The sequence below is a fragment of the Streptomyces sp. NPDC096324 genome (assembly GCF_044763015.1).
Classification (GTDB): Bacteria; Actinomycetota; Actinomycetes; order Streptomycetales; family Streptomycetaceae; genus Streptomyces.
Genome location: NZ_JBIWFK010000012.1, coordinates 192,081 through 249,751, shown reverse-complemented (window position 1 = coordinate 249,751; position 57,671 = coordinate 192,081). Strand labels below are relative to the sequence as shown.

The following is a 57,671-nucleotide window of genomic DNA, read 5'->3' as shown; positions in this document are numbered from 1 at the left end:
GCTGGCGGGGCTGCCGCTGGTCCTGCTCGTCGTCGGAGGCGTGACCTGGCTGGTGACACGGCGCGCGCTCGCCCCCGTGGAGGGCATCCGGCGCGAGATGGCGGCGATCACCGCCTCCGAGGACCTGTCCCGGCGCGTGCCGGAACCCGCCTCGCACGACGAGGTGGCGCGTCTGGCCCGTACGACCAACGAGACGCTCACCGCGTTGGAGGCCGCCGTCGACCGGCAGCGCCGCTTCGTCGCCGACGCCTCCCACGAACTGCGCAGCCCCATCGCCTCGCTGCGCACCCAGCTGGAGGTCGGCTCCGCGCATCCGCAGTTGCTGGACGTGCCCGGCGCGGTCAAGGACACCGAGCGGTTGCAGCACCTCGCGGCCGATCTGCTGCTGCTCGCCCGGCTCGACGCCGGGGAGCGGCCGGGTCAGGGGCTGGTCGACCTCGGCGAGCTGGTCCGCGAGGAGGCGGAACACCGTCCGGCCGAGCGCGCCGCGGTGTCCTTCCACACCGACAGGCCTCTTCACGTAGCGGGCTCCCGTGGGCAGTTGGTCCGTGTGATCGGCAATCTCCTGGACAACGCGCAGCGGCACGCGCGGGACGAGGTCGTCGTGCGTGTGGAGAGGCGGGACGACCGGATCGTCCTCACCGTCGCGGACGACGGCGACGGTGTGCCGGCGGCCGAACGGGAGCGGATCTTCGAGCGGTTCGTGCGGCTGGACGACGCCCGGACCCGCGACGACGGCGGTGCCGGCCTCGGCCTGGCGATCGCCCGCGACGTGGCGCGCCGCCACGGTGGCACGCTCACGGCGGGCGAGGCGCCGGCCGGGGGCGCGCTGTTCGAACTGTGCCTGCCCGTGGCTCCCGTACTCCCTCACGCGGCGCGTTCCTGAGGCACCGAAACGCCGGGGAACATGTCCGGAACGCCGGAACACCGCACCTCACCGTGTTCTCGGCAACAGACCTCGCGTGAAACAAGTCACGGCTGCGCGCTGTGCCGAACAGCGGGCTCCACCATGTAAGTTCCTGCGTCCAAGGGGCGTGGACTCCCCCTGATTCACCCATCGTGCCTGTGTATCTGCGCCCCCTGAGGGAGACATCACCATGCCCGCAGAAGAATCGGCCCATCACCCGCCCCAGCGCGTCGGAGTGGTGGCCGAGTCCACTCCCGGGGAGACCCGTGTCGCGGCGACGCCCGCAACCGTGCGCCAGTTGGTGGGGCTGGGCTACGAGGTCGTCGTCGAGTCGGACGCCGGTACGGCCTCGGGCTTCACGGACGACGCCTACGCCGGCGCGGGGGCGCGGATCGGCGACGCCTGGCAGGCGGACGTCGTGCTCAAGGTCAACTCCCCCTCGACGGGCGAGATCGCGCGCGTGCCCGACGGTTCGACGCTGATCGGGCTGATCAGTCCGGCCCAGCGGGCGGACCTCCTCGCGGAGCTCGCGGACCGGCCCATCACCGTGCTGGCCCTGGACGCGGTCCCGCGGATCTCGCGGGCGCAGTCCATGGACGTGCTCAGTTCCATGGCCAACATCGCCGGCTACCGGGCCGTGATCGAGGCGGCGCACGTGTTCGGGCGCTTCTTCACCGGCCAGGTGACGGCCGCGGGCAAGGTCCCGCCGGCGAAGGTGCTGGTGGCCGGCGCCGGTGTGGCCGGTCTGGCCGCCATCGGTGCCGCCTCCAGTCTCGGCGCGATCGTCCGGGCGACCGATCCGCGGCCGGAAGTGGCCGATCAGGTCAAGTCGTTGGGCGGCGAGTACCTCGCGGTGAACGTCGCGCAGGAGACGAGCACCGACGGCTACGCCAAGGCGACCTCCGCCGACTACGACCGGGCCGCCGCCGAGCTGTACCACGAGCAGGCCAAGGACGTGGACATCGTGATCACGACCGCGCTGATCCCGGGCCGCCCGGCTCCTCGCCTGCTCACGGCGGAGGACGTCGCGGCGATGAAGCCCGGCAGCGTCATCGTCGACATGGCCGCCGTCCAGGGCGGCAACGTCGCGGGAACCGTCGCGGGCCGCACCGTGGTCACGGACAACGACGTCACCATCATCGGCTACACCGATCTCGCCTCGCGGCTGCCCACCCAGGCCTCCCAGCTCTTCGGCACCAACCTGGTCAATCTGATCAAGCTGCTGACGCCCGGCAAGGACGGCCGGCTGGTCATCGACTTCGACGACGTGGTCCAGCGGGCGGTGACCGTCGTACGCGACGGTGAGATCACCTGGCCCCCGCCGCCCGTGGCCGTCTCGGCCCAGGCCGCACCTCAGCCCACCCCCGTGGCGGCGGCCGCCCAGCCGAAGGAGTCACGGCTCACCCCGGCTGCCCGGTTCGCCCTGATCGGCGCCGGAATGCTGGGGATGTTCGCTCTGGTCGCCTTCGCCCCCGCGCAACTCGCGGCGAACTTCACGGTCTTCGCGCTGGCGGTGGTGATCGGCTACTACGTGATCGGCAAGGTGCACCACGCGCTGCACACGCCGTTGATGTCCGTCACCAACGCGATCTCCGGGATCGTGGTGATCGGGGCGCTGCTGCAGATCGGGCACGAGAGCGCGGTCGTCACCACACTCTCGTTCATCGCGATCCTGCTGACGAGCGTGAACATCTTCGGCGGCTTCGCCGTCACCCGCCGCATGCTGTCCATGTTCTCGAAGGGCTGAGCCGCCATGACGTCAACCACAGCCTCCCATGCCGCGGACCTGGTCGCCGCCCTGCTGTTCATCCTCAGCCTGGCGGGACTGTCCCAGCACCGCACCTCCCGTGCCGGTGTCGTGTACGGCATCGCCGGCATGGCCCTCGCCCTGGTGGCCACCGTCGTGCTCGCGGCACAGAGCATCACCGCGGGCGCGGTCACCCTGATCGTCGTCGCGATGGTGCTCGGCGCCGCGATCGGCGTCTGGCGGGCGCGGCAGGTCGAGATGACCCAGATGCCCGAACTCATCGCCGTGCTCCACAGCTTCGTCGGCCTCGCCGCGGTGCTGGTCGGCTGGAACAGCTACCTGGAGGTCGAGGCGCACGGGGACGCGCAGCGACACGTCACGGCCGACCTGCTCGGGATCCACCACGCCGAGGTGTTCATCGGCATCTTCATCGGCGCGGTCACCTTCACCGGCTCGATCGTCGCGTTCCTCAAGCTGTCGGCGCGCGTGAAGTCCCGTCCGCTGGTCCTGCCGGGCAAGAACGCGCTCAACGTCGCGGCGCTGGTGGCGTTCGTGGCGCTGACGGTCTGGTTCACGATCAGTCCCAGCCTCGGCCTGATGATCGCCGTGACGGTGCTCGCGCTGGTCCTGGGCTGGCATCTGGTCGCGTCGATCGGCGGCGGCGACATGCCTGTCGTCGTCTCCATGCTCAACAGCTACTCGGGCTGGGCCGCCGCGGCGGCGGGATTCCTGCTCGACAACAACCTGCTGATCGTCACGGGCGCGCTGGTCGGATCCTCCGGTGCCTACCTGTCGTACATCATGTGCAAGGCGATGAACCGGTCCTTCCTCTCGGTCATCGCGGGCGGGTTCGGTATCGAGGCTCCCTCCGGCGGGGACGAGGAGCAGGGCGAGCACCGCGAGATCCGCGCCCAGGAGGTGGCCGACCTCCTGGTCCAGGCCCGGTCCGTCGTCATCACCCCCGGGTACGGCATGGCGGTGGCCCAGGCGCAGCACCCGGTCGCCGAGCTGACGCGTCAACTCCGTGATCGCGGCGTCGAGGTGCGCTTCGGCGTCCACCCCGTGGCGGGCCGGCTGCCCGGACACATGAACGTGCTGCTGGCCGAGGCCAAGGTGCCGTACGACATCGTGCTGGAGATGGACGAGATCAACGACGACCTCTCCGACACCTCGGTCGTCCTGGTCATCGGTGCCAACGACACCGTCAACCCGGCCGCGGAGGAGGATCCGACGAGCCCGATCGCGGGCATGCCGGTGCTGCGGGTGTGGGAGGCGGAGCAGGTCGTCGTCTTCAAGCGTTCCATGGCCTCGGGTTACGCGGGGGTGCAGAACCCGCTGTTCTTCCGCGAGAACAGCGGCATGCTGTTCGGCGACGCCAAGCAGAGCGTCGAGGACATCCTGCGCGCCCTTCCCTCCGACCCGCGTTCCCAGGCGACGAGCGAGGCGGCCCTCGCCCGCTGAGGCCGACGGGCCGGCCCCCGGCCTTCGTTCCGCGCCTGACCGCACCGGCGTCTGTGTCCCCGTTTCCGGGGAACCGGCCCACCGTTCGCCCCGCGCTCGTGTGCGCGGGGCGGACGGTGGGCCGTGCGCTTTCCCGGGTTCGTTCCTCGTCGGCGCGGCGCCTTCGGCGCGTCGACGGGCTCGCGGCGGTGGGCGAGAAATGGACGAGCCGATCGCTCAGTTGATGCGCGTTCCCACGCCGCTGACGCGGACGCGGGGGTCGCCCTGGCGCAGGGTCACCGTGAGTTCGCCGGGACGGCCCAGGTCCTCGCCCTGGTGCAGGGTGAGGACGGCTTCCTCGGGGACCAGGCCGAGTTCGCGGACGTAGGCGCCGAACGCGGCGGCCGCGGCTCCGGTCGCCGGGTCCTCGACGACTCCGCCGACGGGGAAGGGGTCACGGGCGTGGAAGACCGTGGCCGACTCCCGCCAGACGAGCTGGACCGTGGTCAGATCCAGGCGGTGCATCAGCGCTTCGAGACGCGCGAAGTCGTACGCGAGATCCGCGAGGCGAGCACGCGTCGCCGCCGCGAGTACGAGGTGGCGGGCACCCGCGAACGCGATGCGGGGCGGGAAGGCCGGGTCGAGATCGCCGGCCGGCCAGTCGAGCGCGGCGAGCGCCTCCTCCAGGTCGGCGTCGGCAATCTCCTCGACGCGCGGCTCGACGCTGGTGAGCGTCGCCCGGACCGTCCCGTTCTCCTGGGCCGCCTCCACCGGTACGACGCCGGCGCGCGTCGCGAACACCAGCTCACCGGGCCCGATCCGCTCGGCCAGCGCGACGGCGGTGGCGACGGTGGCGTGCCCGCAGAACGGCACCTCCGCCTTCGGGCTGAAGTAGCGGATGGTGTACGCCCGTCCCTCCGGGCCGCCGAGGTCCTCCGGGGGCGCGGTCAGGAACGCGGACTCCGAGTATCCGAGGTCCGCGGCGATGGCCAGCATGTCGCTGTCCTCCAGGGCGGAGGCGTCGAGAACGACACCGGCGGGATTTCCGCCGTCGGGGGTGCTGGAGAAGGCGGTGTATCGCAGAACCTCGACGTGCGGCGCATGGGTTGTCATGATCGTGGAACGTGGGACGTCCGGGGGCTATTCCAGCCGCCCGGGTACGGCCGGAATCCCCGTTCCGTCCAGTTCCAGCGCGCCGACCGTCTGGTCGCCGCTGGTCTCTCCGGTCGGCCGGAATCCCAGTGTCCGGTAGAACGCGCCGGGGCCGTCCTCTCCGGGATGCCAGGTGGTGGTCAGGCGCGTCCCTCCGCGCTGTCGGATCTCCGCGGCCACCGCCCGCACGGCGAAGCGTCCGTAGCCCCGGCCCTGCCGGCCGGCCGCGATGTTGAGGCGCCAGAGGCCCGAGCGGAAGTCGGTACCGTCGCCGGTCCAGTCGATGTCGAAGAAGGCCATGAGGAATCCGACGGCCTCGTCGCCGTCGCAGATGAGCCGGGGCCAGGCGATGCCGGGATGTACGTACGCCTCGGCGAGCGACTTCACCACGGGTGCCACCGCGTGCTCCTGGTCGGGCCGGACTCTCAGGCCGATGGCGGTCTCGAAGTTGTCAGGGGTGATCTCTTGCAGGTGCGGCGAAACGAGCATGCCCGAACTCTATGCAGGCAGGGCGACATCCTGCTCTCCAGCGACGACGGCCGCCCCGACCTGCCACCTCCAACACCCTCTGCCCCACAGCGGGAACCGGCACGGGTACCTTCAAGAGCCGCGTTCGGGCGGGGGATTCGACGTACGGGAGGTCCTGGGCCTCATTCGCCTGATCGGCACCGCCCACTACCCGAGCCTTCGGCGTCGCGTGTACAGGGCCGAGGCGACAGCGAGCACGGCGATGACGACGGCGGCGCCGGTGTAGAAGCCGGGGGTGGCCCAGGCCGGGCCCGGCCACACGAGCACGACGACGTCCGCCGCGTCGTCGGTCGGTGTGCTGTCCCGGCTGGGGCGTGCGGGGTCCCCGTCCGAGACCGTGACGCGGCCGTGGCGATCGGCGCCGCCGTGGTCGATGCGGAGCGTGAAGGGGAAGGTCGTCGTGGCCCGCGCGGCGTCGACGTGAGCCGTGCACACGTACCGTCGGGCACGCGGCTGCTTCGCGGATGCCTCGGCCAGAGGCGTGTCATCGGCCGTGACGGCCCGGCAGTCCTGGTCGAGCACCTCCTCGTCCCTTTCGAAGCTGTACGGCGACTCCACGACCGTGGTGCCCTCCGGCACCGTGAAGACGACGTTCACCGTGGCCGGCAGCGAGCCGGGTCCGTTGTTGCGCGCGCCGATCCGCACGGTGGTCAGACTGCCGACGGGGCCGCGGGCCGTGTCGGCGACCGCCGCGAGCTCGCTCCGGTTGCGCACCGGTACGTGGAGCACCTGCTGTTCGTCCCCGGCCTCGTCCGGCACAGCGGGGTCGGCCCCGGTCGCGGGGACGAGCCGCAGGGGTGTCCCACCGCCCGGCCGGTACCGTGACGTGATCTCGGCCGGGGGCGCGTACTCGGTACCGATGGCGGCGGCACGCACGTCGACGGTCGGGTAGTTGGCGTCCCGAGCGGCTCGCAGGTGTTCGGGGGCGGCCAGGCTGTACGACCGGCCCGGCGGAATGACGACGTCGTCGGCGAGGAGCCGGCACGACACCGAAGTACGCCCACGGTAACGGCAGTTGCGATGCCGGTCGCCGAGGGTGACGCCGTCGTGTGCTTCCATGCTCAACGCCACTCCGCGAGCGGGCACGTCACCGACATTGCGTACGGTCAGACGGACGGCGAGGCTCTCACCGGGTTCCACAGGGCCCTGTCGGGTGTCGGTCGCGACCCGGAGCTCCGGCCGCCCGACCACTATGCGGGAGTGACCGGTGACGGGCCGCATGCCGGGCGCGGTGACGCGGTAGCTCAGGACGCCGGAGTCACCCGCTCGCGTGCCCTTCGCGGGACTCAGGTGGAAGGCCTGGATGCCCCCCGCGCCTGTCGGCCCCACCTGCGTGTCGCAATGGAAGACGGGCAGGTGGACGACACAGTCGTCGAGCGCGCGTCCGACGGTGACGACGTCCTTCAGATCGCCGGCGTCGAAGGTGATCCGCAGTCCGAGCGTCTCTCCGCCGTCAGCCCTCTCCTCGACCCGCAGGTCGGAGGCGGCCCGGTCCCGATCCCGTGAGACGTAGAAGACCGGGGGAACGACGAGCTTCACATCGGCTCCCCCGCTCGAGGAGCACCCCGAGAGGACGGACGTCACGGCGGTCAACGCGAGCAGGAGGACGGCGGCGGCCCTCCAGGCACGGACGAGTCGGCCCACCTGGCGTCTCAACTCCCCTCGGCGTCGACGCGCGCGTAACGATCACGGAGCCGCGCGAAGGCGGTCGGGCTCGGGCGAACGGGAAGGAACTCCTTGATCTGCTGGGCGCATTCGCGCGGGCTCGACGTGCCGGTGTCGCACTCCAGGTCGTAGTCACCATGACGGTGCACGAGGTCGTACTGGTGCGCGGCCAGGCCCGGCGGACGGTCCCCGCGCGCCCGCTCCCGGCGCACGAGTTCCTCCAACGGACAGTGGACGCCCACGAACAGCACGTTCTCCGCGGGAAGAACCGACAGGCAGTCGAGCAACCGCCACCGCTCGCTGAGCACATGGTCCACGATGATGTCGTTGCCGACCTCGGCCATCGCGGCGATCGAGCGGTGGAAGCCCCTTCTGGTGCGCCGCAGCGCGGTCTCGAGTTCCGCCTCACCGAGGCTCCGCCTGGTGCGCATCGCGTTGAAGCCGTCCACCGCCAGATGGAAGAAGACACCGTCGTCGAGTACGTCGAGCAGCTCGCGGGCGACACTCGATTTTCCCGAACTGGACGTGCCGTTGAGGAAGATGATGCGGCCGACGGTCATACCGTCATGATCACACGACTGCGGTGACCATCGCGGCGCCGGCTCCGTCGAACGCTTCCGAGCCGGCCACGCCGGAAGCCGTGTGATCAACGGGTTCGGCGCGGACCTCCTAGAGTGGTCTGTCGTGAGCCACGACGCGAGACCGCGGGTGGCCCGTACGGAGGAGAGCGATCACGTGGCGCCGGACCAGGGAGCACGGCGATGACCCGGCTCGACGGACGGCTCGAACGGGGCAACCGCACCCGGCAGTTGGTGCTCCGCCGAACGGTCGACATCGCCTCGGTCGAGGGGCTGGAAGCGCTGTCCGCGGGACGGCTCGCAACCGAGCTGGGTCTCAGCAAGAGCGGGGTGTTCGCGCTCTTCGGGTCCAAGCAGGAGCTTCAGCTCGCCACCGTACGCGAAGCGGGGCGGATCTTCGCCGAGCAGGTGATCCGGCCCTCGGAACAGGTCCCCGCCGGCGTCGGACGGGTATGGCGGCTCTGCGAGTCGTGGCTCGACTACTCTCGCGGACGGGTCTTCCCGGGCGGCTGCTTCTTCTACGGGGTCATCGCCGAGTTCGACGCCCGATCGGGGCCGGTGCACGACGCGGCGGTGTCGGCCCACCGGGCATGGACCGCCCTGATGGAGCGCACGATCGACGAGGCCCGCACGGGCGGCGAGCTGCGCCCGGACATCGATGTCCCCCAACTCGCCTTCGAGTTGGTGGCGTTGATGGAGGCGGCCAACGCCGTCTCGGTGCTGCACGGCGAGGAGACCGCCTACCACCGGGCCCGTGCGGGCATCGCGGACCGGTTGCGGAACGCCTCGGCGGAAGGGGCGCCCGGCCCCCGAGGAGACTGATCCGAGGCGGTCTCCTGGCCTCGCCCGAGAGAATCCGACGGCTGGAAACAGTCCTGCGGCTGGGCGCGATCCTGCGGCTGGACACGGTTTCTGCGGCTGGAAAACAAATTGCACGACCGATCGCATAGTTTTACGGTCGGTTCATGACTGTCAGCGGAACGGACATCGTCGAGCTCGACCGGATCGCCGTGCACGAGGCCCTGCGGGTGGTGGAACGGGCGGAGAACGCGGACTGGGACCGGGACACCCCCTGCGCGGACTGGAATCTTCGACAGCTCGTGGCGCACATGACCGCACAACACCTCGGATTCGCTGCGGCGGCACGCGGAGCGGGCCTGGAGGCGGCCCCCTGGCAGGAGTCGCGGGACATGGAGGAGCCGGCCCGGGCCCACCGGGCGGCCGCGACGGCCGTCCTCGCGGCCTTCGCCGAACCCGGCGCCACAGAGAGGGAGTTCGCGCTCCCGGAGCTGGGCGGAAGCTTTCCCGGACGGCAGGCCGTCCGCTTCCACTTCATCGACTACGTGGTGCACGCCTGGGACGTCGCAGCGACGCTGGGAGTGGGCCTGGAGCTCTCCGACGACGTCCTCGGAGCCGCACTGGCCACAGCCCGACGAGTACCGGCCGATCCGGCCGTCCGCGGCCCAGGCAACGCCTTCGCCCCGGCACTGGACGTGCCCGGCGGGTCGGGCCAGCTCGACGCGACACTGCGCCTGCTGGGCCGCGAGCCGCACCGATGGCCCGTGGCGACCTGACCACCAGGCGTCGCGGAGCCGCCACGTGAGAAGGTGCGCCGCGCCGGTCCCGTTTGACCTTGACACGGTGGCAAGGCCTTCACTGCGTGTCCAGGAGGTGGTCTCGATGACGATCACAGAACAGGACGCGGACACGACTGCGGACAGGCGGGTGGCAGGACTGCTCAGGGGGCTGGAGCACGACAGCTCGTCCGTGCGGCTGCGGGCCGCGCTGGCGGTCGGCTCGACGCCCGACCCCCGCTTCGTCCCGGGCCTCGTCGAGCGGTGCGCGGTCGAGCCCGAGTTCTTCGTCCGCGACATGCTGACCTGGGCGCTCGCCCGCCACCCGGTGTCCATGACACTTCCCGCGCTGCTCTCCGAGGTCCGCTCGGAGAGTCCGCAGGGACGGAGCCAGGCGCTGCACACGCTGTCCAAGATCGGTGACAGGCGAGGGTGGCCGGCGATCACACCGGCCCTGCTGTCAGACGCCGACGGCGAAGTGGCGCGGAGCGCCTGGCGCGCCGCGGTCGTCCTCGTGCCCGCGGGCGAGGAGACCGAACTGGCCGCGGAGTTGGCGACCCAGTTCGGGCGCGGCGGGCGGGAGACGCAGCTCAGTCTCAGCCAGGCCCTGGTAGCGCTGGGAGACGTGATCGTGCCGGTCCTGCTCGCCGCGACGACGGCGCCCGGCCCGCGCGTCCGTGCGCACGCGCTCGCCACCCAGCGGTTGCTGCGCGATCCGGACACCGCATTCGATGCGGCGATCGAGGAGGCGAAGCGCGTCGCGGTCCTCGACGGGCCGGGACAGGAGGGACGATAGGGCGTGTTGATCGGTGAGGTGGCGCGACGGTCCGGTGTCAGTGCCCGCATGCTGCGGCATTACGAGTCGCTCGGTCTGGTGCGTCCTTCGGGGCGTACCGGCTCCAACTACCGGGAGTACTCCGGGGACGACATCCGGCGGATCTTCCATATCGAGAGCCTGCGGTCGCTGGGGCTGTCGCTGCGTGAGATCGGGCGCGCGCTCGACGATCCCGGGTTCACGCCCTCGTCGCTCGTCGAGGGGCTCATCGACCAGACCCGCGAACGCATCGCGGCGGAGACCGAGTTGCTCACGCGGCTGCGCAGGATCCATGCCGCGGAGCCTGCCGACTGGGAGGACGTGCTCCAAGTCGTCGCGCTGTTGCAGGCGTTGGCCTCGAAGAGCGCCGACGCTCGGCAGCGCGCCGCGCTGTCCTCGGCCGGCGAGGTTCCGGTGCCCGTGGAGGCCCTGGTCGAAGCGGTGCTGAGCGAGACGGAGCCGAACGTCGCCGGAGCCCTTCGATGGGCCCTGGCACGCTCCGGCGACCGCGGGCCTGCGCTGCTCGCGGAGGGCCTGACCTCCCCGACGGCCGCGGTACGGGAACGGGCCGTCCAGTCACTCGCCGAGATGCCGGACGCCGAGGCCACCACGTATCTGCGGGCCGCCCTCGCGCACCCCGACTCGGTGGTCCGCGGGCACGCGGCTCTGGCGCTGGGGGCACGGGGTGTGGCCGACGCGGTCCCGACGCTCCTCGACATGATCGTGGAGGGACGCAACGACACCGACGCGGCGGACGCGCTGAGCGTCCTGGCGAGCGATCCCGTCACGGCGGACCGGCTCGCGGGCGGGCTCCTCGACCGTCTCGACCGCCCGACCACGGAGGCACCCGCGCGCGGACGGCTGACCCAGGCGCTTGCGGGCATCCCGGGGACGAGGACGTCGGACGCGCTCGTGGAACTGTCGAAGGACCCGGACCGTGCCGTGGCGCTGACCGCGGCCTATCTCCTTCACCTGCGCGACGCGCGCTGACCCGGACGGCCGCTAGCCGCGGGGAGTCGCCGGCCCGACGGTGCGGCGGACCGTCTCGAGGCCGACCAGTTCGATGCGGGGCGTGTCGTCGACGTCCCGGGTGAGGAGGACCTTGTTCTCGACGAGCAGTCCGCTGGTCACCACGTAGCTGCCGTCGGGCAGGATGCCGAGCGGCAGGGTGCGCGGGCCGAGGTGGAGGTTCAGGTCGCGTCCGTCGCGCGCGAGGCGGTATCCGCCCTCGTAGTAGCCCAGATACGGCGCGGTGGCGCCCGGGTCGGTCGGCGCGGTCCGGCGTCCGAGGGCGCGCAGGTCGTCGAGGGCGGCGAGGTAGGCGGCGTGCGCCTTGGCCGGGACGCCCTCGTTGAGGCCGAACCGTTCGCTGAGCAGCAGGTTGAGGACATAGAGGTAGAAGTACGGTCCGGTCGGGGTCGGATTCATCGCGTTGAGCACGACCAGTCCGAGGTCGTGCTCGGGCAGGAACCCGATGTACGAGGTGAAGCCGTCGATTCCGCCGTTGTGCCAGATCAACGAGGTGCCGTCGCGGAAGCGGTTGTGGATCCAGCCCATTCCGTAGCCGGACGCGGTGACGTCCGGGTCGAACTCGGGCGACACGGGGACCGGGATGTGGGGCTTCCAGCACTCGGCGAGATTCCTGGCCGACACCACACGGCGGCCGTCCACGGAGACACCACGCCGCAGTTGCAGGCGGACGTACGCGGCCATGTCGTCGAGTGAGGCGAGCGTCCCGCCTGCGGGGGCGTAGCTGCCGACCGGCCCATAGGCGAGCGGCCTGTTGGCGCCGGTGAGGTCGGGTACGTAGCCGCGCATGAAGTCGGTGACCAGTCCCCGGGGGTCGTCCGCGATCCGCGCGCCGGCCATGCCGGCCGGCCCGTACACCCGGCCCCGCATCTCGTCGGCGAACGTGCCGGTCAGGGCGTCGCCGGTCACTCCGGTGGCGAGCAGCGGGAGGTAACCGCCCACGGAATACACGGTGTTGTTGTAGTGGTAGGTGGTGTCGGGGGGTGCCACGACCGGGAGGGTGACCAGGGATCGGAGCAGCTCAGGGGCCGTCGGGTCTCCCTCGTGGAGGCCGGACAGGGCAGGCGGTTCGTCGATGCCGGTGGCCATGCCGAACAGGTCGCGGACCCTCAGGGAGCGCGTGAGCCGGTCGGTCGGCGCCCTGAAGCCCGGCCAGGCGTCGACGGCCCGCTGGTCCCAGGCCAGTTGCCGCCGGTCGACGTAGGTCGCGGCGAGCAGCGAGGTCATCGACTTGGTCGTCGAGGCGACGAGGAAGCGGGTCGACGGGGTGACCGGGGCGCGGCTTTCGATGTCGCGGACGCCGAGCGGCAGGGTCAGCAGTACGCGGTCCCCGCTGACCACGGCGACGGCCGCGCCCGCCAGGCCCATGGCGGTGAACTCGTCCCGTACCCGGGCGGCGAACCCTTGCCATCCGTCCGCCGCCGCTTCCGCCGCTCCCGCCGTTTCCACCGCTCCCGCCGTTTCCACCGCTCCCGCCGTTTCCACCGCTCGCGCCGGGGCCGGCCGGACACCCAGCCCTGTGGCCAGGCTTGCGGCCATCGCTCCCCGGATCGCCGTCCTGCGCGTCGTACCGGTCGACGTGACCGCATGCGCGGCGTCGGGCTCCATGGGCGTTCTCCTCGGTGCGACGGGTGGAAGACGAACGGCTGAAGGGCTGTTGGGTGATGCGGCGGCCGGGGCGGCGGAGCCGATCTCGGCAGGGCCGGGACTCGTCCCCGCCGCCGTCTTCGCTCGCTCCGTCAGTGGCCGTCGATGACGACGTACTGGCCCTGTGCGTCGTAGTCGATACGGCATTCCAGGTTGCCCTCGGAGGCGCAGTTCGGCAGGGCCCTGCCGCCCGCGTCGACGGTCGCGGTGACGCGGACCTGTCCAGCCCCGCCCTCCGACCGGTACACCGCCGTGGAGGGGCCGTCGATCGGAACGACGGCGGCGTAGTTCGGGTAGAAGGTGCTGGGGTACTCCCCGCTGCCTTCCCGCGAGACGAGCTGCACTCCGGAGAACGGCAGGCGGGCGCCCGTCTTGATGCGCACCGCCGCTTCGCCCACTCCCGGGGCTCCGATCCCCGACGGCTGCGTGCCGTTCCCGTTTCCGGAGCCGACGACGTTGTCGTGGCCGACGTTGAAGATGTCGCCGTCCGCGCGCTGGTACACGTTGTTGATGACGATCAGAGGGCCGTCACCCTGGTCGGCTGCGGCAGCAACGGCGGCGGTGCCGGGAAGGGCGACGAGGGCGGAGACGAGCAGTGCGGCGGCCCTGGCAACTGTGCGGTTCACAGATCGTTCCTTCGCAGTGGTTCCGTTGGGTTCGACCATGACCGTAGGAACCGCGCAACCGCTCGTGCCGCACCGTCGCTCACCCGGGTGGTGTCGCTGAGCCGATCGCCACACGCCGCCTTCGCGCGGAGCGGGGCATGTGGCCCGAGGTGGGTACCACCGCTCGTGCCGGGCGGTCGTCAGCTCAGGTTCTGGGACCGGCGACGGCGCACGACGAGGAGCGTGCCCGCACCCGTGACCAGCGCTGCGGCGGCCGCACCCATGATCGGCAGCGTCGAGGAGCCGGTCTCCGCCAGGTTGCCGCCGTTCGTCGCGGTTCCGGCGTCGCCGGTCGACGACGACCCGCCGGCCGAGCCGTTGGTCGAGCTGCTGCCTGTCGAGCCGCCCGAGCCACTGGTCGAGCCGGTCGATCCCCTGGTCGAGCCGTTGGTCGAACCACCCGTCGATCCGGACGATCCACTGGTCGAGCCGCCCGTCGATCCGGACGACCCCCCGTCCGTGACGTCCAAGGTGATGTCCGCCTTGTCGTTGACCTTGTCGTGGTCGAACGGCCGCGGTTCGGTGCTCAGCGCGACCGAGCCCTTGGCGCCCGCCACCCGCTTGTCGATCTTCAGCTCGAAGGTGTAGGTCTCTCCGCTGCCCTCGTTCAGCGACCGCATGCCGCAGACGTACGTCTTGCCCTTGGCCTGGCAGAACTGGCCGCGCTTGACGACCGATGTCCCGGCGGGAAGCGTGATCACGACACTGACGGACCGGTCCCCCGGCCTGGGCTGAACCCAGGCGGGCCCGGCGTTGGTGAACGTCGCCTTCATCGTCACCGTGTCGCCGACGCTGCCCTTCAACGCGGCACCCGTCACCTGGTAGTCGGCCGTGTTGACGGCGGTGACGGGCACGTCGACGACTCGCGCGGACCCTTCGCCCCCGGCCTGTCCCTCGACCAGTTTCAGCGCCGGCGCGGTTCCCGTCACCGGCGGGTAGCCGTTCTCGTCGACCCCCGGGTCCACGTCCCCGACCCGGGCGCGCAGCTCTTCGTTGAGCGCGCGGTCCAATACCTTGACCCGGATGGGCTTGTCGGTCGTGTAGACGGCGCCCGGTGCCACCGCCTGGTCGAACTCACACGCCGCGATCCACCTCTCGGGCATCTCGTCGTAGGACCGGACGTGCTGTACACGGCAGTTGGAGGGAATCTCCGCGAAGTCGAGTCCCCGGGTGACACCGTAGGAGACCCACACCTTCTCGGCTGTCTCAGTGCCCTTGTTCCCCACGGTGACCGGCACGTCGAAGGTGTTTCCCGGCTTCACCCCGTCGATCGGCTTGAGCCCTCCGACGACCAGTTCGGACGCGGCTTCATCGGCGAACGCGGCGGGAGCCACGGCCAGCGCGATCAGGCCGGCGGCGCCGAGGACGGCGACGGCGGCACGGGAGGCGCGACGGCTGCGCGGGGGTACGGACATGGACAAATCCTCATTACTGCGACGCGGGCAAACGGACGGTGTCTTCCCGGGGAACAATTCTTCGGTCGCTAGACTCCCGCCGAGCCCGAAGGGTTGCACAGCCGGTACCGCCTCCGCCTCCCTCGGGCTGGTCAGACCGGTCGGTTGTCGCGCCATGATGCTCGACATGTGATCGTCAACGGGGCCTGCGGACTGATGGTGGGACGGCATGGCCGGAGCCTGGCCTCGCTCAACTCGATGCGTTCGGAGAGCCGTCCCCGAGATCACGCGCGATCGGGCGTACCGGGCCTCGGGTCACGGTGAACCAGCCCGGCCGTACTTCGGTCAGCAGGGGTTCCAGCGCCTCCACCGCCGCTCGCAGTTCATCCGCGGTGGGGGTCAGAGGCACCGGCAGGCTCTGCCCGTACCAGCGCAGTCGCCAGAGGTCGAAGATCTCCGTCCCGTCGGCCGCGAAGTCCACGTCGACCTCGGTGCCGTCCTGGGCGGTGAACAGACACCCTGCCCCATGCACCTGGTACGCGTAGCCACCCGCTTCGCCGCGCCGGACGATCCGGCGCGACCGGACCAGCCCGAGAAGGTCCGCCAGTCGTACGAGCGAGGGCAGTGCCGCCCGGACGGCTTCCTCGGTGACGCCGAGAGCACTGACGTAGCCGACCACCAGGTCGCGCGCGGGGTTCACTCGCGGCCGTCCGCGGTCATGGGCCGAGAGCCGCACATCCCGTCACCCCCTGCGCCGACGTCAGCCAGGCGATTGTTCCACGACGGGTGTGGCCGCCCTGCCCGGGCCCGGTGCTTCCGTCGGCGTCAAGCCCGTCGCGTCACAGGTCCGTCCCAGCGGACCGCGGTCCCGGGCAGGGGTGTGGGGGCCGGTCGGCGGTGCGGGCACCGGGGTGTGTCTGTGTATGTGCCGCCGGGCTCGGGCTGGGCGTGTAACAGGGGTGTATTACACGGCGGTTGGGCGGAACGACTGCTGGGGTCGGGTCGCTCTTGGTGCTCGGAAACGCTCGCCGCTACCGAGCAGTCGGCACCACCAACCCAGACCGAGGAAGAATCGATGCGCGTTCACAAGCTCACCTTCGCCGCCCTGGCCGTCGCCGCAGGTCTCTCGCTCACGGCCTGCCAGAACGGGGACGACGGTACGGGAAAGAGCGCACCGTCCGCCGGGTCCCATGAGTCCGCCCAGGGCGGCGGTTCGAGTTCGAGCGGTTCGGACCAGGGCAGCGGTTCGGACTCGGGCAGCTCGGATCAGAACGGCGGGTCGGGCACCGGCAAGGGCTCGACCGGAAAGGGCTCGACCGCCGGAACCGGCGCCGACGCGAGCGGCAAGGTCGAGCGGTGCCACACCGACGAGTTGGAGGTCACCGCGAAGGACGACACCATCGACGGCGACCCCGACGGCAACGTCGTCGTGGAATTCAAGAACGGCGGCGGCCGGGACTGCTCGATCTCCGGGTACGCGGGTGTCGACCTGAAGACGGGTTCGGGAACGGTGTCCGCGAAGCGCACCGGCGCGGCTCCCGGCCACAGCATCCTCAAGAACGGGCAGTCGATCGCCTTCGCCGTCACCTACCCGCTCAACAAGTCGGGCGGCTCCGGCGTCCGCATCACGGGCCTGCTGGTGACCCCGCCGAACGAGACCAAGACGGTCACCCTCGACTGGCCGGGCGCCGCCACACTGCCGGTCACGGACGGCTCCGGCGACCCGGTCAAGGTCGGCCCGATCGGAAGCGCCGGCCAGGGCGGCTGACCCGTACATCCGGGCCGTCACCTAGGGATTCGCCCCGATACCCGCGCCGCGGCCGCTTGCCTACCATCGTGGGTGGGGCTGAACTTCCGGTCCACCGATCCATTCCGCACCCAACCGTGCGCCACGGAGGCCCGATGAAGGCGATCGCCCACGACCGGTACGGCTCCCCCGACGTCCTGGAACTCAGGGAGGTCGACACGCCGACCGTCGCCGATCACGAGGTCCTGGTGCGCGTCCACGCGGCCTCGGTCAACGCCCGGGACTGGCACCTCATGCGGGGCGATCCGTACCTGGCACGCCTGGCGCTCGGGCTGAGCGGCCCGAAGACGAAGATCCGGGGCACGGACTTCGCGGGCCGGGTCGAAGCCGTGGGGAAGGCCGTGCGGCGGTTCCGTCCCGGCGACGAGGTGTTCGGCGAAGTGGACGGCGCGTTCGCCGAGTACGTCTGTGCCCGGGACGACGTGCTGGAGCCGAAACCGGCCGCGCTGTCGTTCGAGCAGGCGGCCGCGCTCCCGCTCGCGGGGAACACCGCGCTGATGGGCCTGCGTGACCTCGGTCAGGTGGCGTCGGGGCACGAGGTACTGATCAACGGTGCGTCAGGCGGGGTGGGCACCTTCGCGGTACAGATCGCCAAGGCGTTCGGCGCGGAGGTGACCGGCGTATGCAGTGCGAGGAACGCGGAACTGGTCAGGTCACTGGGCGCGGATCACGTCATCGACTACGCCCGTGAGGACTTCACCCGGAACGGGCGGCGGTACGACGTCGTGTTCGACCTGGTGGGGAATCACTCGCTGGCCGAGTTCCGCCGCGCGCTGAAACCCACGGGGACACTCGTTCTGTCCGGTGGGGGCGTGTTCGAAGGCGGGAGTGTCGTCGGACCGATGGCCCTCCTCGTCAAGGGGCAGGTGATGTCACGCTTCGCCCGCCACCGGCTCTTCGTGCTCACGGCGACACCGAGTAAGGAGAACCTGGCGACTCTGAGAGAACTCGCCGACTCCAAGAAACTCACCCCTGTCATCGACCGCACCTACCCGCTGAGCGAAGCGCCCGAAGCCATCCGGTACCTCGAAGGCGAGCACGCGCGCTCGAAGGTCGTCATCACCGTCTGACGGGGCGGCCTCGCACTCGGCGGTGCGCCGCTCGGGCGGAACGGGTGATCACGATGCCGGTCACCTTCCGAAGTGGCGTGGTCACCGCGTGGGAAATCCGGTGTCGGCTCCCGCCACGGCGCCGAAGGGGCTCCACATGGTCAGACCCGCCCCATGGTGCGACGCTGGAGGGAAGAGGTATTCGTGGGGCCACCGGGAGGGCCGATGGGACGGGACGTTCCGGCGCTGGTCTTCACCCGCGAGGACCGGCGCCAGTACCGGATCAAGATGCAGGACTGTCTCGACGCCTTCGCACAGATGCTGCGGGAGTCTCGGTTCGACGTGGAGCGGCCCCGGGTGGGCCTGGAGATCGAGCTGAACCTCACGGACACCGAGGGCGAACCGACGATGCGGAACGCCGATGTGCTCGACGCCATCGCGGATCCCGCCTGGGACACCGAGCTGGGCCGGTTCAATCTGGAGATCAACATTCCGCCCCGGCGGCTGGTCGCGGGTGGTCCCGACGCCTGGGAACAGGAGATCCGCGCCGCCCTGAACCACGCGGACGAGCGTGCCAGGACGATCGGCGTCCATCTGATCATGATCGGCATCCTGCCCACCCTGCGGGAGTCTGACGTAGGACCGGAGGCCCTGTCGGAGAACGCCCGCTACCGGCTGATCAACGAGCAGGTCTTCGCGGCACGCGGCGAGGATCTGCTCATCGAGGTGGACGGGGTCGACCGGCTGCGGACGTATGCGGACACCATCACGCCGGAGGCCGCGTGCACGAGTACGCAGTTCCATCTCCAGGTGTCCCCCGAGCAGTTCGCCGACTACTGGAACGCGGCGCAGGCGATCGCCGGGGTCCAGGTCGCGCTGGCGGCCAACTCGCCTTTCCTGTTCGGGAAAGAGCTGGCGCACGAGACCCGTATCCCGCTCTTCGAGCAGGCGACGGACACCCGCCCGCAGGAGATCAAGGCACAGGGCGTACGCCCCCGGGTGTGGTTCGGCGAGCGGTGGATCAACAGCGTCTTCGATCTCTTCGAGGAGAACGTCCGCTACTTCCCCGCACTGCTGCCCCTGTGCGAGGACCAGGATCCGACGGGGACGCTGGAGCGCGGGGACACACCGGAGCTGTCCGAACTCACCCTGCACAACGGCACGATCTACCGGTGGAACCGTCCCGTCTACGCCGTCGACCACGGCAGGCCGCACCTGAGGGTGGAGAACCGCGTGCTGCCCGCGGGCCCGACGGTCGCCGACACCCTCGCCAACGGCGCCTTCTACTACGGTCTGACCCGCGCGCTGGTGGAGGAGGACCGGCCGGTGTGGTCGCGGATGTCCTTCTCGGCCGCCGAGGACAACCTGCACACGGCGGCGCGGCACGGGATCGACGCCCGTCTGTACTGGCCCGGTGCGGGCGAGGTGCCGGCGCCCGAACTCGTCCTGCGGCGGCTGCTGCCGCTCGCCCACAAGGGCCTGGAGCTCACGGGCATGGACGAGGCCTGGCGGGAACCGCTGCTCGGCATCATCGAGCAGCGGTGCGTCACCGCGCGCAACGGAGCCGTCTGGCAGAAGGAGATGCTGCACCGCTTCGAGTCGACGGACCACTGCGGCCGTCACGAGGCCCTGCGGCGCATGACGCGGCAGTACATCGACTACATGCACCTCAACGCACCGGTCCACACGTGGCCGGTGGACTGACGCGGGCACCTCGGCCACACAGGCCGCAGGCCGGCGGACTGACACGCATACCTCGGCCACACAGGCCGGAGACCGGCGGACTGACACGCACACCTCGGCCACACAGGCCGCAGGCCGGTGACGGGGCACCTCAGTCACACAGGGCCGCAGGCCGGTGACGGGGCACCTCAGTCACACAGGGCCGCAGGCCGGTGACGCGGGCACCTCAGTCACACAGGGGCGCAGGCCAGTGGACTGACGGACAGACCTCAGTCACACAGGGCCGGGGCCGGTGGGCCGACGCGCGCACCTCAGCGCGTGGGCATCAGCCCGTCACCATCTCCGTCATGGTCTCGCGCACGATCCGCACCGCGCGTTCCGTGTCGGCTCGCGTCACGTCCAGGTGGAACACGAACCGCAGTTGGCCCGGGTATCCCGCGCACAGCAGGCCACGACGGGCCAGTCGGTCGCGCACCTCGTCGGTGTCGACGCCGACGGCGGAAGCCGCGAAGACCATGTTGGTCCCGCTGGGCTCCATGGTCAGCCCGTCCACGTCCTTCAGGCCCTCGGCGAACAGCGCGGCGTGCGCGTGGTCGTCGGCGAGCCGTGTCACCTGGTGGTCGAGCGCGTGAAGTGCCGCGGCCGCCAGGACGCCGGCCTGCCGCATCCCGCCGCCCAGGACCTTGCGCCAGCGCCGCGCCTCGGCCACGAACTCCCGGGATCCGACGAGCGCCGAGCCGACCGGCGCGCCCAGGCCCTTGCTGAAGCAGACCGACACGCTGTCGAAGTGGCCGGCGATCAGCCGTGCCCGCTCGTACGGATCGCCCCCGCCGGCCACCGCGGCGTTGAACAGCCGTGCCCCGTCCAGGTGTGTGGCGAGTCCGTGCTCGCGGGCCAGATGCGTGGCGGTCTTCAGGTAGTCCATCGATACGGCACGCCCACCGATGGTGTTCTCCAGGCAGAGCAGGCGCGTGCGGGCGAAGTGCGCGTCGTCCGGCTTCACGGCCGCCGCGATGTCCAGCGGGTCCAGCGTCCCGTCCGCCCGATGCGGCAGCGGCTGGGGCTGAATGCCTCCGAGTACGGCGGCGCCGCCGCCCTCCCACCGGTAGATGTGGGCCATCTGGCCGGCGATGTACTCGTCTCCGCGGCCACAGTGGGTCAGCAGGGCGCACAGGTTGCTCTGTGTGCCCGAGGCGACGAACAGCGCGGACTCGAATCCGAGCAGCCCGGCGATCCGCTCCTGCAGCGCGTTGACGGTGGGATCGTCACCGAAGACGTCGTCGCCGACCTCGGCCTCGGCCATCGCCCGGCGCATCGCCTCGCCGGGCCGGGTGACGGTGTCGCTGCGCAGGTCGATGAGGTGACCGGGCTCGTCATGGGCGGCCTCGGCCGCGTTCACGGCGCGGGAGACATCGACGGCGTCGGCGGCACGGGCGGCATCAGTGGTGGGCACACGCATACTCTGCCACGCCAGGAGCGACGTCGAGTGCCGGGGTGACGGGGCCCCGGAGATCCAGCCGTACAACCCTCGGAACGAGGCGGATGTCCAACGAGACGTGGCTGACGACGTGCGCCGACGGTTCTGGACTCGGAGTTGGTTTCGCAGCGTGGGCTTCATCGCGCTCGCGGCATCAGGGGTGTTCCTGACGCTCGGCAGCGTTCTCACCCTGGTCGACGACCTGTCGATCTCGGGGCGGTTCCACTCGGCGGCCCCCTGCGCCGGTACCGACCGTGACGACCTCGATGCCGCGTGCCTCCACAGGACGACGGCCGTCGTCGCCTCCTCCGACCCCGGGGGGAGCAGATCGCACGCCGTACGGGTCACTCTGAAGGGGCACGATCCCATCGGCGGCGACGTCACGCTGGACGACCCGCCGGTCGCCTTCTACCACCTGCACTCCGGTGACCATGTCACTGTCACGGTCTGGTCGCGGACCATCACGGCGATGACCGTGCGCGGCCACACCCACCGAACCGAGGACTCCCCCGAATTCAGCCTGCTGCTGGACGGCTACGGCCTCGTCGTGGGCGCGGCGATGTCGCTGGGCGGCACCTACATGGTCTGGATGTGGTTCTTCCGTCGCGGGGAACTCTCGGATGACCTGTCCGAGTTGAAGGTGGCGGGGCGCTGGGTCGTCGGCCAATGCGCGCTGGTCTTCGTCCTCGGCTTTCTGAACGGCTACAACACCCTCACGGTCTTCCTGATCCTCTGGGGCGCGCTCACCGTTCCGATGAGCCTCTACTCCTGGATGAAACTCCGTTACGACTGAGGCCACTCGGCCGCCGACCGGCCGTGCCGCTCCCCCGGCCGCCGCCTTCACGGCGTCGGGTGCGCGCTCACCGTACGCACGTCGTTCGCCCGCCGTACGCGTTGCCCGTGTCTGATGGCGGGCGGTCGTGAACACGACAGGGTGCAATCCGGCGCAGGAGTGCCATTCTGTGTGTCCACTGCCGTCTCACCCGGGTCGCACGCCCGGCACCCCGGACTGACAACGTTGTCTCTCGGTGAGGCCTGCCGGATCGTGCGTGCGTACGAGCGACGCTGGAGAGGTCACGTGCCCAACAGATCCCGTCCCCCCGTGCCCCGCGTGATCCTTCCGGGGACCGCCCGACGCGGCCGCAGGCCGGTGCGCGCGACAGTCGTCGCCCTGCTCACCGGGGCGCTCGCCCTCGCCGCGCCCGTCGGCGGTACGGCCGCCGCGGTGCCCTTCCCCGTCACGGCAACGACGTCCGCCGAGGCAACCGACGGCACGGACTACACGAAGCTCGTCGACCCCTTCGTGTCGACCGCGGGCGACGACGGCAACGACCTGCCGGGGGCCCAGGCGCCGCACGGTCTGGCCAAGGTCAACCCGATGACCACGCCGGACCGGAACCACTCCGGGTACGACTACGACGAGGACCACATCGCGGGGTTCACGGCGACGGACCTCGACGGCGTCGGTGGCTCGGGAGGCGGTGGTGACCTGCTCGTCGTCCCGACGTCCGTCCACTACGACAAGCGCCCCTCGCCCGGCACGTACGCGCACACGTACAGCCATGACGACGAGAGCGCGACACCCGGCTCCTACCAGGTCGGGCTCGGAGCCGTGTCCGGGACCGCCTCGTCGGTGACGCGGGACTCCGGCACCATCGAGGCCGAGGTGACCGCGACGACGCGCACGGCGCTGGAACGGTATAGCTTCCCCTCCGGGTCGAACCCCGAACTCGTCCTCGACCTGGCGAACAACTTCACCAGCCGCACCCGCTCGACCCTGAAGGCGACGACGCTCCCGGACGGGACCGCCTCGATCAGCGGGCTCATCGCGGGGTCCTTCAACGGCGCGTCGTACCAGCTCTTCTACCACGCCACCACGAACGTCCCCGTGGCCTCGCTCAAGAGCTGGGGCGACGACGGCAGGTTGAGCGACGCGACGGCTCAGGACGGCAGGGACACCGGCGCCGTCCTCGCGTTCGCCCCGTCCGCCGGGGACGACATCGAACTGCGCGTCACCCTGTCACCGATCAGCGCCGAACAGGCCGCGACCGACCAGCTCGGCGAAGTCGGCCACCTCACCTTCGACCAGGCGCGCGCGCGGACGCGGGCCGACTGGAACCGCGCGCTCGGCGCCGTCGACGTACAGGCCTCCGCGCAGTCCGATCCCGGGTCGACGCTGACCAAGGAGTTCTACACGCACCTCTACCGCATGTACGCGCTGCCGGTGAACGCCACCAGTACCAGCGGCACGTACCGCGGTGTGGACGGAGCGGTGCACAAGACCAACGGCTTCACGTACTACGACGGTTGGTCCACCTGGGACGACTTCCGCAAGTACTCCGTCGAGGCGTACATCGACCCGTCCACCTACCGGGACATGGTGCAGTCGCTCGTCGAACTCTTCGCCGACGCGCACACCGCCGGCAAGAGCCTCGGCAGCCTCACCCACTCGGTCCCGACCGTACGCTGGGAGCGCTCGGCCGTCCTCGTCGCCGACGCGCTGTCCAAGGGCTACAAGGACTTCGACCGGCTCGACGAGGCCTACCCCGCGCTGCTGTCGTACGCCGGGTACTACACGGGGGCGCAGCTGCGGCAGGGCTACGTCACCGGGGATCCCGGTACGACCGTCCAGCGCGGCTACGACCAGTGGGCGCTCTCCGTCATCGCCGACGCGCTCGGCAAGAAGGCCGACGCGGAGAAGCTGCGTACGCAGTCGACCATGGCGATCGACCACCTCGTGAGGTCCGGCGCCTGGACCGCGGCCGACGGCACCGGGGTCGGTCTGCTCACCCCGCGCGCCGCGAACGGCGACTGGCAGAGCGCGGACCACGAGAAGTTCGAGGCGGCCGGCCTCTACCAGGGCACGCTCTGGCAGTACCACTGGTACGACGCCTACGACATGGGCGGCCTCATCGAGGCCATGGGCGGCGCCAAGGCGGGCAAGGCCGCCGTGGAGCACATGTTCGGCGAGGACTCCGGCGCCGACGACGGCTCGACGATGCTGCACTCCAACGCGAACGAGATCGACCTCCAGGCCCCCTACCTCTTCAACTACGTCGGTGAACCGAGCCTGACGCAGAAATGGGTGCGCGCGATCTACACCGGCATGACCTGGAACCGCTACATCGCGACCGGTTCCTCGAACGAAGCCCCCAGCTCCGGCGGCGAGTTCCGCCCGCCGGTCAGGACCCAGGTCTACAAGCTCTCCCCCAAGGGCTTCCTGCCGACCATGGACAACGACGCCGGCACCATGTCGACGATGTTCGTCGGCGCCGCGCTGGGCCTGTTCCCGGTGACCGCGGGTTCCAGCCAGTTCCAGATCGGCAGTCCCTTCTTCGACTCCACGACGATCCGCTACGCGAACGGCGCCCGGTTCACGGTGAAGGCCGACGGGGTCTCGCCCGACAACTACTACGTGCAGAGCGCGACCCTCAACGGCGCGCGGTTCGGCGACACTTGGCTCGACTATTCGCGGATCGTCTCGGGCGGGACCCTGGAATTCACCATGGGCTCCAAGCCCTCCGCGTGGGGCACGAGGACGAAGCCCGCCTACTCGCTGAACACCGACGCGGGTGACACGGGTGGCGGCGGCACGGGAGCGGGCCGGGGCGACACCGTCGTCTCCGCCGCCCCCGGCACCGTGGACACGCGGGAGGACGGCACCGTCGACGGCGGTGTGAAGCTCACCCTGTCCGGACCCGCGGAGTTCGCCGCCCGCAAGGGCACCAGCCTGACCAGGACGGGTGCGGCGACCGTGACGGGCCTGCCGGGCGGGGTCACGGCGGATCTCCGCGTCAGCGGCTCGCGTACGGCGACGCTGTCACTGAGCGGCGGCACCCGGGCCGACGCGCGCTTCGGTATCACGTTCCAGGACGCGGCCTTCGCCCACGGCGCCCGGGCCTCGACGGTGCGCGGCACCGGGATCTCGCCGACCGACCCGCTCCTGCTCTCCGCCGCCGCGGTGCACCGCAAGGCGCTGGACGCGCTCGTCGACCAGGCCTCACCGGTGCGCACCGGCAACTACTCCGACGGCTCGTGGACGGTGTTCCGGGCCGCGCTGGAGCGCGCGCGGACCGTCCTCGGGGACGGCAGTTCCACGACGGGCGCGATCATGGCGGCGGACGACGCCCTGCGGTCCGCCGCCGACGCGCTCACCATCGACGAGGGCGGCTACGCCGTCCTCCAGGCCGAGGACCCCGACCAGAAGGAGGGCCCCAGCCTCGTGAGCGAGGCGTACTACTCGGACGGCGACCTCGGCGGCGTCACCGAGGGGGCGTGGGAGCGGTTCACCGAGCTGGACTTCGGCGGGGTCGCACCGCGCAGCGTCTCGGTCCGCTACGCCAACGCGCAGGCCACCACGGCGAATCCGAGCAGCGTCGACATCCACGCCGGCGCCGCCGACGGCCCCGTCGTCGCGACCGTCCGGCTCCCCGGAACCGGCGGCTGGCAGTACTACAGCACGGTGCAGGCGGCCGTCACCGACCCGGACGCCCTCCTGGGCGCGTCGAGCGCGACGTTCGTCTTCCACGCCCCGTCCGGACAGCAGTGGGTGTCGAACTTCGACCGGTACCAGTTCTCTCCGTACGAGGCCTCCTCGTCGACCGCGACCACGCTCGCCACGCTGACCGCGCCCAACAGCACCACGAGCGGCGGTGGTTCGCTCCCGCTCAACCTCGCGAACGGCATCTTCGAGAACACGACCGACGGCGCGTGGGCCGAGTGGAAGGACACCGACCTCCGCGACGGCGCCGACACGGTCACCGTCCGCTACGACAAGCCCCAGTCGCGCGCGGCGTCGGACTCGCGCATCGAGTTGCACCTCGGTTCGAAGGACGGCCCGAAGAGCGTCGACATCCCGCTCGACTACAGCGGATCGGGCTGGGGAACCGTCGCCACCACCACCGTGCGCCTCGATCCGGGCGTGTTCACCGGCGTCCAGGACGTGTACGCCGACTTCGTCTCCCGTACGCAGACGGCCTCGCAGCCCTACGTCGCCAATGTCTACTCACTGACACTCGGTCAGGAGGCCGACACGCCCTCGGCGTTCGACGCCACCGCGTTCCACTCCAACAGCGGCGGCGGACTCAAGAGCGAGCCGGCCGGCTGGACCGGCGCGGGATCCACCACCGATCTCGGCGGCACCTACGACGGGGCCTGGCTCGACTACGGCGACCTCGACTTCGGCGGCTCCGCGAAGAGCACCGTCACGATCACATACGTCAACAACTCCGCCCGCTGCGGCCCCGATTCGGCCGTCCAGCTCTACCTGGACTCCTTCGACGCGGCTGCCCCCGGGACGCCGTACGCGACCGTCCCCCTGCCGGTCACGGGTGCCGCGTGGTCGTCGGGAGGGACGACGAGCCTGACCCTGCCGAAGTCGATCACCGGCACGCACGCCGTCCATCTGCGGCTGGTGACCACCCCGGACTCCTCGCACCCGTACGTCGCGAACCTGGGGCGGATCACCTTCACCCATGTCGAGGCGCCCGCCGTCACGGACAAGTCCGCCCTGCGCAAGGCGATCGACCAGTACGCGGGACTCTCCGCCGACGCCGAGCGCTACGACACGATCGACTTCGGTGTGTTCCGGCGCGAACTCGCGGCCGCACGCACCCTCGCCGAGGCCGACTCCGTGACCCAGCTCGAGGTCGACACCCAGACCCGTCGTCTCACTCTCGCGGCCCGGCAATTGATCCCGCTCCCGAGGCTGCGGCTGGAGGACCTGGTCGCGACCGCGTCGGCCCTCGACGACGCGCGCTACACGGCCACCTCGTGGACGGCGTTCACCGAGGCACTCGCCGCGGCCAGGACCGCGGTCGCGGACACGGCGGCCTCCGACGCGACCCTCACGGCACGGTACGGCGCGCTCGACCACGCCCGGGCCGCGCTCACCACCAGGCCGAAGGCGGTTCCCGCCGCGCCCGCGGACGTGTCGGCGACCTCGTCCGGCACGAGCGTGACCGTCGCCTGGTCCGCACCCGGGGACACCGGCGGCTCACCGGTCACCGGCTACGAGGTCACCCTCGACGACGGCCACCAGGTCGAGATCCACGATCCGGGCAGCCGGCGCACCACGTTCACCTGGCTGCGGGACGGCAGGTCGTACACGGCGCGCGTCCGGGCGGTGAACACCGTCGGCGCCTCACGGCCGAGCCCCGCCACGGCCCCCGTCGTGACCGGCGGCGGCAGGCCGCAGAAGCCGGCCGTGACGAGCGTGATCACCGACGGCAAGCGCGTCCGCGTGACCTGGCGGGCGGCCGGCGACGGCGGATTCCCGGTCATCGGCTACACCGTGGCCCTCGACGACGGAACCACCGCCCACGTTCCCGCCACGACAACCACCGCCCTCCTCGCGTCCGTCGGCAAGGCGAAGGCACATACGGCGACCGTCTCCGCGGTCACCCTGGCCGGAACCTCGGCCGACCCCGTCGCGCCCGCCTCGGAGCCGGCAGCGGACCCGGCGGACGCCTCCGACCCCGCGTACCAGCCGTCCCCCTTCCCGGACGACACACTGAACGCGACCTACACGTCGGACAGTTGGCCGACGACCGGCGACGGAAGCGACTACTTCGACACCTTGCTCAACGGATTCGACGATCTGCACACCGACGTCCTCGGCACCAACACCAAGGTCCCGAACGGCACTTCGCCCACCGCGGAGAACGACAGAACCGCCCTGGCCGTCAACAACGCCGCCACGCAGAAGGAGGTGGACCGCGCCGAGGTGGACGCGACACACAGCGCCACCGTCACGCTGGCCGACGGCCTCGGCTCCCGGCTCGGCCGCATCTACGGCGACGCCCTGAGCGACGGCCGACTGCCCAAGACGAGCGCCCTGTTCTCCCGCGTCACCCAGGGCCTCGACGAGGTCGACGGAGCGAAGAACCACTACGACTACCGACGTCCTTACGTACGGCTCGGGTTCGTCGGTGACGGCGGTGCCGTCCGCGAGTCGCAGGACGGCTCGTACAGCGGTCTCGCGACCAGCGGCTCGTACCCGAGCGGCCACACCTACGGCGGGTACGAGGCCGGGACCGTGCTCGCCACGCTCCTGCCGGAACTGGCACCGTCGATCCTCGCGCGCACCTCGGAATATGGGGACAACCGTGTCGTCCTCGGGTTCCACTACCCCCTGGACGTCATGGGCGGCCGCATCACGGGACAGGCCACCGTGGCCCACCGTTGGGCGGACCCCGACTTCCGGAAGCTGCTGCTCCAGGCCCACACCGAGATCGAGAACGTGCTGCTCGCGCGGTGCGAGCAGGAGGGGTACGGCGACTCGCTCACGGCCTGCGCTGGCGACTCCTACGCGGGCCTGAGCGCGACGCAGGACGTCGGTTTGTACACACGGCGCCTCACCTACGGGTTCTCCCAGGTCGCGAAGGCCGGGCAGACGCTCAGGACACCGGCCGACGCGGCGGCCCTGCTGATCACGGCCTTCCCGGACCTGACCACCGAGCAGCGCGTCCAGGTCCTGGAGCAGACCGCGACGGACTCCGGGTATCCGCTCGACCTCACCGCGGACGGCGGAGCGAGCTGGCAGCGGATCAACCTGGCGGCCGCCATGGCGGCACACGTCGTCGTGGGCGCGGACGGGTCGGTCACGGTGACCGACTTCGTGGACGCCACCAAGGCGAGTGTCGCCGACGCCGACGCGATCAGGGTGGGCGGCGTCCCGATCGACGGCTTCGATCCGGAGGTGTCCACGTACGTCGTCGACTGGCCGAAGAACAAGCGGATCCCGGCCGTCTCCGCCGTACCGGCCGAGTCCGGCGCGCGGGTGAGGGTCACCGCCGGTGGGTCGGTCCTCTCGTCGACCGGATCCCGGTTCACCAGCCGTACCGTCAGGGTGACCTCGGCCAACGGTTCGGTCGCCCGGACCTACACGGTCGGGTTCCGGCTCACGGACCGGGACGACCGGCCGGTCGCGGCCGGCGGGAACGCCGGTGCCCGCGACGGCGGAGTATCCGGCCCGGCACTCCCCGGCGGCACGGGAGCCGGCCCCTCCGGCGGCACGCGCCTCTGGTCGCCGGAGGGTGAGTGGGCCGAGCGCCTGGGCGTCCCGGGGGCGGACGGCACGAGGTGATGTGACCGTGGGGCAGTCGGCTCCCGGCGGTTCAGAATCCGATGGCCTCCCGGAGCAACAGGACGGTGGCGCGCCCCGGATGGGGTTCCGCGTTGAGGACGAGAAGGCGATTGAGCGCGCTCGGCACGCCGTAGACCTTCCTGGCGCGCTCGTCCTCGAGCGGGACGCAGTACTCGTCGACACGGCGCAGCGCGGTGTCCAGGTCGGGCACCACCTTCTGCGCTCCGACCAGCAGGATCACCCGGGGCGCGGCGCCCGCGTAGGCGGGCAGTTGACTTCCGCTGGCGGACGCGGCCACCAGCGAGCCGGTCTCGGTGACCGCGGCGACGCTGCCCACCACGACGTCGGGGCAGGCGAGCATCCGCCAGATCTCGGCCATCTGGGTCGCCCGGTCCATGGCCGTTCCGCGTGCCTTGACGGAGTCGTACCGCCCGCTGTCGTTGATGTCCTCCTCGATGCCGGACAGGCGGAGGGTCTCGCTGGCCACGGTGAACACGGCGGCGCCCTCGGGGATCAGGTCCTTGACGCGGGCCCGCGCCGCGGTGGCGTCGTCGAGGATCTCGACGTCGAAGTTCTTCTCCTTCAGCGCGGCGGCCACGCGCTCCAGTCGCTCGTCGGTGGCCGGGGTGGTGAAGGAAGGCTCCGGGGTCGCAGGTGTCTCCCGGGTCGTCCGGGGCGCATGCGTCTGCGTGGTCTCCGGGGTCGAGGCAGTCATGATGTCTCCGGCCTTCCAGTCCGCTGGATGATGTGTCCTGTGTCGGTCTCACCTCCTTCGACAAGACAGGCCCGCGCGATGTGAGGTGCCGCTCCGGCCTCACATTCCGGGGCGCTGTCTTGTCGAAGGGGTGACAGCGGACGCGACCGAGGGAGTTGTCGACACCATGACCACCCGATCCGAGCCGGGGCAGGGCCGGCCCGATCCGGGCCTGGACGCGATCGTGAGCGAGCGGCGTCACCTGATCAATCTCGCCTACCGGCTGCTGGGCTCCCTGACCGAGGCCGAGGACGCCGTCCAGGAGACGTACACCCGCTGGTACGCCATGTCCCGTCAGGAGCAGGACGCCATCGAGTCCCCCGGGGCGTGGCTGACGACCGTCGCCAGTCGCGTCTGCCTCAACGTGCTCGGCTCGGCACGCGTCCGGCGGGAGACCTACGTGGGTGAGTGGATCCCCGAGCCGCTGCCCGGGCGCGCGGAGTGGATCAGCGGGCGGCCGGGGGGTGCCGTCGTCGACCCGGCCGACCGGGTCACCCTGGACGAGTCGGTCGGTCTGGCCTTCATGGTCGTGCTCGAATCGATGACCCCGGCCGAGCGGGTCGCGTTCGTCCTGCACGATGTCTTCTGCCACTCGTTCGCCGAAGTGGCGGAGATCGTCGGCCGTACGCCGGCGGCGTGCCGTCAGCTCGCCTCCTCGGCCCGTCGCCGTGTCCGGTCCGCCCGGCCGCTCGCGGCCCCGGCGGCCCGGAACACCGGTGTCGTCAGTGCCTTCAAGGAGGCGTGGGAGGCCAAGGACATCGACGCCCTCATCGGCCTGCTCGACCCGGACGCCACCGCGATCGCCGACGGCGGCGGTCTCGCCCAGAGCTTCCTGCACCCCATCGAGGGCGGCGAGCGGATCGCGCACGCGTGGGCCGGGCTCGCCGACCGGAGGCGGGACGGCATGACGCTCCTGGAACGGACCGTCAACGGTCAGCCGGGCCTGGTGGCCCAGCAGGACGGCGTCATCGTGACGGTGCTCGCGTTCGAGGTCGCGGGCGACCGGATCAGACACATCTGGGTCATGCGCAACCCCGAGAAGCTGCGTCGCTGGACCACGGGCTGAGCACGTCCGGTCCCGCGTCCGCCCCCGGCCCTTCGTCGCGTGCCGCGTTTCGTCGCGCGTCTCGTCCGACGAACGTGCGACGACCTGGTGGCGCCGGCCGGCCCGCCACCGAGGCTGACCGGCCGAAGGATGTCACCAGGTCATGTGGCGGGCGACGGCCGTCACTCGACCGGCCGGCGGTCGACGGCTGCTCCTACGCCACGTGGAGGGTGTAGCGACCGGAGGTGCGCGCCGTGAGGCGCCAGCCGCCGGGCTGTTCCGTCGTCCGGATGCCGGTGAGGCCGCTGCCCTCGGCGTCGGGGCGGCCCGGGCCGGGCACCCACACGTCCAGCGTGCCCGTACCGGAGCCGGACAGCCTCAGGTCCCGCTCGGTGCGGGAGGACCGCAGAGAGCTGAGGCGGCCGGGAGCGCTGCGGGGGTACGCCTGGGAGAGCGCCGTGGTCTCGAAGGCCGGGCTCGCCAGCGGCTTGCCGTCGGGGCACGTGTACAGCACGACACCGCCGCCCGAGGTGGTGGCCTCCGGGTCGTTCTGCGGATCGCCGCAGGCCTTCTTCCACACCCAGATCGCCGAGCCCAGAACGTCGGTGTTCTGCCGGTCCAGGAAACGGTCGAACCGGGCGCGGAAGTCCTCGGGTTCACCGAACCATCCCCACTCCCCCGACCACAGCGGTGCCCCGTACGCCCGCGCGGTGCGCTCGGCGGCGACGTAGCCCTGCTCGATCGAGGTCAGCGTGACGCCCAGGCCCTGGTCCATGGTGATCGACTCGCTGTAGAGGTGGGGCGAGAAGACGAGCAGCGGGTCGTCGGCGAACCCGGCCGGCGGGGTGGTGTCGAAGCCGAGTCCCGACCACAGGATCGAGGGCTCGAAGAACACCAGGTGGTGGAAGCCGCCGGCCACCTTCGACTCCGCGGCCCGGATCGAGGTGATCGCCTGCTGGTAGAGACGTCCGAGCAGGATCGAGGAGGTCACGCCGGGCGCGTTGCCGGGGCCGGGCTCGTTGAGGAGGTCGTAGCCGGCGACCGCGGGATCGTCCGCGAAGATCTTGGCGAGGCGGCCCCACATGCGGGCGAACTCGGTGCCGATGCCGTCGGTGTCGTCGTAGAGGTTGGTGAACGCCTGCTGCACGTTGGGCGAGAGGTCGCGCCCGAGGAAGCCGCAGGCCTTGGCGCCGTCGGTGCGGGTCGCCCATTTCGGGGCGCCGTCGTTGCCGAACTCCGGTGAGGCGTTGGCGCGGCAGCGCGTTCCCGGAGCCGCGCTGACGTACTTCGAGAAGGTGTCCTGGTGGATGTCGAGGACGGTGTGGATGCCGTGGTCGGCGGCCTGGTCGACCGCGGTGCGGATCCGCGCGAGATACGCCTCGTCGAAGACGCCCCGCTTCGGCTCCAGGGCCGACCAGGACAGGGCGAGGCGCTGGACGTCGAACCCGTACGTTTCCATCTGGGCGTAGTCGGAGTCCTTCAGCGGCCACACCGTGGGCATGGCCGGGTCGGGCTGTCCGTAGTCGATGAGCTGATTGACGTTCACACCGCGGAGCAGCACCTGCCGCCCCTGGCTGTCGCCGATCACCGGGGCCTGTCCGTTCTCGCGCAGCACCGTCAGCGGCAACAGCCCGTTCCGGTCGCGGCCCGCGACCTGGGTCTGCGCGCCGACGGCGGCCACCGCGGGCCCCGGTACCAGGGTGCCGGCGGCGAGCGCGAACACGGCGGCCACGGCGACGGGCGGCGCCCATCGGACGACCCAGGCGAGGCCGCCACCGGGCGAGGGCTCCGTCCGGCGCCGCCACGCCAGTTCAGCGACCCAGGGCACGCACACGACGCCCGCGCACACGCCCGCCGTCACGCCCTCCGCGACCCGTACGAGGACGGACGCGACCGGGAACAGTGCCCCGCCGAAACCGTTCAGGCACCCGTCGAGAATCCACAGGGGCACGCATCCGAGCACGCCCGCAGCGGTGAGGGTGGTCGCGAGCGACCACAGTGTCACGCCGGTACGTGCTCGGGTCAGGCCGGGCGACACCACGCGGCGCCAGAGCCCGATGCCGGCGAGGACCGCCGTGACTCCGCTCAGAAGCGTCGCCGTCACGAGGCCGCCGGGTATCGGTCCGGCCGCCCAGGCGAACACACCGGTCCCCGCCTGGAGCGCCACGGCGGCACCGGCCGGCAGCCAGGCGAACCCGGCGACCGGGTCGAGACCGGCGCGCGGTGCCCCCGCGCGACGCCCGGTGCGCTTGCCGCCCTCACCGGCCCCGGCGCCCTCGGCACGCTCGTCACTCCCGGCGCGTTCGCCTACCTCGCCGACCGTGTCGCCCCCGGCGCCCTTGCCCGCCTCGGCAGCCTTGCCCACGTTGCCGACCTCTGCGGCCGTGCGGCGGAGGCGCCACACGCCGATCCGGTACGACGCCGCCGTCAAGCCCGCGACCAGCGGCCCGAACACGGCGTACTTCGCGCCGGTCAGCCCGCACTCGGCGAGCAACGCCCCGGCCGTCGGGAAGATGTGCAGCCCGCCCGGTCCGGCGATCGCCAGCAGCAGCACGCTGTAGGCCAGCTTCGCCAGGAACGCGACCAGGACCAGACTCGACCAGACCCCGCCGAAGACCCATCGTGCCTTCGCCTCGGGAGCCGCTGCGCGCACCAGCCGGTGGACGGACACCGCGCTGCCGGCGATCAGCAGAGGCAGGAACACCACGGTGGCCCAGGCAGGGCTCGTGGCGTTGCCGGGTACGAAACCCGCGTCCAGCCAGTTCTCCGGGGCGAACAGTCCGGTCCCGTCGACAAGGCCGAGGGCGGCACAGAGGACCGCGAGTACGACCGCGGTGGTGAGGGATGCGACGCCGGCGAGCAGACGGCCGCCGCGCTGATCATCGGCAAGGGGCATGGATGGAGAAGATAAGGCAGCCCTGAGGTCGCACGGAAGGCCTGTGAGCAGGAATTTCTTCGGATTCACGAGGCTCGGACCGCGTCCGGACCGGGCGCTGAACCAGAACTGCTCGACGGATGCGTTCCGACGGGACGGGTGCGGAGATCCGAACTCCCGCGCCGGGCTGGGGAGTCACCGGGTCCGGGCGGCGGTCCTCGGCCATGGCGCCGAGGACCCGCCGGGAGGGCGCGCCTCCGTACGGACGTCACATCACCCGTGCCGCCGACGCGCGTCTCGATCCCATTCCGTTGTTCAGTCGAGACAAAACTCGTTGCCCTCGATGTCCTGCATCGCGATGCAGGACTCGTTCTCGTCGTCGGCGAGCAGTGTCTGCACATGGGTCGCGCCGAGCGCGATCAGTCGCTCGCATTCGGCCTTCAGGACGGCCAGACGCTCGTCACCCACGAGACCGGTGCCGGCCCGCACGTCCAGGTGCACCCGGTTCTTGACGACCCTGCCCTCGGGAACGCGCTGGAAGTAGAGCCGCGGGCCGACACCTGAAGGGTCGGCGCACGCGAACCACGAGCCCCGGTCCTCAGGGGGCCGCGAACCCTCGTAGTCCTCCCACGTGGCGAACCCCTTCGGCGGTGACGGCACGACGTACCCGAGCACCTCGCACCAGAAGCGGGCGACACGCTCGGGCTGCTCACAGTCGAAGGTGACCTGGAACTGCTTCACGGATGACATCGGCCCACCGTAACAGGGCGGCAGGGCGGCCGAACTCTCGCTGAGAACCGGCACGTTGACACGGCGCCAGGAGCTGCTCCCGGGGCTGTGTCCCCATTTCCCCCCGGAATTGTCCGTGATCCGTAACAGACGCATCCCCCGGTCGCCATCGCTCGTCCTGCCAGGTGGTCGGTGGGCGACCGAGGAACTGCGCGAGAGCGGGGCGGACATGGCACGGCACGGCAGCAAGCGGGGCTGGTACGGGAAGGTGGCCGCGGCGGCACTCGGGGTGACGGTGCTGGCCGCCGGCGCCTCGGTGTGGACCGCGCAGGCCGGTGCCGTGCAGGACTCGTCGCCCCGCCCGGCCGCGTCGGCCAAGCCCGTCAAGCCGGTGGCGGTGACGATCGCGCACGCCTCGGACAAGGGGGCGAGCGGTGTCAACATCACGATCGACGACGGCCCCGACCCCGTATGGACTCCTCAAGTGCTCGACGTCCTGCGCGAGTACGGAGTGAAGGCCACCTTCTGCATGGTGGGGACTCAGGCGCAGGCGCACCCGGATCTCGTGAAGAAGGTGGTCGCCGCCGGCCACCGGCTGTGCGACCACTCGGTGTCGCACGACACCACCATGGACACCAAGTCGCAGGCCTACCAGTCGCAGCAGATACTCGACGCCGAGCGCATGATCACCAAGGCGTCCGGGGGCGTACGGCCGATGTACTACCGGGCGCCCGGCGGTGCCTTCACCCCGTACAGCCGCAAGCTGGCCGCCTCGCGGGGCATGCGACCGCTGGGCTGGAACGTGGACTCCAAGGACTTCGAGCGGCCGGGCACGGACGCGGTCGTCGCCACGGTCGAGCGGGAGCTGCCCAACGGGCCGACGCTCCTCTTCCACGACGCGGGCGGCGACCGCTCGCAGACGGTCGAGGCCCTGCGCCGGATCCTGCCCCGGCTCAAGGAGCAGGGCCACACGTTCGGCTTCCCGGTGCGCTGAGTCTCGGGCCGCAGCCGTGTGTCAGGACCGCCGGGTGATGGGCGGCGGGCGCCACGGACGGCCCTCGTGACCGCCGCCGCCCGGAAGCCGTCGGCTTCCGGGCGGTCGAGGCGCGTCGGAGCGGGCAGGCCCCGTACGGCGGATCAGCGCTGCTGCGTCCCGGGCGGAAGGGCCAGGCCGGCGGCGGGAGCGGCGGGCCAGGAGCCCTCGGCCGCGACGGGGGCGGAAGCCCTGAGAGGCGGCATCACCCGCTGCAGGTCGCTGCGAATCCGCTCGGCCTCACCTCGGACCTGCGCGGGAACGTCACCGCGCTCCGCGACGAGCTGGCGGTAGATCGGGGCTTCCTGGAACACGGACAACGCGTCCTTCCTGTCGAGGCCTCGCGCCGGACACGGAGGCGGTTGCCGAGTGTACGGGCCTCACGGCCCCCTCCGTTCCAGCGCGGAACCCCGGCGCCCCCATCACACGCCTCCCGGCCCGCCGCCGAGCCGGCACGGAGCTGTTCCTCCAGTCCCCCGCGGGTCCAACAACCCACGACCAGGCGACTTTTCAGCCCCTGCCACCCCTGCCGCCTTCTCCATACCGCAACGAATGTGCGGCTGGCCACACCGACGCGACCGGACCCGACGAAGGCCCTGAATCCCCGCCGCGGCGGGGACGGTGTCACGCGGGATGCTCGAGCGGCGGCCTCATGGCCGCCGGCCGGGCGACTCGTCGGACTCGCTGCTCCGGGTGAGGTGCTGGAACTGCCGTTCGTGCACACCGGGCAGCCAGTCCTTGCCGTACGAGGCCGACGGGTCGAGCCGCGGGTCGCCGGGGGCGCGGGCGTCACGCACGGCATGTACGTAGGCGCGATCCTGGGCGATGCGTGCGCGAACCTCGCCACCGCGACCGACGGACCCGTGCCCGGGGATGACGACATCGACGTCGTCCGCCACGTCCTCGAACAACCTCAGTGCGGCGAGGTAGCTCTCGATCGGGTCAGCGGTGCCGTTCAGGTCGAGCATCGGGATGAGCACGTCGGAGAGCATGTCGCCGGCGACGAGAACCCCGGCTTCCTCGATCAACAGCGCCGCATGGCCCGGGGCGTGCGCGTCATGCTCGATGATCCGGACGAGAGGGCCGTCCCAGGGAATGCGCGCCGCCTCGGCGGGCAGCCCGGAAATGTGGCCCAGCAGGTCCAGCGGTACCTGCTCGACGATGTCCGCCGGGATCAACGTGGACACTCGGGCCATCGCGCCTTCGCCCGACAGCCGCTCCCGGGCAGTGGCGGCGCAGCGCGCCGTGGCGTAGCGGGGTGCCGAGCCGAGCGTGGCGTGCCACAGAAGGTGGTCCCAATGAGGATGCGTGGAAAACCCCGCCACAACGGTCTGCCCCGCATCGGACAGGTCGTTCGCGAGGCAGACCATTTCGTGGCCCTGCACCCCGGCGTCGATGAGCAGCACACCGGCGCCGCCCTGTACGACAACGGCGTTGGTCCGCATGAACTCACTCTGGTGAACCAGCACACCCTCCGCGACCCGCTTCAGCACGTGGGCTCCTCCCGCTCGCGGTTTGCGTCCCTCGCCGAGACCGTAGTACCCGCCGCACCAATTTCTTGCTCAACACCGACTTTTCTTCCCAGCACTGACTCTTTAACCCAAAATCGACTTCTCACCCAACACCGACAGGTGGTGCCATGTACGACCTCACAGCGCTGCTGCGCGAGTACGACCGGGCCCGCGGCTACACCGACGAGCTGTGGAGGGACCTCACCCCGGACGAGGTGATCTGGCGCCCTCATGAGAATTCCAGCGCCATCGGGTGGCATCTCGGGCACCAGGCCCACGTCGCCCACTTCATGATCCGCAACCTCACCGCGGCGGAGCCCAGCCCGGACCCGGAGCTCGACGGGATCATGGACTCGGCGAACCCGGAGAAGTTCCGCGGCGCGCTGCCCACGGTCGAGCGGCTGTCCGCGTTCCGCGCCGCCGTCGCCGAACGCGTCCATGCGCGTATCGGCGACATCGCGGCCGGAAACGTCGGCGCCCCCGCCCAACTGACCGTCGTCGCCACCCATCTGATGACCACCCTCATCAACCACGAGTACCAGCACGACCAGTGGATCAGCGAGGTCAGGGCCGACGATCTCGGCCACGCGCTTCCGCCCGACCCCGAATCGGACCGTCTCGGCCGCCTCGACGGCTACCTCGTCCTGGACGCCTAGGGCCACCTGGCCGCCGGCCATCGGTGGAAGTCCCTCACGACCCCCACTACGCTTGTGGGGACATACGTTGCGCGGCGCTGTTCGCCGCGCGGCCCGCGTGCCCCGGGAGGGTGCGCCGACCGGGCTCCGCGCAGACCCGCGAGCACGCGTCGAGCCCGCCGGAAGGCGGGCGTCGCACGCTCGGACTCAGCCCATGTACGCGGAGGTACGCTGGACACGGCAACTGACTTCCCGCACAGGATACAAGCGGTCCCCAGCAGGCATCCTCGGAGTATCTTCATGGCATCGCACCAGTCGCCCACCCATCGCCCCGGCGTCAGCCGACGTGTCTGGCTCGCATCCGCGCTGGCGGTGTCGCTCGCGGCGGCGGGAGTGGCGGGCGTGCAGGTCTCGCGGGCCGCCACGATCGACCCCTCCGCCCCGGTCTCGAAGCTCGCGGCGCCCACGTGCGCCGACCGGACCTACTCGGCGATGACGACCGCCCAGCGGGTCGGTCAGCTCTTCATGGGAGGGGTCACGCCGTCCGCCCCGGACAGCAAGCGGATCGCGCTCATGCACCAGTACCACGTCGGCTCGGTGTTCCTCGCCGGGCGCAGCAAGGCCGGGACGGCGGCGACGAAGACCGTTGTCAACGGTCTTCAGGCGAAGGCGGACACCGTGGCCGGGCACCGTGTGGGCCTCCTGGTCTCGACCGACCAGGAGGGCGGGCAGGTGCAGGTGCTGTCCGGTCCCGGTTTCTCGACCATCCCGAGTGCGCTGACGCAGGGGACGTGGACGACGACGAAGCTGCGCGGCGAATCGGCCGTGTGGGCCAAGCAGCTCAAGTCGGCCGGTGTGAACCTGAACCTCGCACCCGTCGCGGACGTCGTGCCGGCGAGCCTCGGCACGGCCAATCCTCCGATCGGCAAGTTCAACCGCGAGTTCGGTCATACCGCCGCGGTCGTGGCCCCGCACAGCGACGCGTTCCTGGAGGGCTCCTTGCAGTCCGGGGTCCTGGCCACGCTCAAGCACTTCCCCGGGCTCGGCTATGTCCGCGGTAACACGGACACCACGGCGGGAGTCGTGGACTCGGTGACGACGAGCACGAGTTCGAGCATCACGCCGTTCAAGTCGGGGATCCAGGCCGGGGCGCCGTTCGTCATGATCTCGTCCGCGACGTACAGCAAGATCGACGCGAAGAACCGGGCCGCGTTCTCGTCGACGGTGATCCAGACGCTGCTGCGCAAGAACCTCGGGTTCAAGGGCGTGGTCATCTCGGACGACCTCGGGAACGCGGTCGCGGTGAAGGCCGTCGCCCCGGGCGACCGCGCGGTCAAGTTCCTCTCGGCCGGCGGTGACGTGGTCCTGACGGTCGAACCGAACCTGATCCCGGCCATGACCAAGGCGGTGCAGAGCCGGATGACGACGAGCTCGACGTTCCGCACACAGGTGAGTCAGAGCGTCCATCGCATCCTGAACGCCAAGCAGAAGGCGGGCCTGCTCACCTGCAGTTGACCAGCGCGGTCCACCGCCCGGCGATGACCGGCGGGGCTGAAACCGCCCCTCCGCGTGAGCGGTTCGCGCCCCCGACGCCGTGCGGTTCGCACCCCCCGGGACTCGGTGGGCGCCGCACGGCGTCGAGGGGGTGGTCACTCGGTGCGCAGGGCCGTGGCCGTACGGACCTTGGCCGCCCATCCCGCGGGGGCCATGGCACCGATGAGGGCGACGAGCACCCCGGCCAGGCCCAACAGCACCAGCTGCGTGCCGTCGTACACGTCGAGGACCGAAGGCGGCAGGCCGGTGCCGGCGGCCTCGCCCATGACCGGCAGGACGTAGTCGTGGAGCGCGAACCCGGCCGGGACCCCGATCAGTCCGCCGACCACGCCGATGCCGGCCACCGAGGCGAGTACGAGACTCACGGTCTGCCGCGGGGACATGCCGAGCGCCTTGCACACGCCGAGGTCGTGGACGCGTTCACGGGTGTCGAGGACGACGGAGTTGAGCACGCCGAGGCCCGCCACGGAGACCAGCATCAGGGTGAGGAGCGCGGCCATCGCCTCCAGCAGGACGATCATGTTCTCCCCCTCGGGGGCGGATTCGGCGAAGGCGGCGCCGCCCAGCGGCTCGACCACGGCGGCGAGCTTCCGCGCGTAGTCGGCGGGCGAGACCCCCGGCACGACCTCGATGTGGAAGGCCTCCGGTTTCGCCTTGGAGAAGCTCGCCAGGTCCGCGTGGACCCGCATGCCGTCGTCCGACGTGTCGAAGGCCTCGCCGACGATGCGCAGGCTCACCGTCTCCTTCTGGAAGGTGACCCGCACGGACTCGCCGATCCTGGTGCCCGTCCGCTCCAGGAAGTGGGTGGGCACCACGACCTGGCCCCGTCCGGTGATCCAGTGCCCCGCGATCATCTCGTAGCTGCCGGCGCGGGAGTCACCCTGGTAAAGGGTGGCCCGGACGGTGCCGGAGATCCCGGCCACCCTGGCGTCGCCCGTCGCCGTGCCGTAGTACGACGCTGTGCCGGACTGCTTCGCGATCGCCGCACGCACCGCCTCCGGATCGGCCGACGGCTGCTGCTCGTTCGAACCCGAACCGGCCGGAGCACGCCCGGAACCGGCCGGGGGCGCCTTCTCCACCCGGCCGGCGCCGGGACCCGAGCCGCCCGCCCCGCTGATGGCGGTGACATCGGCGCTGTTCTCGGGATCCTGCGCGCTCGCCACCGCGTTGAGGGACTGGGTCAGTCCCACCGCGAACGTCGCGGCCACGGTCCCGAAGGTCACCGCCAGCACCATGGCGATCGCCCGCACGGGATGCGCGAAGGGACTCGCGAGGCCGTACGTGACCGGACGGGGCAGCGGGAGCCGCCCGGCCGCGCGGTGCGCCCACTGACCGCGCGTGGTGCGCGGCGCCCTGCCGACGGCGATGGCCTCCACCGTACGCAGCCTCCCGGCCCGCAACGCGGGTACCAGCGCCGCGACCGCGACCACGAGCAGCGCACCGGCGGGCACCACCACGTCCACCCACCAGGCCACCGACAGCGACACCGTGCCGTACACCGACTCGGTGTCGTTCAGCAGCGGCACGGCCAGCAGATTGCCGAGGACGACACCCAGCGCGATGCCGGCCGCGGCGGGGATCAACGCCTGCGCCACATAGGCCCGTACGACCTCGCGCGGGGTGAATCCGATGGCCTTGAGGATGCCGATCCGGCGCAGGCCGGTGCCGACGGCGCCGCTGATGACACTGCCGACGATGATCACCGACATGACGATGCCGAGCACGCCGAACGCGAACAGGAACGGGATCGTCGCGGCCGCGCCCTGATCGGTGGCGTGCTTGGTGTCCAGCCACGACTGGGTACCGACCAGCGCCCCGGAGGGCAGGGCGGCGGTGAGCTTCTTGCGGTCGGCGGTGACCTGCGCCTTCGTGGCAGCGGAGTCGAAACGGTAGAGCATCTGACTCGTCAGGACGCTCTCTCCGGTGGCGAGGGACCTGACCTGGGCGGGGGTCGCCCACATGTCGGCGCTCCCGCTCGCGGACAGGGCGAAGCCGACGATGGTCAGCTTCGCCGCGTCCGCCTCCTCCGAAGTCTTCAGGGTCGCGCCGAGCACGAGATCCGGGCCCTGGAACGAGGCGGACAGCACGATCTCGCCCGACCTGCGGGGCCACCGGCCCGACTTCAGATCGAGTGCGTCCACGTCCTTACCGGGACCGGGCCGTCCGACGAGCGTCAGCGCGGGCAGGTGTCCGCCGCCCTGGCCGATCGGGTTGATCGTCGTGGACGGGAACGGTCCCGCGCTCGCCGTGACCCCCTCCAGGCCCCGGGTGCCTGCGAGTTGGGCGCCGTCGGCCTTCTTCGGGTCGAGCTGCGCGATGAGGTGCGCCCCGCGCTGCCGGGCGAAGGCGTGGTCGAAGGGAGCGTTCGTGGCGACCATGAGGGACCCGGCGACCACGGCCGAGGCCACCGCCATCATGGTGGCCACGGCGATCACCAGCGTCTGGACGCGTCGTCTGCCGACCCCGGAGCGCACGACCCGCCCGAGGGCGCCGTCGCCGAACGCGATCATCGGACGGCCTCCGCGTGCGTGTCGACCGCGACCTTGCCGTCGACCAGATGGATCGTGCGGTGCGCGCACGCCCGGGCCAACTCCAGGTCGTGCGTGACCAGGACGACCGTCTGTCCGCCGCGGTGCAGATCCACGAGCAGCTCCCGGACCTCCTGGCCCGACGCGGTGTCCAGCGCGCCGGTCGGCTCGTCGGCGAGCAGCAGCGCGGGCCTGTTCACCAACGCCCTTGCCACCGCGACACGTTGGCGTTCGCCGCCGGACAGGCGTCCGGGGTAGGCGCGGGCGTGCTTCTGGATTCCGAGCACCTCCATCAGCTCCCCGGCACGGGTAGCCGCCGCCCGCCGGGCGGTTCCGGTCAACTGGGCCGGGAGCTGGATGTTGTCGGCGACGGTGAGGTCGTCGAGCAGGTTGAAGAACTGGAAGACCATGCCGATCCGTTCGCGGCGGAACCGGGCCAGCGCGTGCTCGCTCAGCCGGTCGATGCGCTGCCCGGCCACGGTCACGGTGCCCTCGCTCGGCCGGTCGAGACCGGCGATGAGATTGAGCAGCGTGGACTTGCCGCTGCCGGACGGCCCCGTCACGGCCAGGGCCTCGCCCTCGGCCACGCCGAGATCGACCGGCCCGAGCGCCGCGGTGTCGGCGCCGCCGTACCGCTTGGCCACGCCCTCCAGTTCGATCACGTGATTCATGGGTGTGTCCGTCCTTCGTGGTCGGGAAGCCTGTGCCCTGTACGGGCTCGGTGAACGTATGGGCGGACGCCTTGGCGGCGCGTCGGCCGTGGCACCGACATATGGCCCTCCCCGCGAAGGACCCGGCGGCGGGGTCATCCTGGAGGAGTACGTCTGGCGGTCAGGTGCGCCGGTCACACAGGCGGACGTGGACCCGTGCGGCGGGGCCGCACAATGTGCGGATGGACAAGGAGGACCCGAACGGGCGGCCGCGCGACACGTCGTGGGCGGGCACAGGGCGAGAGCGGGCCGGCCACTGGCGGGTGCGGGCCGGCGACGTACTGCGGCCGGGGACGTGGTGGGCGCATCTGCGCGACGCGATGCGTCCGGAGGGCGAGCCCGCCCCGCTGTCCCGGCGAGCGGTGCGCCTGGACGTGGTGCTGGCGGTCGTCCTGACCGTCGTCGCGCTGGTCGTGGCGGCGCGCTACCCCGGGGACGGGCCGGTACGGATCAGCTCCCGGGCCGTGACCGAGGGCCGGGGCTCGATCCCGTACCCCCCGGCCGTTCCCGAACCCGGGCCGATGTTCGAACCGGCGACCGAGCCCAGGTCCGCGCCCTGGGTCCTGGTCGTGCTGTCGGCGCTGCCGCTGGCGGCCCGGCGCAGGTATCCGCTGCTCGCGTTCGGGGTCATCGCGACCGCCGTACTGGCCCTGGCGGACGACGTCTCCTGGATCAACGTGCTGACCTGCAGTATCGCCGCGTACGGAGCCGTCGCGCACAGCCGCTACCGGACGCGGGCCCTGGCCGGTCTGATCGTCGCGGCCGTGCTGGCCGGTGTCGCGTTCCGGGATGCGGATCCCATGCTTCCCGGCTGGTCCAGTCCCGCCGTGGTGCTCCTGGTCGTCGGGGTGCTGGCGAGCCTCGTCCGGCTCGGGCGGCTGCGGCTGGAGGCCAGCCGGAAGCGTTTCACGGACCTCCAGCAGACCCAGGAGACGGCCATGCGCCGGGCCGTCGAGGAGGAGCGCGCCCGGATCGCCGCCGAGCTCCACGACGTCGTCACCCACAATGTGAGCGTGATGGTCATTCAGGCGGGGGCGGCACGCAAGGTGATGGACGCGGCGCCGGAACGGTCCAAGCAGGCACTGCTGGCGGTGGAGGCCGGGGGCCGCGCCGCGATGGCCGAACTCCGCCATGTGATGGGCCTGCTCGCGGGCGCGGAGGCGGGCGCCGACACCCCCGCCGACGGTCTGGAACCGCAGCCCGGCCTCGGGCAGCTCGACGCCCTCGCCGAGCGGGTGCGGGCCGCCGGGACCCCGGTGGGCCTGACGGTGTCGCTGCCTCCCGGGCCGCTGCCTCCCGGGGTGGAGCTCACGGCGTACCGCGTCGTCCAGGAGGCACTCACCAACACGATCAAGCACGCGGCGGGTGCCGGCGCGGCGGTGTCGATCGGCTTCGCCGGCTCCTGGCTGGAGATAGAGGTCACCGATACGGGAGCGGTACGGGAGTCGCCGCCGGTGGGCGGAAACGGCCGCGGGCTGATCGGGCTGCGCGAGCGGCTCGCGGTGTACGGCGGCAGGCTCACCGCCGGGCCCACGCTCACCGGCGGCTACCAGGTCACGGCCCGCATCCCGTGGGAGGCGGTGTGAACGGGCCCGCGCTGCGCGCCGTCATCGCGGACGACCAGGCCCTGGTGCGCACCGGTTTCGGGATGATCCTCGCCGCCGACGGGATCGAGGTGGTGGCCGAGGCGGCGGACGGCGCCGAGGCGGTCGACGCCGTGCGACGCACCCGGCCCGACGTGGTCCTCATGGACATCCGGATGCCGCGGATGGACGGCATCGAGGCCACCCGGCGCATCCTCTCCGGCAGCCCCGAAGGCACCGACGGCTCCGGGAGTTCCGGGAGCTCCCAAGGCTCCGAGGGCACCCGGGTCATCATCCTCACGACGTACGACCTCGACCACTACGTGTACGCGGCGCTCACCGCCGGAGCGAGCGGGTTCCTGCTCAAGGACGTCACCCCCGAGCACCTCGTGGCGGCCGTACGCCTCGTGCGCTCCGGCGACGCGCTGCTCGCGCCCACGATCACCCGCCGACTGATCGAGCGCTTCGCGCACCGCCAGGAGTCCCCGCAGACCGGCCTCCACCGCGATCTGTCCGGGCTGACCCCGCGTGAACTGGAGGTTCTCCGCCTCATGGCGACCGGCCTCAGCAACGCCGAGCTCGCGGACCGCCTGTTCCTGAGCCCGACCACGGTGAAGACCCATGTGGGCCGCATCCTGTCGAAGCTCGATCTGCGGGACCGGGTGCAGGCCGTCGTCCTCGCCTACGAGAGCGGGCTGATCTCTCCCCAGGGGCCGAACAGCACCGGCTGACGTCCTGGGTCCGGCCCGGCCCCCTCGGTGTCAATTCACCCGCCGGACCGTCATGTCCGCGGTCAGGAAGCGCTCTCGACCGTCCTGCTCTCGACGCCCGGGATCCCCTTGTCCCACCAGTGGTTGTAGCGGCTGTACGGTGCCGGGTCCCGATCCGCGAGCAGGGCCGCCAGTTTCCGCGCCTCTTCGGTCAGGCCGCGCCAAGCCGCCTTGTCGAGCTTGCGGAACGCGGTCAGTTCCAGGCCTCCGTCCGTCGCGCGCCACACCCCGGCGACCTGACCGTCGACGAGCAGGGTGGGCAGCATGTCGCCGTTGCGCCGGACGACGAGCGGCCGGTACTCCTGGGGCATGACACGGCCGGGGAGGGCGTGGGCCAGCAGCGTGCTGTCCCACATCGGCAGCAGCCTCGGCGGCGCGGGGGTGTCCTCGGCGGGCACGGTGGCGTCCGGCAGGTCGAAGAGTGCGGCGCGGGCCGGCCCGGGAACCCGCCGCACCACCTGGTCGCCGAGCTCACTCAGCGCCTGGGTGATCACGGGGCGTCCCAGCAGGGTGAACCGCGCGAAGTCCGGTGCCGACGCCGGTCCGAACGCCCGCAGGTAGGACAGCAGGAGCCGCCGTACCCCCGCCGCCGCGTCCTTCGTCTCGTCCACCGGGTCCACCGCCGAAGCGCGATAGGTGTTCGGCAGCTTGAAGGACCACGGGCCGCCGGTCGGCGTGTGCTGGATCGGCGCGTACGTCCTCAGGGCCCACCACAGGCGGTGCGCGTCGGCGCCGAGGCTCTCGGTGAACTCGGCCTCCACGTCGGCTCCGGTGCGGGGGCCGGCCATGAACGCGGCGAGCCGCGGAAGCAGCGTGTCGGCGTCCTCCTCGCTCAGCTCGGTCGAGGTGTAGCGGCGGTCGTACAGCCGCGACGCCCTCAGGCTCCGGACCATCGCCGCGTGGTACGGCGCGTAGTCGTCGGCGTGGACGGCGTGCAGGGTGATCCGCATGAGGGTCGCCTTCACGATCCGGCGGTCCGTGAACGCCGCGTCGAGGTCCTCGGGCACGAAGCCCTCGACACGGTTCCACAGAGCCAGGTACGGCGAAGCGGGCGCCTGTGCCTGAACGGCGCAGACCTGGCGGACCGCCTCCGCCACGTCGAGGCGCTTGCGCTCCAGAAGGAGCTGCCGGTCCAGGGTCGCCAGGGTGAGCCGGCGCGCGGTGAGGGTCACGCTCGGATTATCCCGCCCGGTCGGCATCGGCGGCACCGTACGACGGCCACCCGCCCGCACGTGCCGGCCAGTGGGCCACCGATCCGGGTCGTGAACGCCGGCACGCCGTACACGCGCACCGGGAACCCCGCGGAAGCACCGCACCCAAACCCTGACACGGCGTCAGGGTCCCCTCAGGGTCGAGGCGGGGGCGTCACGGATAGCGGTTGCCACGGTGTGGCCAGCAGGCTGAGGTCATGTTGAACACGACTCCCGATGGCCGCCGTTCGTCACTCGCCCGCCGCGCCGCGCTCGCTCTCGCCGGGGCCGCCGCCCTGACGGGGCTCGTGGGGGCCTACACCCCCAGCTTCGCGTCCGCGGAACCGAGTTCGACCACCCCGACGTCCGCCACCGACTTCAGCGACTGCCCCGCCCTTCCGGCCGGGGCCGACCCGGCTCTCTGGCGGTGTGAAGTCCACACCGCGGCACCTCGGTTGACCCTGGGAAAGGTCGAGGTGACTCTCGCTCCGATCACCATGACGCATGCCGAGGGGCCGATGCCGGACGGCTCCAAGGCACAGGTCTGGGGTGCGATGCACAGCGCGCCCACCGTCGTTCCGGGCGGGCTCACCGGCACCGCCGCGGGTGAGCACGCACGACAGCTCCGCCTGGCGGTCAAGCCGGAGTACGGGGGCCGGTCCGACTTCTACACCGGGCAATTCAGCCTGCGCTTCCGGCTGTTGAGCCCACTGCTGCCGCACGGATGCACGGTCGGTGCGAGCGCGCCGGTCGATTTCCAGCTCAAGCGGTCGGGCCCCTCCAAGTGGGTCTCGCAGGATCCACCGATCATCGAGTTCTCGGCCTACGACGACACCTTCACCGCCCCCGCGGCCGAACACTGCGGGCCCCTGACAGGGCCGCTCAACCGGCGCCTGGGGCTGCCCGCGTCGAGCGGAAACCTGATGACGTACGACGCGACGTACACGTTCCTGATGTACGACCGGCTGCCGTCCGCGTGAGGCCGCCGGTCGGCCACCCCGCGCGCACCGGGCCACCGACCACGTCCGCGCACGCTCGAAGATCTCTCACTCGGTGGTGTGAACTTGCCGGTCACACCCGTAGCGGCTGATCAACTCCGTGCGTTTGGGGAGTCGTGTCCCCTCTAGACTCCCCGCACATCTCGCTCTGGCTGCTCAACCACTTCAGCACCTTCACGCTGACCGTCGTCATCGTCGGTGGGACCGTCCTCCTCGCTGTCGGCGGCAGCGTGCTGCTGCGCCGCAGGTACCCCTCGGTGGCCCGCGGCGAACACAACGAGATGGTCGGGGTGACGCTCGGCATGTTCGGCGCGATCTACGGGATCATCCTCGCCTTCGTCATCGTCACCCTCTGGACCCAACTGGAGGACACGCAGACCATCGTCGCCTCCGAGGCCACCGACGCGGCGCTCATCACCCGGGACGCCAGCGCGTTCCCGGCGCCGGTACGTGCTCGGCTCGACGCCACGATGAACGGTTACGTCCACTCGGTCGTCGAGGACCAGTGGCCCCGGATGCGCGAGGGAAACCCCAGCTACGGGGCCACGGAAACCCACCTCCGGTCCGCGTTCGAGACACTTCAGCAGTACGACCCGAAGAGCCAGAGCGAGCAGGTTTTCTACGAGGAGGCGGTCACCCATCTCAACGACGTCGCCAACCAGCGCCGCGCCCGCATCACCATGGCACGCCAGGAACTCCCGGCGCTGCTCCAGGTCCTGGCCTTCGGCGGCGCACTCGTCCTGATCCCGCTCACGTTCCTCTACGGCATGCGCAAGCTGAGGGTCCAGATCCTCTTCGTCGCCTCGGTCGCCGGACTCGTCGGCTTCAGCCTGCTCCTGGTCTTCGTCCTGGACCGCCCCTTCGCCGGCGAACTCAGCGTGACCCCCGCCCCGTTCAAAGAGGGGGCGCTCGCCCAGTACTGGACCCGGTGAGGCGACTCCATGTGCGCGAGGTACTGAACAGCCGTCGTAGAAAGCCGAGTTCTGCGAATAACGACCTCGGCGTTGCCTAGAACGGTGTCTTCCACGGCTTCGGCGGGACCGCCAACGCGGTGCGACGGCTCTCCGCCGCCCTGGGGTCGACCGCCGCCCCGCAGGCCGTCACCGACCGACCTGAACTCTCGCAACAATCCCTCTGACCTGGCGTTTTGGAGAAAATCGTCTAGCGTGGCGAGCACTGCCGAGCACCGTCTCAGGGGGCCTTCATGAGCCAGGAAATCACCGGTATCTACGCGGCTCGCCTTCGGGTGCCGGAAGGGTTCGAAGCGGTTCGGAAGCGGCCGGGGATGTACGTCGGCTCGACCGGTGAACGCGGCCTGCGTCAGCTGGTGTTCGATGTCGTCGAACGCGCGGCCAACGAGGCTCTGGCCGGTCAAGGCGGGCGTATCGACGTCACCCTCACGGACGACCGCGGTGTCCGGGTGGCCGATCACGGGCCGGGCGTTCCCGTTGAAGCGGCTGGTCACACCGACGGACCCGGCCTCGAAGACATGCTGACGCGTCTGCGCACCTACCCCCGCGGCCTTCGTGGCCGTCACACCCTGGCCATGAGCGCCCTGCGCACCGAACCAGCCGTGGTCAACGCGCTGTCGAGCCGGCTGACGGTGGAGGTGCGCCGTGGAGGCGGACGTTGGGTCCAGGAGTTCACGCGCGGTGTCGCTGTCGCCCCGCCCGCGCTCGTGGGGGCGACGACCGGAAGCGGCACCATCATCACCTTCTGGCCCGACGCCGACATCTTCGAGACCACGCAGCCCTCGTTCACCGACCTGGCGAACCGCTTCCGTGAAGTGGCCGCCCTGAACGGGGGCTTGTGCCTGTCACTGACCGACGAGAGCGACCGGGACGAGTCCCGGTCCGCGGTGTTCCGGTTCTCGGACGAGGAACGGGACCTGGTCGCCGCCCTCGGCATGGAGACAGGGTCGCGCGTGCACCCGGACGTCATCGCCTTCGAGGAGGAGGACACCCGGATGGCGGGGACGGCCGAAGTGTCCCTGCGGTGGTGCGACTCCCCCGAGGCGAGCGTCCTCAGTTTCGCCAACAGCATCCGCACCTACGAGGGCGGCACGCACGAGACGGGCCTCCGCGACGGGGTGACCTCCGCCGTCGACGCGTACGCCCGCGAGCACCTGCTGTTGACGGCCACGGATCCCCGACCGAGCTTCGAGCACATCGGCCGGGGCCTGACGGCCGTCGTATCCGTCAAACTGGACGGACCCGAGTTCTACGGAGCCACGCGCACCCGTCTGGGCGGCGACGGCGACGCCGTTCACCCCGGCGTGCGGGACTCCGGTGCCGTCCACGCGGGTGTCCGGGACGCCGTCCGAGCGCACCTCGGCACATGGCTGAACCAGCATCCGGAACAGGCCGCGGCCGTCATCGGCCGGATCATGGAGAGATCCCACCAGCACTGAGCGGCAGCGACCGCGCCCCCGGACCTCAGGGCTTCGACCGTCACGCGTCGCCGCGCCCGTAGCTGCGCGGTGCTTCGACACTCGCCTGCCCCCACATCGCGGACGCGGGCGTCCGCGGACTCCCCCGGAAGCAAGCCGAGTTGGGGGCCGCCCGCCCGTGCCTCCGTGCGTCGCCTCACCGCCCGGCCGCGGACATGAGCAGGTCCTGGTACGGCTTGGACTGGAACTGGAGCGGCGGAGCCATGTCGCCGAAGGACTCGCCGAACGCGCTGGGCGAGCCCGCCAGTTCACGCCTTACCCACTCCCCCGTGTCGTCGCCGGTGAGGCCGGGCGCGAGGGCCGCGCAGACTCGTACGCCCGTGTGCGGGTCGGTGAGCCAGGGGCGCGTGTCGCCGCCGAGGCGGCCGATGGCGATCATGAGGGTCGCCACTTCGTACGAGGAGTCGGCGGCCTGGGCCATCGACGTCAGCCGGTCCAGCAGTGCCGGGCGTTGTGCCGACACCGAGGGGTGTCCGGCCAGTGACCCGACGGCCGCGGCGGCACACGTCCTGCGCTGGACGCGTTCCGACGCGAGGTGCGGCAGCGTTGGCCGCAGGAGCGTGGGAACGAGGTCGAAGCAGGCGAGCGCCGCCCGGTCGAGGACGAGTTCGCCCCTGCCCGTGCCGTCCCGCCACATGCGGGTCCGCGCGTCGGCTTCGGCCGCCAGATAGGCGTCGGTCCAGGCTCTCAGCTCCGCCGCGCGTGCCGCGGCCCGGGCGCGGATCTCCGGCGCCCGTTCGCCGAGGTCGCCCGCGACGCCCACCCTGTACAGGTAGGCGAGCATCGCGTCCGGCATGGAAGGATCGTCAGGCCCCAGCAGCGGATTGTCGAGGAGTTCGGCGACCAGCAGCGCGGTGGGTGCCGTCGCCGGCCAGGCCTTGCCCTCCCGGCGGAGCGTCGTCGACCACAGGTGTGTGTACCCGTCGACGAACGCGTCCGCGTCGTCACCGAGGAGTGCGGCGAGACGGCGCGGGGTGTCGGAGGCCCGGCCCTCGGCGTGGAAGAGCTGGGACCAGTCCACGTCATCCATGCGATCGTCCACGGTGGGGATGGTGCCACACCGTTCGACCGACGGGCTTCGACCAGCCGCGGCGTCCGGGAAACTCGGATGCGGGCCCCGCACCGTCCTCCCTATGCTGCACGCGCGCGGAGCGCAGCGCGTCGAATCGGCCGTCAGCGAATCGGAGTTGCTCAGGTATGACCAGTCGACTGTTCGCGATCTGCTTCAACGCCACCCGGCCGTCGGACCTGGCGCGGTTCTGGTCCGGTGTCCTGGGCTGGCAGTCGGCCGACGGCCCCGACGACGACGTCGCGATCCTGCCGTCCGAGGGGGCAGGGTTCCGCATCCGTTTCCTGCCGAGCCAGGAACCGAGGACCGGCCGGAACCGGGCGCACTTCGACCTCACCAGCTCGTCCCCGGAGGATCAGCTACGGACGGTGGCCAGGGCTCTGGAACTCGGCGGCGAGCACCTTGACGTGGGCCAACTCCCGGAAGAGGAACACGTGGTGCTCGCCGATCCGGACGGCAACGAGTTCTGCGTCATCGAGGCGGGCAACAAGTTCCTCGCCGACACCGGCGTCATCGGTGCGCTGGCCTGCGACGGTACGCGGGAGGTCGGCTACTTCTGGAGCGAGGCGCTGCGGTGGCCGCTGGTCTGGGACCAGGACCAGGAGACCGCGATCCAGTCACCGGACGGCGGCACGAAGATCACCTGGGGCGGTCCCCCGGTGGCGCCGAAGACGGGCAAGAATCGACTGTTCTTCGAGCTGGCGCTCCCCGCGGACGCCGACCCGGAGGCTGAGCTCGCCCGCCTGGTCTCGCTCGGCGCGACGCGGACGTCCACCGGCGAGGGCCACGGCGACCGCGTCCTGCTGCTCGACCCCGACGGCAACGAATTCGTCGTACAGCGGCAGCGGCAGGCGTAGCGACCCGGCCCCGCCGTTCGCCGTCCCACTCTCCCGCCCGCGACGTTCACCGACTCCTCCGCTCCGCGTACGTCGCCGCGGTGCCCTCGCCATGCCGGGCGGCTCATCGGCGAGCCACCCGCTGTCGCGGCTCGCTCACGTGTTCCGGGCGAGGTGCTGCCTGAGTGGTGTCCTGTCGGCCGGCGCGTTTGGGCCGACCCAGGACGACTCCGGCCAGGACCAGGACCAGACCGCCCAGTTGCTGCACGGTCATCGCCTCTTTCGCGACCACCGTGCCGAGCAGGACGCCGGTGACGGGGTTGAGTAGTCCGATCAGTCCGACGGTCCCGGTGGGCAGATGCCGCAGCCCGGTGAACCAGGCGGCGAAGGCCAGCGCGGTGGCGATCAGGGTGACATAGCCGAAGGCGAGGGCCGTCTGCCCGGAGAGCGCCGGCGGACCGCCTTCCACGGCCGCGGCGACCGGGAGCAGGAACAGCCCTCCGGCGGTGAGCTGCCAGGCGGTGGAGGCGAGCACGTCGACTCCGGCGCTCCACCGTTTGGCCAGGATGAACCCGAAGGACGACACCAGCATCGCGGCGGCCGAGGCGAGGACTCCCGGGACGCTCACCGCGTCCACCCCGGAGAGCAGCATGAGGCAGACCCCTCCGAGCCCGATCGCGGCGCCCGTCAGGTGGGCGGCCCGGGGCCGCTCGGAGACGAGGGGCCAGGCTATGAGCATCATCGTCAGCGGGGCCACCGCCATGACGGTCGACGCCACGCTCGTCGGCAGGAGCTGGGAGGCGGCGTAGACGAGGACGAAGAACACGCTCATGTTGAGCAGCCCGAGCACCGCGGACCGCCACCACCACGCGCCGTGCGGCAACCGTCTGCACAGGGCGAGCAGGACGAGGCCCGCGGGCAGCGCCCGCAGGGCGGCCCCGTAGAGGGGTCGGTCGGCCGGCAGGAACTCGTGCGTCACGAAGTAGTTGGTCCCCCAGGCCACCGGCGCGACCGCGGTCAGGGCCACCCATCGCATATTACCTTCCATGGAAGGTAATATAACTTCCCGGGAAGCTAATATGAAGCCATGGAGCACGGTGAATCTCTCGGGCACGGTGAATCCGTGGAGCGAAGCGCATCCCAGGACCGCGTGGCCCACATCCAGGCGGAGTGGCGCCGCGAGCGCCCCGACGTCGACATCGCCCCACAGGGTGTGATCGGCCGATTGCACCGCCTGGCCGACCGGCTCACCGAGGAACTGCGTCTCGTGTACGACCGCTACGGTCTGAGCGAGGGCGAATTCGACGTCCTGTGCGCTCTGCGCCGGGCCGGTGAACCCTACGAACGGGCGCCCGGGGAACTCGCCGCCCACACCATGGTCACCACCGGCGCGATGACGAAGCGGATCGACCGCCTGGAGCGGGCCGGCCTCGTCACCCGCCGCCGTTCCCACGGCGACCAGCGCGGCCGGATCGTCGCCCTCACCGGGCCCGGACGCGAATTGATCGACCAGGCGTTCACCGACCACATGCGCAACGAACGGCACCTGCTGGAGGCGCTGACGACGGCCGAGGCCGCGTCGCTGGAAGCGCTGCTCATCACCTGGCTGTCCCGCATGGACGATCCGCGCCCGCCCGTCGGCGCGTGACGGGAAGACGTAGGGGCGAGGGATTGTCGGCGTCGCACGCTACGTTGACGGCATGATCGAGGGAGAGAACAGGACCGAACCCATCAGGCCGCAGCGCTTCCACGAGACCGCCGGCCTCGAGGACTGGCGTGTGGTGGGCGAGGGGGCGTGCGCCTACTTCCGAACCGGGTCGTTCGCGGCCGGCGCCCAACTCGTGCGGGCCATCGGCGAGTTGCCGGGAGTCGTCGACGACCACCCGGACGTCGACCTGCGCCGGGAGGGCGTGACCGTACGGCTGATCACGCTCACGGACGACTACTACGGACTGACCGAGCGGCACATCGATCTCGCCGGGCAGATCTCCGCGCTCGCGCGCTCGCTGGACATCACGGCCGACCCCTCCGCCGTCCAGACCGTCCAGGTCACCGTGGACGCGCTCTCCGGTGCCGACGTGGTGCCGTTCTGGCGTGCCCTGCTCGGTTACCGGGACCGCGCGAACAGCGCCGAGGACCTGGTCGACCCGGGCGGCCGCGGAGCGCCGTTCTACTTCCAGGCGATGGACGCCCCGAGGCCGCAGCGCAACCGCGTCCACATCGACGTGTGGGTGCCGTACGACCAGGCCGAGGCACGGATCGCCGCGGCCCTGGCGGCGGGCGGGCGCCTGGTGAGCGACGCCGACGCCCCGTCGAACTGGGTCCTGGCCGACCCCGAGGGCAACGAGGCCTGCGTCGGCGTGGCCGGTCCCCCCGAGCCGCCCGCCGAGCAGCGATAGGCTCACGCGAACGGAGCTGGAGCGAAGGGCGGGCCGAGCGGTGACACGAGACCTGTACAACGTCCGGACGCGGCCCGCGCAGGACGCGCCCGAACCGCTCTCCGCCGAGGAAGAGGCACGCTTCCGGGCGCTGCTGTTCACCGAGCTCGGCAACAGGATCGCCGACGAGGGATGGGCGAGGTATCCCGCGTACACCCGGGAGGACCGCCGTCGGCTGGTCGACGTGGCGCACCGCCTCTCCGCCCACTGGGGCCGGCGGGTGGGCGTCGAGGCGGAGGACGAGTGCCGTCTCAGGCTCTTCCTCGTCGACGAGACGCCCGCTACCTCGCTGCCGTCCCGTTCCTGACACGGATCCGCCGGGATCCACCGGCCCGCCGGAGCGGTTCACAGCCCTGCCCGGGGTCGGCCGGGCGCCTCTGAAGGTCGCGCACGTCGCAGCGGTGGCGCGGCACCGTGAGGGCCTGCTCTACGGAGCCGCCTCGCGGCAACGGGCGTCGTCCCGGGAGCGCCAGGAGGCCGGGGACGCGGCGCGTCCGCGTTCGAGCAGCCAGGCGGTCGCCTCCACCAGGCCTCGGGCGGCTTCGAGCGGCGTCGTGAAGGTGTCCGCCCTCGCGGCGAGCGTATGCCCGCCGCAGTCCGGCACCTGATCGCACACGACCACGATCTCCGCCTCGACCTCCCACGGTGGCCCCCATCGCAGGTCCCACAGGCACCGGCGCGGAAAGTACGGACCGGCGGTGAAGTCGGCTCCCTCCGCCTCGGTGGCCGCGAAGAGCCCCGCCGCCACGATCCCCTCGGTCCGCCGGAACACGAGGCCACCGCCCGTCCCGCCACGCACACCGAGATACCGGGCCAGTGACCAGGCATGCGCGTCCGCCTCGGACAGGGCGCCGCGGACCGCTTCGGGGTCCCGCGTCTCCGGAAAGACCCACCGCAGGTCACCTCGACTCAGCGGGACGGTGTCCATGCGCCCCCGTCCGGCCCACCCCGGCGCGCCGTGGGAAGAGGAGCGGGACGCGGCGCGGGGAGAGGAGCAGACCCCTGGCGCTCCGGTGACCGGCTCACCGTTCCGTGCGCAGGCCGCCCAGCTCCGACGCTCGCTGCAGGGCCGGGACGAACTCCGGGTTCGCCTGGAGGACGAGGATCGCCACGGTCCTGGCGTCGCGCCGCACCAGCTCGAACCGGTGGAAGGTGAGCAGGGGCGACAGGTTCGACATGTGCCTCAGCTCGGTGATCCGGTCCCACGGAACGACGTGCTTCACCTGGCCGAACAGTCCGGTGACGGCGAGACCGCCGGTGTGGATGTGGCACAGGCGCGCCCCGGCCCGCGCGGACAGCCAACCCCACGCGATCCGCAGCCCGATCAGGCCGAGGATCACGGCGACCGCGATCAGCCCCTTGGAGAGCCCGCCATGAGGTCTCTTGAAGATCAGGAATCCCAGAAAGACCAGCAAGAACCCCACGATCATGCGGCGGAACATCTGCAGAACCCCGCCCATCGCACCGGCTATCGGGTAACTCCCGCGTCTGTCACCGAGTTCCGCCGTACTCCTGGCACCCCACACCACGCTGCCCCCCCCAGTCATCGGCCCCCGTTCCATGGAGCGGATCACCATGGAACGGGTCAACTATCAAGGGACTCAACCGTGTTGACAAGACCGTATCCGGTGCGCGCGTCTTGACCCTCACGCGGCGTGATGCCGCATGGTCGGTGGCGTGGAGGAACACCTGACCGTGGGACGCGTGGCGGAGCTGGCCGGCGTGAGCGTCCGCACGCTGCATCACTACGACGAGATCGGCCTCGTACGGCCGTCCGCGCGGACCCCGGTCGGTTACCGGGCCTACGCGACGGGCGACGTGCAGCGGCTGCGCGAGGTGCTCGCGTACCGGCGGCTGGGCTTCGGATTGCGGGAGATCGCGGATCTGGTCGACGACCCGGCCACCGACGCGGTCACGCACCTGCACCGGCTGCGCGGCCTGCTGCTGGAACAGCGGGACCGCGCGGCGGCCATGGTGACGGCGATAGACAGGGAACTGGAGGCACGGTCCATGGGGATCAGGACGACACCGGAGGAGCAACTGACCATGTTCGGAGCGCAGTTGTACGACGCCATCGGATCCGCTTACCCGGCGACCCGGCGGACCGAGCCGCGGATCGCGGCGCGGGTCTGGGAGGCGCTCGGGGACGCCCGGACGGTGCTGAACGTCGGCGCCGGCACCGGCTCGTACGAACCCTCGGACCGCGAGGTGACCGCGGTGGAACCGTCGGCGGTCATGCGGGCCCAGCGCCCCGCGGACGCCGCGCCCTGCGTGGCCGCGAGCGCGGAGAACCTGCCGTTCGAGGACCGGTCCTTCGACGCGGCGATGGCGTTCAGCACCGTCCATCACTGGCGGGACCCGATCGCCGGGCTGCGCGAGATGCGGCGCGTGGCCCGTCGCGTCGTGGTGGTCACGTACGACGCCGACAGCCCGGCCTGGCGTGAGCGGTTCTGGCTCATCCGCGACTATCTGCCCGAGTCCGCCGACCTTCTGGTCGACTGGCCCTCGGTGGCCGACCTGAGCCGCGCGATCGGGGGCCGGGCCGAGCCGGTGCTCATCCCGTGGGACTGCGCCGACGGATTCTTCGAGGCCCACTGGCGCAGGCCCGAGGCGTACCTGGACAAACCCGTGCGCCGCGCGGTGTCCGTATGGACCAGGGTCGGACCGCAGGCCGAGCGGCGGGCGGTGACACGGCTGCGCGAGGACCTGTCCTCGGGCCGGTGGGCCGACCGCAACCGCGACCTCGTCGCCCTCGACGCGGCGGAACTCGGACTCCGCCTGCTCGTGGCCTGAAACGACAAGGGCAAGGAGAGCCCTCTCCTTGCCTGTCTCAACGTATAGCGCACTGGGGGGCTTGCCGCAAGGCCCCGGTCACCGCGCACAATCGTCGCTCTGTGCCCCGGCCCGCGAAGGCGTCGGGTGCGCGCCGCCCGACTGGCGGAGCGGCCGGACGCCGCGTCAGCGGGAAGGCAACGAGGGACGACGACGTGTTCGGCAAGAGGTTCGACAGAGTGGGGGCGCCAGTGACCGCACAGCGCAGGACGACACAGCACGGCCGCCCCGGAGGCATCGCGATGACAGAGCAGTTCGAGCGGGACGAGCAGGTCGATCGGTACGTGCAGGACGAGCGGTACGTGCTGGATCTTCGAGAGGCCGACCGGACGCGGGTCGCGGTCGTCGGCGGCAAGGGCGCGCATCTTGGTGGGCTGTCGGAGATCGAGGGCGTCCGTGTACCGGCCGGCTTCGTCGTGACGACGGGCGCGTTCCGCCGGATCATGGCGGCGGAGCAGTCGCTCGACGACCGGCTCGACGAGTTGTCGCGTGTGAACCCGGACGACCGGGAGGCGATCCGTACGCTCAGCGCGCGGATCCGCCGGACCGTCGAGGAGATCGCCGTCCCCGGTGATCTCGCGGCGGAGATCACCCGCGCGCTGGCCGGGCACGGTGACGAGCGGGCCGCCTACGCCGTTCGGTCCAGTGCGACGGCGGAGGACCTGCCGACGGCCTCCTTCGCCGGTCAGCAGGACACCTATCTGAACGTCGTGGGGCCGGCGGAGATCCTGCGGCACATCAGCCGGTGCTGGGCATCGCTGTTCACCGAGCGGGCGGTGACCTACCGCCGCCGGAACGGCATCGACCACCGTGCGGTCCACATGGCCGTGGTCGTGCAGCGGATGGTGTTCCCGGAGGCGTCCGGGATCCTGTTCACGGCCGACCCCGTC

General features: G+C 71.3%; 48 protein-coding genes (2 of these 48 cut by a window edge). 27 read left to right on the top strand and 21 right to left on the bottom strand.

Features of this window, described 5'->3' with window-relative positions; all coding sequences use genetic code 11:
• From ACIQ7M_RS30920 to pntB, 3 genes are all read left to right on the top strand, one after another.
• On the top strand, positions 1-886 hold the 3' portion of the coding sequence (locus ACIQ7M_RS30920) for a sensor histidine kinase (RefSeq protein WP_403650687.1). It extends 761 nt beyond the left edge of the window; 886 of the gene's 1,647 nt are visible here — the last part of the coding sequence; its start codon lies off the left edge, out of view; the stop codon is at positions 884-886.
• Positions 887-1,097: 211 nt separating this feature from the next.
• Positions 1,098-2,654 (top strand): Re/Si-specific NAD(P)(+) transhydrogenase subunit alpha, encoded by a 1,557-nt coding sequence (locus ACIQ7M_RS30915; RefSeq protein ID WP_403650618.1) that lies wholly within the window; start codon positions 1,098-1,100, stop codon positions 2,652-2,654.
• Between the two features lie 6 nt (positions 2,655-2,660).
• Positions 2,661-4,115: a Re/Si-specific NAD(P)(+) transhydrogenase subunit beta gene (gene pntB / locus ACIQ7M_RS30910; RefSeq protein ID WP_386989148.1), complete on the top strand. Its 1,455-nt coding sequence runs from the start codon at positions 2,661-2,663 to the stop codon at positions 4,113-4,115.
• A gap of 216 nt (positions 4,116-4,331) precedes the next feature.
• Here pntB and ACIQ7M_RS30905 read toward each other — a convergent pair whose 3' ends face one another.
• The 4 genes from ACIQ7M_RS30905 to ACIQ7M_RS30890 form a co-directional block, all read right to left on the bottom strand.
• Positions 4,332-5,207, bottom strand: a complete 876-nt coding sequence (locus ACIQ7M_RS30905) for a PhzF family phenazine biosynthesis protein (protein ID WP_403650616.1) — start codon at positions 5,205-5,207, stop codon at positions 4,332-4,334.
• Between the two features lie 27 nt (positions 5,208-5,234).
• Complete coding sequence (locus tag ACIQ7M_RS30900; protein ID WP_403650614.1) at positions 5,235-5,735, bottom strand: GNAT family N-acetyltransferase; 501 nt, start codon at positions 5,733-5,735, stop codon at positions 5,235-5,237.
• Between the two features lie 186 nt (positions 5,736-5,921).
• Complete coding sequence (locus tag ACIQ7M_RS30895; protein WP_403650612.1) at positions 5,922-7,313, bottom strand: hypothetical protein; 1,392 nt, start codon at positions 7,311-7,313, stop codon at positions 5,922-5,924.
• A 113-nt stretch (positions 7,314-7,426) separates the two neighbouring features.
• Positions 7,427-7,999 carry a chloramphenicol phosphotransferase CPT family protein gene (locus ACIQ7M_RS30890; protein ID WP_403650610.1) on the bottom strand — a complete coding sequence of 191 codons (573 nt, stop codon included), beginning with the start codon at positions 7,997-7,999 and terminating at the stop codon, positions 7,427-7,429.
• Positions 8,000-8,200: 201 nt separating this feature from the next.
• On the opposite strand from ACIQ7M_RS30890, the gene ACIQ7M_RS30885 reads away from it, so the two are divergent.
• The 4 genes from ACIQ7M_RS30885 (at position 8,201) to ACIQ7M_RS30870 (ending at position 11,395) form a co-directional block, all read left to right on the top strand.
• Complete coding sequence (locus tag ACIQ7M_RS30885; RefSeq protein WP_403650608.1) at positions 8,201-8,839, top strand: TetR/AcrR family transcriptional regulator; 639 nt, start codon at positions 8,201-8,203, stop codon at positions 8,837-8,839.
• Positions 8,840-8,982: 143 nt separating this feature from the next.
• Positions 8,983-9,591, top strand: a complete 609-nt coding sequence (locus ACIQ7M_RS30880) for a TIGR03086 family metal-binding protein (protein ID WP_403650606.1) — start codon at positions 8,983-8,985, stop codon at positions 9,589-9,591.
• 106 nt (positions 9,592-9,697) lie between these two features.
• Positions 9,698-10,387 carry a HEAT repeat domain-containing protein gene (locus ACIQ7M_RS30875; protein ID WP_403650604.1) on the top strand — a complete coding sequence of 230 codons (690 nt, stop codon included), beginning with the start codon at positions 9,698-9,700 and terminating at the stop codon, positions 10,385-10,387.
• Positions 10,388-10,390: 3 nt separating this feature from the next.
• Positions 10,391-11,395 (top strand): HEAT repeat domain-containing protein, encoded by a 1,005-nt coding sequence (locus ACIQ7M_RS30870; protein WP_403650602.1) that lies wholly within the window; start codon positions 10,391-10,393, stop codon positions 11,393-11,395.
• A gap of 12 nt (positions 11,396-11,407) precedes the next feature.
• On the opposite strand, the gene ACIQ7M_RS30865 is transcribed toward ACIQ7M_RS30870, so the two are convergent.
• From ACIQ7M_RS30865 to ACIQ7M_RS30850, 4 genes are all read right to left on the bottom strand, one after another.
• On the bottom strand, positions 11,408-13,042 hold the full coding sequence (locus tag ACIQ7M_RS30865) for a serine hydrolase domain-containing protein (RefSeq protein WP_403650600.1): 1,635 nt from the start codon (positions 13,040-13,042) through the stop codon (positions 11,408-11,410).
• A gap of 131 nt (positions 13,043-13,173) precedes the next feature.
• On the bottom strand, positions 13,174-13,707 hold the full coding sequence (locus tag ACIQ7M_RS30860; RefSeq protein ID WP_403650598.1) for a hypothetical protein: 534 nt from the start codon (positions 13,705-13,707) through the stop codon (positions 13,174-13,176).
• Between the two features lie 179 nt (positions 13,708-13,886).
• Positions 13,887-15,161, bottom strand: coding sequence for an LPXTG cell wall anchor domain-containing protein (locus ACIQ7M_RS30855; RefSeq protein WP_403650596.1), 1,275 nt, complete (start codon positions 15,159-15,161; stop codon positions 13,887-13,889).
• Between the two features lie 229 nt (positions 15,162-15,390).
• Positions 15,391-15,840 carry a DUF6896 domain-containing protein gene (locus tag ACIQ7M_RS30850; RefSeq protein ID WP_403650594.1) on the bottom strand — a complete coding sequence of 150 codons (450 nt, stop codon included), beginning with the start codon at positions 15,838-15,840 and terminating at the stop codon, positions 15,391-15,393.
• A 375-nt stretch (positions 15,841-16,215) separates the two neighbouring features.
• Between ACIQ7M_RS30850 and ACIQ7M_RS30845 the strand changes: the two genes are divergently transcribed.
• The 3 genes from ACIQ7M_RS30845 (at position 16,216) to ACIQ7M_RS30835 (ending at position 19,700) form a co-directional block, all read left to right on the top strand.
• Positions 16,216-16,908: a DUF4232 domain-containing protein gene (locus ACIQ7M_RS30845; RefSeq protein WP_403650592.1), complete on the top strand. Its 693-nt coding sequence runs from the start codon at positions 16,216-16,218 to the stop codon at positions 16,906-16,908.
• A gap of 134 nt (positions 16,909-17,042) precedes the next feature.
• Complete coding sequence (locus ACIQ7M_RS30840; RefSeq protein WP_403650590.1) at positions 17,043-18,017, top strand: NAD(P)-dependent alcohol dehydrogenase; 975 nt, start codon at positions 17,043-17,045, stop codon at positions 18,015-18,017.
• 204 nt (positions 18,018-18,221) lie between these two features.
• Positions 18,222-19,700, top strand: a complete 1,479-nt coding sequence (locus tag ACIQ7M_RS30835) for a glutamate--cysteine ligase (RefSeq protein WP_403650588.1) — start codon at positions 18,222-18,224, stop codon at positions 19,698-19,700.
• Positions 19,701-20,004: 304 nt separating this feature from the next.
• On the opposite strand, the gene ltaE is transcribed toward ACIQ7M_RS30835, so the two are convergent.
• Positions 20,005-21,132: a low-specificity L-threonine aldolase gene (ltaE, locus tag ACIQ7M_RS30830; protein WP_403650586.1), complete on the bottom strand. Its 1,128-nt coding sequence runs from the start codon at positions 21,130-21,132 to the stop codon at positions 20,005-20,007.
• Positions 21,133-21,286: 154 nt separating this feature from the next.
• On the opposite strand from ltaE, the gene ACIQ7M_RS30825 reads away from it, so the two are divergent.
• Positions 21,287-21,949, top strand: coding sequence for a hypothetical protein (locus ACIQ7M_RS30825; RefSeq protein ID WP_403650584.1), 663 nt, complete (start codon positions 21,287-21,289; stop codon positions 21,947-21,949).
• Positions 21,950-22,267: 318 nt separating this feature from the next.
• Positions 22,268-29,242: a glycoside hydrolase domain-containing protein gene (locus tag ACIQ7M_RS30820; protein ID WP_403650685.1), complete on the top strand. Its 6,975-nt coding sequence runs from the start codon at positions 22,268-22,270 to the stop codon at positions 29,240-29,242.
• 31 nt (positions 29,243-29,273) lie between these two features.
• On the opposite strand, the gene ACIQ7M_RS30815 is transcribed toward ACIQ7M_RS30820, so the two are convergent.
• On the bottom strand, positions 29,274-29,957 hold the full coding sequence (locus ACIQ7M_RS30815) for an LUD domain-containing protein (RefSeq protein WP_403650582.1): 684 nt from the start codon (positions 29,955-29,957) through the stop codon (positions 29,274-29,276).
• Between the two features lie 166 nt (positions 29,958-30,123).
• On the opposite strand from ACIQ7M_RS30815, the gene sigJ reads away from it, so the two are divergent.
• Positions 30,124-31,062 carry an RNA polymerase sigma factor SigJ gene (gene sigJ, locus ACIQ7M_RS30810; protein ID WP_403650580.1) on the top strand — a complete coding sequence of 313 codons (939 nt, stop codon included), beginning with the start codon at positions 30,124-30,126 and terminating at the stop codon, positions 31,060-31,062.
• A 193-nt stretch (positions 31,063-31,255) separates the two neighbouring features.
• On the opposite strand, the gene ACIQ7M_RS30805 is transcribed toward sigJ, so the two are convergent.
• Both ACIQ7M_RS30805 and ACIQ7M_RS30800 read right to left on the bottom strand, forming a co-directional pair.
• Positions 31,256-33,937, bottom strand: coding sequence for a glycoside hydrolase family 5 protein (locus tag ACIQ7M_RS30805; RefSeq protein ID WP_403650578.1), 2,682 nt, complete (start codon positions 33,935-33,937; stop codon positions 31,256-31,258).
• 294 nt (positions 33,938-34,231) lie between these two features.
• On the bottom strand, positions 34,232-34,666 hold the full coding sequence (locus ACIQ7M_RS30800) for a VOC family protein (protein ID WP_403650576.1): 435 nt from the start codon (positions 34,664-34,666) through the stop codon (positions 34,232-34,234).
• A 208-nt stretch (positions 34,667-34,874) separates the two neighbouring features.
• On the opposite strand from ACIQ7M_RS30800, the gene ACIQ7M_RS30795 reads away from it, so the two are divergent.
• Entirely contained in the window at positions 34,875-35,639 is a 765-nt protein-coding gene (locus ACIQ7M_RS30795; protein WP_403650683.1) for a polysaccharide deacetylase family protein, read from the top strand.
• 143 nt (positions 35,640-35,782) lie between these two features.
• Here ACIQ7M_RS30795 and ACIQ7M_RS30790 read toward each other — a convergent pair whose 3' ends face one another.
• The gene (locus ACIQ7M_RS30790) at positions 35,783-35,992 is read right to left on the bottom strand and encodes a hypothetical protein (protein WP_386977309.1); all 210 of its coding nucleotides are present in this window, start codon (positions 35,990-35,992) and stop codon (positions 35,783-35,785) included.
• Positions 35,993-36,328: 336 nt separating this feature from the next.
• Positions 36,329-37,171: an MBL fold metallo-hydrolase gene (locus ACIQ7M_RS30785; protein ID WP_403650573.1), complete on the bottom strand. Its 843-nt coding sequence runs from the start codon at positions 37,169-37,171 to the stop codon at positions 36,329-36,331.
• A gap of 146 nt (positions 37,172-37,317) precedes the next feature.
• On the opposite strand from ACIQ7M_RS30785, the gene ACIQ7M_RS30780 reads away from it, so the two are divergent.
• Both ACIQ7M_RS30780 and ACIQ7M_RS30775 read left to right on the top strand, forming a co-directional pair.
• Positions 37,318-37,845, top strand: coding sequence for a DinB family protein (locus ACIQ7M_RS30780; RefSeq protein WP_403650571.1), 528 nt, complete (start codon positions 37,318-37,320; stop codon positions 37,843-37,845).
• A 279-nt stretch (positions 37,846-38,124) separates the two neighbouring features.
• Positions 38,125-39,339 carry a glycoside hydrolase family 3 N-terminal domain-containing protein gene (locus tag ACIQ7M_RS30775; protein WP_403650569.1) on the top strand — a complete coding sequence of 405 codons (1,215 nt, stop codon included), beginning with the start codon at positions 38,125-38,127 and terminating at the stop codon, positions 39,337-39,339.
• 134 nt (positions 39,340-39,473) lie between these two features.
• On the opposite strand, the gene ACIQ7M_RS30770 is transcribed toward ACIQ7M_RS30775, so the two are convergent.
• Positions 39,474-41,888, bottom strand: a complete 2,415-nt coding sequence (locus tag ACIQ7M_RS30770; RefSeq protein ID WP_403650567.1) for an ABC transporter permease — start codon at positions 41,886-41,888, stop codon at positions 39,474-39,476.
• The gene (locus tag ACIQ7M_RS30765) at positions 41,885-42,577 is read right to left on the bottom strand and encodes an ABC transporter ATP-binding protein (protein WP_386977295.1); all 693 of its coding nucleotides are present in this window, start codon (positions 42,575-42,577) and stop codon (positions 41,885-41,887) included. The genes ACIQ7M_RS30770 and ACIQ7M_RS30765 overlap by 4 nt, the downstream gene beginning before the upstream one ends.
• A gap of 221 nt (positions 42,578-42,798) precedes the next feature.
• On the opposite strand from ACIQ7M_RS30765, the gene ACIQ7M_RS30760 reads away from it, so the two are divergent.
• Positions 42,799-44,202, top strand: coding sequence for a sensor histidine kinase (locus ACIQ7M_RS30760; protein ID WP_403650564.1), 1,404 nt, complete (start codon positions 42,799-42,801; stop codon positions 44,200-44,202).
• Complete coding sequence (locus tag ACIQ7M_RS30755) at positions 44,187-44,930, top strand: response regulator (protein WP_403650562.1); 744 nt, start codon at positions 44,187-44,189, stop codon at positions 44,928-44,930. Before ACIQ7M_RS30760 ends, ACIQ7M_RS30755 begins: the two co-directional genes overlap by 16 nt.
• 62 nt (positions 44,931-44,992) lie before the next feature.
• On the opposite strand, the gene ACIQ7M_RS30750 is transcribed toward ACIQ7M_RS30755, so the two are convergent.
• Entirely contained in the window at positions 44,993-46,141 is a 1,149-nt protein-coding gene (locus ACIQ7M_RS30750; protein WP_403650560.1) for a winged helix DNA-binding domain-containing protein, read from the bottom strand.
• A gap of 236 nt (positions 46,142-46,377) precedes the next feature.
• Between ACIQ7M_RS30750 and ACIQ7M_RS30745 the strand changes: the two genes are divergently transcribed.
• From ACIQ7M_RS30745 to ACIQ7M_RS30735, 3 genes are all read left to right on the top strand, one after another.
• Positions 46,378-47,139, top strand: a complete 762-nt coding sequence (locus ACIQ7M_RS30745; RefSeq protein ID WP_403650558.1) for a hypothetical protein — start codon at positions 46,378-46,380, stop codon at positions 47,137-47,139.
• Positions 47,140-47,297: 158 nt separating this feature from the next.
• Complete coding sequence (locus ACIQ7M_RS30740) at positions 47,298-48,089, top strand: DUF4239 domain-containing protein (RefSeq protein WP_403650681.1); 792 nt, start codon at positions 47,298-47,300, stop codon at positions 48,087-48,089.
• A gap of 272 nt (positions 48,090-48,361) precedes the next feature.
• Positions 48,362-49,567, top strand: coding sequence for a DNA gyrase subunit B (locus ACIQ7M_RS30735; protein ID WP_403650556.1), 1,206 nt, complete (start codon positions 48,362-48,364; stop codon positions 49,565-49,567).
• Between the two features lie 175 nt (positions 49,568-49,742).
• Here ACIQ7M_RS30735 and ACIQ7M_RS30730 read toward each other — a convergent pair whose 3' ends face one another.
• Positions 49,743-50,648 (bottom strand): hypothetical protein, encoded by a 906-nt coding sequence (locus tag ACIQ7M_RS30730; protein ID WP_403650554.1) that lies wholly within the window; start codon positions 50,646-50,648, stop codon positions 49,743-49,745.
• Between the two features lie 155 nt (positions 50,649-50,803).
• On the opposite strand from ACIQ7M_RS30730, the gene ACIQ7M_RS30725 reads away from it, so the two are divergent.
• The gene (locus tag ACIQ7M_RS30725; protein WP_403650552.1) at positions 50,804-51,532 is read left to right on the top strand and encodes a VOC family protein; all 729 of its coding nucleotides are present in this window, start codon (positions 50,804-50,806) and stop codon (positions 51,530-51,532) included.
• A gap of 103 nt (positions 51,533-51,635) precedes the next feature.
• On the opposite strand, the gene ACIQ7M_RS30720 is transcribed toward ACIQ7M_RS30725, so the two are convergent.
• Positions 51,636-52,559, bottom strand: a complete 924-nt coding sequence (locus ACIQ7M_RS30720; protein ID WP_403650550.1) for an EamA family transporter — start codon at positions 52,557-52,559, stop codon at positions 51,636-51,638.
• Positions 52,560-52,634: 75 nt separating this feature from the next.
• On the opposite strand from ACIQ7M_RS30720, the gene ACIQ7M_RS30715 reads away from it, so the two are divergent.
• Genes ACIQ7M_RS30715 through ACIQ7M_RS30705 form a run of 3 tightly spaced genes read left to right on the top strand, consistent with a single transcriptional unit; the run spans position 52,635 to position 54,256 of the window.
• Positions 52,635-53,159: a MarR family winged helix-turn-helix transcriptional regulator gene (locus ACIQ7M_RS30715; protein ID WP_403650548.1), complete on the top strand. Its 525-nt coding sequence runs from the start codon at positions 52,635-52,637 to the stop codon at positions 53,157-53,159.
• 52 nt (positions 53,160-53,211) lie between these two features.
• Positions 53,212-53,910, top strand: a complete 699-nt coding sequence (locus ACIQ7M_RS30710; protein WP_403650546.1) for a VOC family protein — start codon at positions 53,212-53,214, stop codon at positions 53,908-53,910.
• A 40-nt stretch (positions 53,911-53,950) separates the two neighbouring features.
• A complete protein-coding gene (locus ACIQ7M_RS30705) occupies positions 53,951-54,256 on the top strand; it encodes a hypothetical protein (RefSeq protein ID WP_403650544.1) in 306 nt (101 codons plus the stop codon).
• A gap of 120 nt (positions 54,257-54,376) precedes the next feature.
• Here the strand turns inward: ACIQ7M_RS30705 and ACIQ7M_RS30700 are convergent, their stop codons facing one another.
• Complete coding sequence (locus ACIQ7M_RS30700) at positions 54,377-54,877, bottom strand: hypothetical protein (protein ID WP_403650542.1); 501 nt, start codon at positions 54,875-54,877, stop codon at positions 54,377-54,379.
• Positions 54,878-54,971: 94 nt separating this feature from the next.
• Entirely contained in the window at positions 54,972-55,379 is a 408-nt protein-coding gene (locus tag ACIQ7M_RS30695; protein WP_403650540.1) for a hypothetical protein, read from the bottom strand.
• Positions 55,380-55,614: 235 nt separating this feature from the next.
• Here ACIQ7M_RS30695 and ACIQ7M_RS30690 point away from each other — a divergent pair, with 235 nt between their 5' ends.
• Both ACIQ7M_RS30690 and rph read left to right on the top strand, forming a co-directional pair.
• Positions 55,615-56,742 (top strand): methyltransferase domain-containing protein, encoded by a 1,128-nt coding sequence (locus ACIQ7M_RS30690; RefSeq protein WP_403650538.1) that lies wholly within the window; start codon positions 55,615-55,617, stop codon positions 56,740-56,742.
• Between the two features lie 281 nt (positions 56,743-57,023).
• On the top strand, positions 57,024-57,671 hold the beginning of the coding sequence (gene rph / locus ACIQ7M_RS30685; RefSeq protein ID WP_403650536.1) for a rifamycin-inactivating phosphotransferase. The gene runs 1,998 nt beyond the window's last position; only the first 648 of its 2,646 coding nucleotides appear in the window; its start codon is at positions 57,024-57,026; its stop codon lies beyond the right edge, outside the window.

Coding starts and splice junctions, on each gene's coding strand:
- ACIQ7M_RS30915 (WP_403650618.1), top strand. CDS start 1,098: ATGCCCGCAGAAGAATCGGCCCATCACCCGCCCCAGCGCGTCGGAGTG.
- pntB (WP_386989148.1), top strand. CDS start 2,661: ATGACGTCAACCACAGCCTCCCATGCCGCGGACCTGGTCGCCGCCCTG.
- ACIQ7M_RS30905 (WP_403650616.1), bottom strand. CDS start 5,207: ATGACAACCCATGCGCCGCACGTCGAGGTTCTGCGATACACCGCCTTC.
- ACIQ7M_RS30900 (WP_403650614.1), bottom strand. CDS start 5,735: ATGCTCGTTTCGCCGCACCTGCAAGAGATCACCCCTGACAACTTCGAG.
- ACIQ7M_RS30890 (WP_403650610.1), bottom strand. CDS start 7,999: ATGACCGTCGGCCGCATCATCTTCCTCAACGGCACGTCCAGTTCGGGA.
- ACIQ7M_RS30885 (WP_403650608.1), top strand. CDS start 8,201: ATGACCCGGCTCGACGGACGGCTCGAACGGGGCAACCGCACCCGGCAG.
- ACIQ7M_RS30880 (WP_403650606.1), top strand. CDS start 8,983: ATGACTGTCAGCGGAACGGACATCGTCGAGCTCGACCGGATCGCCGTG.
- ACIQ7M_RS30875 (WP_403650604.1), top strand. CDS start 9,698: ATGACGATCACAGAACAGGACGCGGACACGACTGCGGACAGGCGGGTG.
- ACIQ7M_RS30865 (WP_403650600.1), bottom strand. CDS start 13,042: ATGGAGCCCGACGCCGCGCATGCGGTCACGTCGACCGGTACGACGCGC.
- ACIQ7M_RS30855 (WP_403650596.1), bottom strand. CDS start 15,161: ATGTCCGTACCCCCGCGCAGCCGTCGCGCCTCCCGTGCCGCCGTCGCC.
- ACIQ7M_RS30845 (WP_403650592.1), top strand. CDS start 16,216: ATGCGCGTTCACAAGCTCACCTTCGCCGCCCTGGCCGTCGCCGCAGGT.
- ACIQ7M_RS30840 (WP_403650590.1), top strand. CDS start 17,043: ATGAAGGCGATCGCCCACGACCGGTACGGCTCCCCCGACGTCCTGGAA.
- ACIQ7M_RS30835 (WP_403650588.1), top strand. CDS start 18,222: ATGGGACGGGACGTTCCGGCGCTGGTCTTCACCCGCGAGGACCGGCGC.
- ACIQ7M_RS30815 (WP_403650582.1), bottom strand. CDS start 29,957: ATGACTGCCTCGACCCCGGAGACCACGCAGACGCATGCGCCCCGGACG.
- sigJ (WP_403650580.1), top strand. CDS start 30,124: ATGACCACCCGATCCGAGCCGGGGCAGGGCCGGCCCGATCCGGGCCTG.
- ACIQ7M_RS30805 (WP_403650578.1), bottom strand. CDS start 33,937: ATGCCCCTTGCCGATGATCAGCGCGGCGGCCGTCTGCTCGCCGGCGTC.
- ACIQ7M_RS30800 (WP_403650576.1), bottom strand. CDS start 34,666: ATGTCATCCGTGAAGCAGTTCCAGGTCACCTTCGACTGTGAGCAGCCC.
- ACIQ7M_RS30795 (WP_403650683.1), top strand. CDS start 34,875: ATGGCACGGCACGGCAGCAAGCGGGGCTGGTACGGGAAGGTGGCCGCG.
- ACIQ7M_RS30780 (WP_403650571.1), top strand. CDS start 37,318: ATGTACGACCTCACAGCGCTGCTGCGCGAGTACGACCGGGCCCGCGGC.
- ACIQ7M_RS30775 (WP_403650569.1), top strand. CDS start 38,125: ATGGCATCGCACCAGTCGCCCACCCATCGCCCCGGCGTCAGCCGACGT.
- ACIQ7M_RS30770 (WP_403650567.1), bottom strand. CDS start 41,888: ATGATCGCGTTCGGCGACGGCGCCCTCGGGCGGGTCGTGCGCTCCGGG.
- ACIQ7M_RS30765 (WP_386977295.1), bottom strand. CDS start 42,577: ATGAATCACGTGATCGAACTGGAGGGCGTGGCCAAGCGGTACGGCGGC.
- ACIQ7M_RS30760 (WP_403650564.1), top strand. CDS start 42,799: ATGGACAAGGAGGACCCGAACGGGCGGCCGCGCGACACGTCGTGGGCG.
- ACIQ7M_RS30745 (WP_403650558.1), top strand. CDS start 46,378: ATGTTGAACACGACTCCCGATGGCCGCCGTTCGTCACTCGCCCGCCGC.
- ACIQ7M_RS30735 (WP_403650556.1), top strand. CDS start 48,362: ATGAGCCAGGAAATCACCGGTATCTACGCGGCTCGCCTTCGGGTGCCG.
- ACIQ7M_RS30725 (WP_403650552.1), top strand. CDS start 50,804: ATGACCAGTCGACTGTTCGCGATCTGCTTCAACGCCACCCGGCCGTCG.
- ACIQ7M_RS30720 (WP_403650550.1), bottom strand. CDS start 52,559: ATGGAAGGTAATATGCGATGGGTGGCCCTGACCGCGGTCGCGCCGGTG.
- ACIQ7M_RS30710 (WP_403650546.1), top strand. CDS start 53,212: ATGATCGAGGGAGAGAACAGGACCGAACCCATCAGGCCGCAGCGCTTC.
- ACIQ7M_RS30700 (WP_403650542.1), bottom strand. CDS start 54,877: ATGGACACCGTCCCGCTGAGTCGAGGTGACCTGCGGTGGGTCTTTCCG.
- ACIQ7M_RS30695 (WP_403650540.1), bottom strand. CDS start 55,379: ATGATCGTGGGGTTCTTGCTGGTCTTTCTGGGATTCCTGATCTTCAAG.
- ACIQ7M_RS30690 (WP_403650538.1), top strand. CDS start 55,615: ATGGTCGGTGGCGTGGAGGAACACCTGACCGTGGGACGCGTGGCGGAG.